The 57,174-nt window shown below is 74.2% G+C and carries 50 protein-coding genes, 2 tRNA genes and 2 pseudogenes (1 of these 54 only partly in view); 26 read left to right on the top strand and 28 right to left on the bottom strand.

The features are described 5' to 3' along the window. Positions 1–902 carry the 3' portion of a L,D-transpeptidase gene (locus ACFFHU_RS08015; protein ID WP_377337051.1) on the top strand. The gene continues 352 nt to the left of window position 1, outside the view, so only the last 902 of its 1,254 coding nucleotides appear in the window; its start codon lies off the left edge, out of view; its stop codon occupies positions 900–902. Positions 903–1,033: 131 nt separating this feature from the next. Here ACFFHU_RS08015 and ACFFHU_RS08020 read toward each other — a convergent pair. Continuing rightward, a tRNA-His gene (locus ACFFHU_RS08020) sits at positions 1,034–1,109 on the bottom strand. Positions 1,110–1,226: 117 nt separating this feature from the next. Continuing rightward, positions 1,227–1,823: an oligoribonuclease gene (gene orn / locus ACFFHU_RS08025; protein ID WP_377337052.1), complete on the bottom strand. Its 597-nt coding sequence runs from the start codon at positions 1,821–1,823 to the stop codon at positions 1,227–1,229. 67 nt (positions 1,824–1,890) lie between these two features. Here orn and ACFFHU_RS08030 point away from each other — a divergent pair, with 67 nt between their 5' ends. Continuing rightward, positions 1,891–3,399, top strand: coding sequence for a glycosyltransferase family 87 protein (locus ACFFHU_RS08030; protein ID WP_377337053.1), 1,509 nt, complete (start codon positions 1,891–1,893; stop codon positions 3,397–3,399). 383 nt (positions 3,400–3,782) lie between these two features. Here ACFFHU_RS08030 and ACFFHU_RS08035 read toward each other — a convergent pair whose 3' ends face one another. After that, complete coding sequence (locus tag ACFFHU_RS08035) at positions 3,783–5,657, bottom strand: copper resistance CopC/CopD family protein (RefSeq protein ID WP_377337054.1); 1,875 nt, start codon at positions 5,655–5,657, stop codon at positions 3,783–3,785. 140 nt (positions 5,658–5,797) lie between these two features. Between ACFFHU_RS08035 and ACFFHU_RS08040 the strand changes: the two genes are divergently transcribed. Genes ACFFHU_RS08040 through ACFFHU_RS08050 form a run of 3 tightly spaced genes read left to right on the top strand, consistent with a single transcriptional unit; the run spans position 5,798 to position 7,668 of the window. Further along, complete coding sequence (locus ACFFHU_RS08040; protein ID WP_377337055.1) at positions 5,798–6,397, top strand: sigma-70 family RNA polymerase sigma factor; 600 nt, start codon at positions 5,798–5,800, stop codon at positions 6,395–6,397. A gap of 43 nt (positions 6,398–6,440) precedes the next feature. Then, the gene (locus ACFFHU_RS08045) at positions 6,441–6,956 is read left to right on the top strand and encodes a MauE/DoxX family redox-associated membrane protein (RefSeq protein WP_377337056.1); all 516 of its coding nucleotides are present in this window, start codon (positions 6,441–6,443) and stop codon (positions 6,954–6,956) included. Beyond that, entirely contained in the window at positions 6,949–7,668 is a 720-nt protein-coding gene (locus ACFFHU_RS08050; protein ID WP_377337057.1) for a DsbA family protein, read from the top strand. The genes ACFFHU_RS08045 and ACFFHU_RS08050 overlap by 8 nt, the downstream gene beginning before the upstream one ends. A gap of 54 nt (positions 7,669–7,722) precedes the next feature. On the opposite strand, the gene ACFFHU_RS08055 is transcribed toward ACFFHU_RS08050, so the two are convergent. The 4 genes and pseudogenes from ACFFHU_RS08055 to ACFFHU_RS08070 all read right to left on the bottom strand — a co-directional run. After that, positions 7,723–8,538, bottom strand: coding sequence for an energy-coupling factor ABC transporter ATP-binding protein (locus ACFFHU_RS08055; RefSeq protein ID WP_377337058.1), 816 nt, complete (start codon positions 8,536–8,538; stop codon positions 7,723–7,725). Beyond that, positions 8,535–9,305 (bottom strand): cobalt ECF transporter T component CbiQ, encoded by a 771-nt coding sequence (cbiQ, locus tag ACFFHU_RS08060; RefSeq protein WP_377337059.1) that lies wholly within the window; start codon positions 9,303–9,305, stop codon positions 8,535–8,537. The genes ACFFHU_RS08055 and cbiQ overlap by 4 nt, the downstream gene beginning before the upstream one ends. Positions 9,306–9,456: 151 nt before the next feature. Beyond that, positions 9,457–9,843 (bottom strand): annotated as a pseudogene (locus ACFFHU_RS08065) (PDGLE domain-containing protein); the annotation flags it as partial. Positions 9,844–9,968: 125 nt separating this feature from the next. Further along, positions 9,969–10,667 (bottom strand): annotated as a pseudogene (locus ACFFHU_RS08070) (energy-coupling factor ABC transporter permease); the annotation flags it as partial. Between the two features lie 204 nt (positions 10,668–10,871). On the opposite strand from ACFFHU_RS08070, the gene ACFFHU_RS08075 reads away from it, so the two are divergent. The 5 genes from ACFFHU_RS08075 to ACFFHU_RS08095 all read left to right on the top strand — a co-directional run bounded on the left by ACFFHU_RS08075 (position 10,872) and on the right by ACFFHU_RS08095 (position 15,633). Continuing rightward, a complete protein-coding gene (locus tag ACFFHU_RS08075) occupies positions 10,872–11,420 on the top strand; it encodes a VOC family protein (protein WP_377337060.1) in 549 nt (182 codons plus the stop codon). 130 nt (positions 11,421–11,550) lie between these two features. Further along, positions 11,551–12,027 carry a thioredoxin-dependent thiol peroxidase gene (bcp, locus tag ACFFHU_RS08080; RefSeq protein WP_377337061.1) on the top strand — a complete coding sequence of 159 codons (477 nt, stop codon included), beginning with the start codon at positions 11,551–11,553 and terminating at the stop codon, positions 12,025–12,027. 940 nt (positions 12,028–12,967) lie between these two features. After that, positions 12,968–13,049: transfer RNA gene (locus ACFFHU_RS08085), tRNA-Leu, on the top strand. 209 nt (positions 13,050–13,258) lie between these two features. Beyond that, entirely contained in the window at positions 13,259–14,506 is a 1,248-nt protein-coding gene (locus ACFFHU_RS08090; protein WP_377337062.1) for an MFS transporter, read from the top strand. 155 nt (positions 14,507–14,661) lie between these two features. Continuing rightward, positions 14,662–15,633 (top strand): GNAT family N-acetyltransferase, encoded by a 972-nt coding sequence (locus tag ACFFHU_RS08095; protein ID WP_377337063.1) that lies wholly within the window; start codon positions 14,662–14,664, stop codon positions 15,631–15,633. 30 nt (positions 15,634–15,663) lie between these two features. Here the strand turns inward: ACFFHU_RS08095 and ACFFHU_RS08100 are convergent, their stop codons facing one another. Beyond that, the gene (locus tag ACFFHU_RS08100; protein WP_377337064.1) at positions 15,664–16,638 is read right to left on the bottom strand and encodes an expansin EXLX1 family cellulose-binding protein; all 975 of its coding nucleotides are present in this window, start codon (positions 16,636–16,638) and stop codon (positions 15,664–15,666) included. 54 nt (positions 16,639–16,692) lie between these two features. Further along, complete coding sequence (locus ACFFHU_RS08105) at positions 16,693–17,556, bottom strand: MOSC domain-containing protein (RefSeq protein ID WP_377337065.1); 864 nt, start codon at positions 17,554–17,556, stop codon at positions 16,693–16,695. A gap of 131 nt (positions 17,557–17,687) precedes the next feature. On the opposite strand from ACFFHU_RS08105, the gene ACFFHU_RS08110 reads away from it, so the two are divergent. Continuing rightward, entirely contained in the window at positions 17,688–18,761 is a 1,074-nt protein-coding gene (locus ACFFHU_RS08110; RefSeq protein ID WP_377337066.1) for an LCP family protein, read from the top strand. A 134-nt stretch (positions 18,762–18,895) separates the two neighbouring features. Continuing rightward, positions 18,896–20,269, top strand: coding sequence for a glycosyl hydrolase family 28-related protein (locus ACFFHU_RS08115; RefSeq protein WP_377337067.1), 1,374 nt, complete (start codon positions 18,896–18,898; stop codon positions 20,267–20,269). A 25-nt stretch (positions 20,270–20,294) separates the two neighbouring features. Here ACFFHU_RS08115 and ACFFHU_RS08120 read toward each other — a convergent pair whose 3' ends face one another. The 6 genes from ACFFHU_RS08120 to ACFFHU_RS08145 form a co-directional block, all read right to left on the bottom strand. After that, entirely contained in the window at positions 20,295–21,722 is a 1,428-nt protein-coding gene (locus ACFFHU_RS08120) for a hypothetical protein (RefSeq protein ID WP_377337068.1), read from the bottom strand. A gap of 5 nt (positions 21,723–21,727) precedes the next feature. Then, a complete protein-coding gene (locus ACFFHU_RS08125; protein ID WP_377337069.1) occupies positions 21,728–23,146 on the bottom strand; it encodes a hypothetical protein in 1,419 nt (472 codons plus the stop codon). Next, complete coding sequence (locus ACFFHU_RS08130; RefSeq protein WP_377337070.1) at positions 23,143–24,369, bottom strand: glycosyltransferase; 1,227 nt, start codon at positions 24,367–24,369, stop codon at positions 23,143–23,145. Before ACFFHU_RS08130 ends, ACFFHU_RS08125 begins: the two co-directional genes overlap by 4 nt. Before the next feature lie 7 nt (positions 24,370–24,376). After that, complete coding sequence (locus ACFFHU_RS08135) at positions 24,377–25,567, bottom strand: glycosyltransferase (RefSeq protein ID WP_377337071.1); 1,191 nt, start codon at positions 25,565–25,567, stop codon at positions 24,377–24,379. Beyond that, a complete protein-coding gene (locus ACFFHU_RS08140) occupies positions 25,554–26,696 on the bottom strand; it encodes a glycosyltransferase (protein ID WP_377337072.1) in 1,143 nt (380 codons plus the stop codon). The genes ACFFHU_RS08135 and ACFFHU_RS08140 overlap by 14 nt, the downstream gene beginning before the upstream one ends. Before the next feature lie 94 nt (positions 26,697–26,790). Then, a complete protein-coding gene (locus tag ACFFHU_RS08145) occupies positions 26,791–28,257 on the bottom strand; it encodes a hypothetical protein (RefSeq protein WP_377337073.1) in 1,467 nt (488 codons plus the stop codon). 126 nt (positions 28,258–28,383) lie between these two features. On the opposite strand from ACFFHU_RS08145, the gene ACFFHU_RS08150 reads away from it, so the two are divergent. The 8 genes from ACFFHU_RS08150 (at position 28,384) to ACFFHU_RS08185 (ending at position 37,404) form a co-directional block, all read left to right on the top strand. Then, complete coding sequence (locus ACFFHU_RS08150) at positions 28,384–29,235, top strand: MurR/RpiR family transcriptional regulator (protein WP_377337074.1); 852 nt, start codon at positions 28,384–28,386, stop codon at positions 29,233–29,235. A gap of 39 nt (positions 29,236–29,274) precedes the next feature. Beyond that, a complete protein-coding gene (gene hutU / locus ACFFHU_RS08155) occupies positions 29,275–30,945 on the top strand; it encodes a urocanate hydratase (RefSeq protein ID WP_377337075.1) in 1,671 nt (556 codons plus the stop codon). 11 nt (positions 30,946–30,956) lie between these two features. Further along, positions 30,957–32,192, top strand: coding sequence for an allantoate amidohydrolase (locus tag ACFFHU_RS08160; RefSeq protein WP_377337076.1), 1,236 nt, complete (start codon positions 30,957–30,959; stop codon positions 32,190–32,192). Then, entirely contained in the window at positions 32,189–33,658 is a 1,470-nt protein-coding gene (locus ACFFHU_RS08165) for a formimidoylglutamate deiminase (protein ID WP_377337283.1), read from the top strand. Before ACFFHU_RS08160 ends, ACFFHU_RS08165 begins: the two co-directional genes overlap by 4 nt. Positions 33,659–33,814: 156 nt before the next feature. Further along, positions 33,815–34,993 carry an imidazolonepropionase gene (gene hutI, locus ACFFHU_RS08170; protein ID WP_377337077.1) on the top strand — a complete coding sequence of 393 codons (1,179 nt, stop codon included), beginning with the start codon at positions 33,815–33,817 and terminating at the stop codon, positions 34,991–34,993. Further along, entirely contained in the window at positions 34,984–36,525 is a 1,542-nt protein-coding gene (gene hutH / locus ACFFHU_RS08175; RefSeq protein ID WP_377337079.1) for a histidine ammonia-lyase, read from the top strand. The genes hutI and hutH overlap by 10 nt, the downstream gene beginning before the upstream one ends. Positions 36,526–36,607: 82 nt before the next feature. After that, the gene (locus ACFFHU_RS08180) at positions 36,608–37,021 is read left to right on the top strand and encodes a hypothetical protein (protein ID WP_377337080.1); all 414 of its coding nucleotides are present in this window, start codon (positions 36,608–36,610) and stop codon (positions 37,019–37,021) included. Next, positions 37,018–37,404 (top strand): DUF6186 family protein, encoded by a 387-nt coding sequence (locus ACFFHU_RS08185; protein WP_377337081.1) that lies wholly within the window; start codon positions 37,018–37,020, stop codon positions 37,402–37,404. The genes ACFFHU_RS08180 and ACFFHU_RS08185 overlap by 4 nt, the downstream gene beginning before the upstream one ends. A 137-nt stretch (positions 37,405–37,541) precedes the next feature. Here the strand turns inward: ACFFHU_RS08185 and ACFFHU_RS08190 are convergent, their stop codons facing one another. The 6 genes from ACFFHU_RS08190 to ACFFHU_RS08215 all read right to left on the bottom strand — a co-directional run bounded on the left by ACFFHU_RS08190 (position 37,542) and on the right by ACFFHU_RS08215 (position 42,676). Then, entirely contained in the window at positions 37,542–37,769 is a 228-nt protein-coding gene (locus ACFFHU_RS08190) for a hypothetical protein (protein ID WP_377337082.1), read from the bottom strand. 69 nt (positions 37,770–37,838) lie between these two features. Then, positions 37,839–38,459 carry an RdgB/HAM1 family non-canonical purine NTP pyrophosphatase gene (gene rdgB / locus ACFFHU_RS08195; protein WP_377337083.1) on the bottom strand — a complete coding sequence of 207 codons (621 nt, stop codon included), beginning with the start codon at positions 38,457–38,459 and terminating at the stop codon, positions 37,839–37,841. After that, positions 38,456–39,184, bottom strand: a complete 729-nt coding sequence (gene rph, locus ACFFHU_RS08200; protein ID WP_377337084.1) for a ribonuclease PH — start codon at positions 39,182–39,184, stop codon at positions 38,456–38,458. Before rph ends, rdgB begins: the two co-directional genes overlap by 4 nt. Before the next feature lie 9 nt (positions 39,185–39,193). Further along, positions 39,194–40,579, bottom strand: coding sequence for a glycosyltransferase (locus ACFFHU_RS08205; RefSeq protein WP_446686780.1), 1,386 nt, complete (start codon positions 40,577–40,579; stop codon positions 39,194–39,196). Continuing rightward, positions 40,576–41,772 (bottom strand): glycosyltransferase family 4 protein, encoded by a 1,197-nt coding sequence (locus ACFFHU_RS08210; RefSeq protein WP_377337085.1) that lies wholly within the window; start codon positions 41,770–41,772, stop codon positions 40,576–40,578. The genes ACFFHU_RS08205 and ACFFHU_RS08210 overlap by 4 nt, the downstream gene beginning before the upstream one ends. Positions 41,773–41,929: 157 nt before the next feature. Then, positions 41,930–42,676 (bottom strand): MBL fold metallo-hydrolase, encoded by a 747-nt coding sequence (locus ACFFHU_RS08215; protein ID WP_377337086.1) that lies wholly within the window; start codon positions 42,674–42,676, stop codon positions 41,930–41,932. A gap of 269 nt (positions 42,677–42,945) precedes the next feature. Between ACFFHU_RS08215 and ACFFHU_RS08220 the strand changes: the two genes are divergently transcribed. After that, entirely contained in the window at positions 42,946–43,608 is a 663-nt protein-coding gene (locus ACFFHU_RS08220; RefSeq protein ID WP_377337087.1) for a hypothetical protein, read from the top strand. A gap of 108 nt (positions 43,609–43,716) precedes the next feature. On the opposite strand, the gene ACFFHU_RS08225 is transcribed toward ACFFHU_RS08220, so the two are convergent. Genes ACFFHU_RS08225 through ACFFHU_RS08235 form a run of 3 tightly spaced genes read right to left on the bottom strand, consistent with a single transcriptional unit; the run spans position 43,717 to position 45,588 of the window. Beyond that, complete coding sequence (locus tag ACFFHU_RS08225) at positions 43,717–44,682, bottom strand: PLP-dependent cysteine synthase family protein (protein WP_377337088.1); 966 nt, start codon at positions 44,680–44,682, stop codon at positions 43,717–43,719. Positions 44,683–44,693: 11 nt separating this feature from the next. Beyond that, complete coding sequence (locus tag ACFFHU_RS08230; protein ID WP_377337089.1) at positions 44,694–45,041, bottom strand: MoaD family protein; 348 nt, start codon at positions 45,039–45,041, stop codon at positions 44,694–44,696. Positions 45,042–45,099: 58 nt separating this feature from the next. Next, on the bottom strand, positions 45,100–45,588 hold the full coding sequence (locus ACFFHU_RS08235) for a M67 family metallopeptidase (RefSeq protein ID WP_377337090.1): 489 nt from the start codon (positions 45,586–45,588) through the stop codon (positions 45,100–45,102). A gap of 130 nt (positions 45,589–45,718) precedes the next feature. Here ACFFHU_RS08235 and ACFFHU_RS08240 point away from each other — a divergent pair, with 130 nt between their 5' ends. Then, positions 45,719–46,570, top strand: a complete 852-nt coding sequence (locus ACFFHU_RS08240; RefSeq protein WP_377337091.1) for an aldo/keto reductase — start codon at positions 45,719–45,721, stop codon at positions 46,568–46,570. A gap of 101 nt (positions 46,571–46,671) precedes the next feature. Here ACFFHU_RS08240 and ACFFHU_RS08245 read toward each other — a convergent pair whose 3' ends face one another. The 3 genes from ACFFHU_RS08245 to ACFFHU_RS08255 all read right to left on the bottom strand — a co-directional run bounded on the left by ACFFHU_RS08245 (position 46,672) and on the right by ACFFHU_RS08255 (position 49,094). After that, the gene (locus tag ACFFHU_RS08245; RefSeq protein ID WP_377337092.1) at positions 46,672–47,172 is read right to left on the bottom strand and encodes a DUF2017 domain-containing protein; all 501 of its coding nucleotides are present in this window, start codon (positions 47,170–47,172) and stop codon (positions 46,672–46,674) included. Between the two features lie 37 nt (positions 47,173–47,209). Beyond that, a complete protein-coding gene (gene clpS / locus ACFFHU_RS08250) occupies positions 47,210–47,500 on the bottom strand; it encodes an ATP-dependent Clp protease adapter ClpS (RefSeq protein ID WP_377337093.1) in 291 nt (96 codons plus the stop codon). Positions 47,501–47,579: 79 nt separating this feature from the next. Beyond that, a complete protein-coding gene (locus tag ACFFHU_RS08255; protein WP_377337094.1) occupies positions 47,580–49,094 on the bottom strand; it encodes a hypothetical protein in 1,515 nt (504 codons plus the stop codon). A 243-nt stretch (positions 49,095–49,337) separates the two neighbouring features. On the opposite strand from ACFFHU_RS08255, the gene ACFFHU_RS08260 reads away from it, so the two are divergent. From ACFFHU_RS08260 to ACFFHU_RS08275, 4 genes are all read left to right on the top strand, one after another. Then, positions 49,338–52,004 (top strand): LuxR C-terminal-related transcriptional regulator, encoded by a 2,667-nt coding sequence (locus tag ACFFHU_RS08260; protein WP_377337095.1) that lies wholly within the window; start codon positions 49,338–49,340, stop codon positions 52,002–52,004. 39 nt (positions 52,005–52,043) lie between these two features. Then, on the top strand, positions 52,044–53,342 hold the full coding sequence (locus ACFFHU_RS08265) for a nicotinate phosphoribosyltransferase (RefSeq protein ID WP_377337096.1): 1,299 nt from the start codon (positions 52,044–52,046) through the stop codon (positions 53,340–53,342). Continuing rightward, complete coding sequence (locus ACFFHU_RS08270; RefSeq protein ID WP_377337098.1) at positions 53,339–53,920, top strand: isochorismatase family protein; 582 nt, start codon at positions 53,339–53,341, stop codon at positions 53,918–53,920. The genes ACFFHU_RS08265 and ACFFHU_RS08270 overlap by 4 nt, the downstream gene beginning before the upstream one ends. Positions 53,921–54,006: 86 nt before the next feature. Beyond that, complete coding sequence (locus ACFFHU_RS08275) at positions 54,007–55,233, top strand: MFS transporter (RefSeq protein ID WP_377337099.1); 1,227 nt, start codon at positions 54,007–54,009, stop codon at positions 55,231–55,233. A 102-nt stretch (positions 55,234–55,335) separates the two neighbouring features. Here the strand turns inward: ACFFHU_RS08275 and ctaD are convergent, their stop codons facing one another. Then, positions 55,336–57,081, bottom strand: a complete 1,746-nt coding sequence (gene ctaD / locus ACFFHU_RS08280) for an aa3-type cytochrome oxidase subunit I (RefSeq protein WP_377337100.1) — start codon at positions 57,079–57,081, stop codon at positions 55,336–55,338. Positions 57,082–57,174 lie beyond the last annotated feature (93 nt).

A 57,174-nucleotide genomic window follows, 5' to 3' on the forward strand; every position in this document is an offset into this window, starting at 1 on the left:
CCACGTACACCGCGACCGTGACGGCGACCGGCGACGACGGCAAGGCGGCGACGGCGACCAGCACCTTCACCACCATGTCCGCGCCGGCCAATCAGGTACGGGTGACCAGCTTCATCGGGGACAACCAGGTGGTCGGCGTCGGCATGCCGCTGATCGTGAAGTTCGGCCGGGCCATCCCGCAGGACCAGCGGGCCAACGTGCAGCGCCGGATGACGGTCCGGACCACCCCGACCCAGGAGGGCGCCTGGCGGTGGATCAGCCCGACCGAGGTGCACTTCCGGCCCAAGGAGTTCTGGCAGGCCAACACCCGGCTCGAATACAAGGTCCAGGTGGGCGGCCTGCCGCTGGGCGGTGGCTGGTACGGCAAGTCCGACCTCACCATCGACGCCAAGGTGGGCCCGTCGTTCGTGATGACGGTCGACAACAAGACCAAGCGGATGACGGTCACCCAGAACGGCAAGGTGGTCAAGACCATCCTGGTCAGCCTGGGCAAGCCGAGCACCCCGTCGTCCAGCGGCACCATGCTGGTGATGGAGAAGCTGCGGCACACCGTCTTCGACACCACCACCGAGCTGGGCCCGGAGGACGGCTACCGCACCGACATCGACTTCGCCCAGCGGATCACGTACGGCGGCGAGTTCATCCACGCCGCCCCGTGGTCGGAGGGCAAGCAGGGCTCGGTGAACGTCTCGCACGGCTGCGTGAACGTCTCCGAGGCCGACGGCGGCTGGCTGTTCGGGCAGACCCGGGTCGGCGACCCGATCACGGTGAAGGGCACCGAGCGGCAACTGCAGAACGGCAACGGCTGGACCGACTGGAACCTCAGCTGGGACGAGTACGTCAAGGGCAGCGCCATCCCGTACCAGCCGGGGCAGACCACCAGCGCCTCACCCGGCGCCTGACCGCGGCCCGGGCCCGGGCCCGGGCTGAAGCAGGCCATGGGCCCGGGCCCGGCCCGGACGCACGGCACGGACCGACCGGAAGCAGCCCGGAATAGCGATGAGGGCCGGCGAAAGCCGGCCCTCATCGTTGCTGGGGTGACTGATGGGAATTGAACCCACGACACCCGGGACCACAACCCGGTGCTCTGCCAACTGAGCTACAGCCACCATGGCCCGCACGGTAACCCCGAACGGGACGTACAAATGATAGCCGCACCCCCGGCCCCGCCGTCGAGCGGGTTCCCGGCAGCCGCCGGCCGGATCCGCCGGCGGGTGTCGGGACCGTCAGAGCTCGGCCGCGATGGCCTTGGCCGCGTTCACGTCCGGTCCGGGCAGCGGTACGAAGATCGTCCGCCGGTAGTACTCCAGCTCGCGGATGCTCTCCCGGATGTCGGCCAGGGCCCGGTGCGCCAGTCCCTTGGTGGGCTGGCCGAAGTACACCCGGGGGTACCAGCGCCGGCACAGCTCCTTGATCGACGAGACGTCGATCATCCGGTAGTGCAGGTGCGCGTCGAGCCGGCGCATGTCGCGGGCCAGGAAGCCCCGGTCGGTGGCGATGGAGTTGCCGCACAGCGGGGCCGTGCGCGGTTCCTTGACGTACGTGGTGACGTACTCCAGCACCATGTCCTCGGCCTCCTCGACGGTGACCGTCGAGCGCCGGGCCTCGTCGGTGAGCCCGGACTTCTCGTGCATGGTCTGCACGATCTCGGGCATGGCGGCGAGCGCGTGCTCGTCGGCGTGGATCACCACGTCCACGCCGTCGCCGAGCACATTGAGATCACGGTCGGTGACCAGCGCCGCGACCTCGATCAACCGGTCCTTGCCGAGGTCGAGGCCGGTCATCTCACAGTCGACCCAGACGAGGAGATCAGCCACCGGCACAGCCTACGCGCCACCGCCGGGCCCGCGCCTCGGCACGGCGTCCCGAGCCGACCGCTAGGGTTTCTCCGTGCCCGCCGAACCCGTCGCACCGCCGAACCGCCCCCGGGCCGGTTCCGGAGGTCCGCACACCCGGAAAGCGCAGACCCGGGGCATCCTCGTCATCGTTGTCCTCGTTCTCGCGGCGGCGCTGTCGTACAAGAAGGCCACGCAGCACAGCTTCTTCGACCTGAAGATCTATCTCAGCGCGCTGCGCTGGTGGGACGCCGGGAATCCGCTGTACGACTACATGCAGCCGGATTTCCTCCAGGGCTGGCTCTACTTCACCTATCCCCCGCTGACCGCCCTGCTGCTGCGCCCGTTCGCGGCCATCCCCGGCCCGCACGCGCTCGGCATCACCGCCGGGATCTTCACTCTCCTCACCGCGGCGGCGGTCGTGGTCACCACCTGGTGGCTGGTGATCCCGATCGCGGACCGGCGCGGCTGGCCGCGCTGGATGGCCATGGGGATCGCCGTCCCGCTGGCCTTCGCCGTGGAGAGCACCCGGGAGACGATCACCTTCGGCCAGATCAACATGCTGCTGGTGGTGCTGGTGCTGGCCGATCTGCTGATCGCGCTGCCCCGCGGATCCCGCTGGACCGGGGTGGGCATCGGGCTGGCGACGGCGCTCAAGCTCTATCCGGGCATCTTCATCGTCTACCTGCTGGCCACCCGGCGCTGGCGGGCCGCGGCCACGGCGGCCGGTACGGCGGCCGCGGTGACGCTGCTGGTCGCGGTGTTCACCCCCGGCGAGTCGTGGCGGTTCTGGACCCGCGAGCTGTGGAACACCGGCCGGACCGGCAGCCGGCCGGACCAGCCCGGCAACCAGTCGCTGTACGGGCTGCTCTGCCGGCTGACGGTGCCGGGACGGCCGGAGCGGTGGCTGTGGCTCGCCCTGGTCCTCGCGGTGGTCGTGTTCGGGTTGTGGCGGGCCGCCCGAGCCGCCCTGGCCGGCGACGAGCTGGCCGGTCTCACCCTCACCGGCCTGGTCGGCGCCGTGGCCAACCAGATCACCTGGCCGCACCACATCTACTGGTTCATCCCGGCCGTGCTGGTGCTGGTCGACGCCGGCCTGCGCCAGCCCGGCGATCCGCCCGCCGGTCCGCAAGATCCGCCCGCGGGCCCGGCCGCCGCGGGGTCCCGCCGGCGCCGCTGGTGGTTGATCATCGCGATCATCGCGTACGCGGGCAGCGTCTACGGGGTGGTGTCCTTCCACAAATGGGGCACCGCCCTGGTCCGCACCGCCGACCCAGGCTCGTTCCTGCTGCGCAACCTGTGCGTCCTGCTGGCGCTGGCGCTGCTGGTGGCCCTGCCGATCCGGCGCGCCCTACCGGCCGCCACCCGCCGCACGGCCGCCACCGGTAGCACCGCCGACACCTCGGCCACCGGTAGCACCGCCGACACCTCGGCCACGGGTGGCACCGCCGACACCTCGGCCACGGGTGGCACCCCCGGCAGGTCCGGCATGCTCGGCCCCCGCGACAGCGATACGGCCGACGTCGAAGACGGCGCCGTGCTGCGTACCGACCGACCGCGCTGAAATCCCAGGACGGACGGGGCCGCGCCCGGCTGGCCGCCTCGCCCGACGGTGTCACTCCCTCGGCGGCCCGGGAGGAACGGCGCGCCGCGGGAAGGCTGCGCACAGTGATCGCAGGCGATCGGCGCCCCAGACACGCCGGGAGCGGATTGGCACCAATTGCACGTCTTCTGGCGCGTCGACTTGCGCCCGTCTAGGCTGATTTTGCCGCCGCCGCCCCATAGGTACCACCGGTCCCCCGGTATGGACGGCCCTCCGTGTCGGCAGCACGGAGGGCCGTCCGAGGCCGGCACGGACCGGGCCGGGAGCGTCCGACCGGCGGGCCGGGAGCGTCCGACCGGCGGGCCGGGAGCGTCCGACCGGCGGGCCGGGAGCGTCCGACCGGCCTACTTGACCGGCACGGTGGCGGTCACCGTGGCCTGGTCGATATCGGTGGTCCGCAGCGTGAAGCGCAGCTGCCACGGTCCGGCCGTAGGCAGGCTGATCTCCCCGGTGGCGTGGTTGTCCCCGATCGGCAGCAGCGGGATGGTGATCGGTTCCACCCCCTGGTCGGGCCGGGCCGCCGTGGCCTTCCACTCCACCACCCGCTGCGGCCTGTTGTCCGGGGTGTACGCGTACAGGTGCAGGCTGTTGTTGCCCGTCTGGGCCGGATCCACCTCGACCTGCAGCGAGTAGAGCGAACTGGTGAGGGTGGCCGACCAGAACGCCGGGGCGGCCGTTCCGGCCGTCCCGGTCGTCCCGGCCGCGTTCCGGGCCGGGGGCTGCTGCACCAGGACGGCCGAGAGCGCCAGCACGACGGCCAGCACGGCCATCTCCAGCACCACGAGCCGGCGCAGGCCCCGCGGGCGACCGGCGCCGACCGCGCCGACCAGCGCCTCCGGCTCGGCGGCGTCGCCGGTCAGGTCCGCCGCCGGCGCGGCATCGGGATCCGACTCGCCGCGGCCACCGCCGGCGCCCGGCCCAAGCTCACGGCCGGTCCCCGACTCAAGCTCACGGCCGGTCCCCGACTCAAGCTCACCGCCGGCGTCCGGGTCCGGCTCGGCTTGGGCACCGGCCAGGGCGTGCCGGCGCACGTGCTGGCGGGACACCGCCGCCACGCCGATGACCAGGGCGAACAGCGCGATCTTGGCGAGCAGCAGCTGGCCGTACCCGGTGTCCACCAGGGCGGCCGGGGTGCCCACCTCGATGAGCGCCTGCACGGTGCCGGCCACCACCAGCGCCGTGACGGCCACGGCCGCCCACCGCGACCAGATGGGCAGGATGGCCACCAACTCCCGGGCGCTGGCCCGCGGCAGCAGGAATCCGGCCAGCATCACCAGGCCGCCCAGCCAGACGGCCATGGCGGCCAGGTGGGCCATGTCCGCCACCACCGACACCACCGGGACCGGTGTGGCCGCCGGGTGCCCGGCCAGTGACCAGGTTGCCAGGCCGCACCCGCCCAGCACGAGCAGCAGCAGCCCGTCGGTGCGGCCGGCCGTGCCGGCCAGCACCGGCCGCAGCAGGATCACGGCGGCGCCCAGCAGGCCCAGCCGGACCAGCAGGGCCGCCCCGAACGTGCTGCCCAGCACATCGGTCAGCGCCGCGCCGCTCACCGCGAACAGCCCGCCGCCGCCGGTGTACGGCAGCTGGAGCCAGAGTCCGGCCAGGGTGGACAGCGCCACCAGCCCGGCGCCGGTGTAGGCCAGCCGGGTCGGGCCGCGCCGGGACAACCGGCGGGGCCACAGCAGGGCCAGCACCAGCACCGGGCCGACCAGCAGCGCCAGCCCGGCGTAGCCGACGTACTTGGCAATCTTGACCGCGGTCGAGACCACCGGGTCGACCCGGCTGCCGCCCCCGGTGTCCGTGGGTGGCGTCGAGGCCGCGCCCACCGAGTACGTGTAGCCGCCGACCACCGGGTGGCTGTCGGCCGAGATGATCCGGTACGTCACCAGGTAGGTGCCGCGAGGCGCCCCCTGGTCCACCGTGATGGTGAGCACCGCCCCGGAGACGGCGGGCTTGCCTCGGTCCACCCGGCTGCCGTCCGGGCCGATCACCCGGACCCGGTCCGGCACGGCGCGGACGCCCTCGCTGAAGGTGAGCACAACCTGGCTCGGGGCGGACGCCAGCACGGCGCCGTTCGGCGGGCTGCTGCTGACCAGCACCGCGTGCGCGCTGGCCGGCGCGGCCGGCCCGAGCAGCGCCGCGAACGCCATCACCAGCAGGCCGAGGGCGGCGGCGACCCGCGCCGCCGGGCGGTGCTTCGCAGGGCTCATAGCGGACAATGATCGCCCATCCGGCCCGCCAACCGCCCGGCCCGGTGCGGAGAAATTACCGCCGGCGGCGGGGTTCCCGAAATGCGAAACGGACGTCAAGTGCCAGACGGCCCGGCCGTCGGCCCGTGCTCCGCGTACCCTCGAATGTCGTGATCCCCGCCCAGCACGAGCCAGAAGCCGCCGACGGCCCGCACCGGCTTCCGCCCGGCGCGCCGCCCGGGGCCGACGCCGCGACCGCGTGGGCGCTGGCCGCCCGCGACGGCGACCGGATCGCCCAGGCCGCCTTCGTCCGGGCCACCCAGGTGGACGTGTGGCGGTTCACGGCCGCGCTGGTCGACCCGGCCAGCGCCGACGATCTGACCCAGGAGACCTACCTGCGGGCGTTCCGCGCGCTGTCCGGGTTCGCCGCCCGGTCGAGCGCCCGGACCTGGCTGCTCGGCATCGCCCGGCGGGTCTGCGCCGACCACCTGCGGGCGGTGGTCCGGCGTCGCCGGCTGGACGTCCGGCTCAGCGCGCAGGCGCAGACCCAGCACGCGCACCCGGACCCGGCCGGCCAGCTCGGCGCGGCCGACCTGCTCCGGCGGCTGCCGCCGGAGCGGCGCGAGGCGTTCGTGCTGACCCAGGTGCTCGGGTTGTCCTACGCGGAGGCCGCCGAGATCGAAGGGGTGCCGGTGGGCACCATCCGGTCCCGGGTGGCCCGGGCCCGGGCCGAGCTGGTCGACGCCGTCGCCGAGGCCGAGGCGAACTGATCGTGCGCGGGAACCCGGAGCCGGAGGGGAGCGACTAACCGCCGTGACCACCTCCACCACGACCGCCCGGTGGCCCGTCCTGCGCCCCTGGCTCGGCACCCTGGTCCGGCTCGGCCTGGCCGCCGTGTGGCTGGTGGCCGGCGCCAGCAAGGTGGGCGACCTGGCCGCCTCCGGCCGCGCGGTCAACGCGTACCGGCTGCTGCCCTACGACGTGGCCACCGTGATCGGCGCGGCGCTGCCGTTCGTGGAGCTCGCCCTGGGCCTGCTGCTGCTGGTCGGCCTGGCCACCCGGCTGGCCGCCGGGGTGGCGGCCGGGCTGCTGCTGGTGTTCATCGCCGGCATCGCCTCGGCCTGGGCCCGCGGGCTGTCCATCGACTGCGGCTGCTTCGGCAGCGGCGGGCAGCTCGGCGCCGGCCAGCACCCGACGTACGGCCCGGAGATCCTGCGGGATCTCGGCTTCCTGATTCTCGCCGGCTTCCTGTTGAGCTGGCCCCGCACCCGGTTCTCGGTGGACGGCTTCATCGCAGCCGACCCGGCCGAAGGAGAGTTCGATGAGTAGTCGCAAGGATCAGAAGAGCTCCGCGCGGGTGGTCCGCGAGCAGCTCGCCCGGGAGCGGCGCCGGCGCCGCACGCTGTGGACGTCCGCGGCCGCCGTCGCGGTCCTGGTCATCGCCGGCCTCATCGGGTACGCCGTCTGGTCCGGCCAGCGGCCCGCCGGCAACAGCGCCACGCCGCCCGGGACCGTGGCCGGCGGCACGGCCGTGGCGCTCGGCTCCGGGCCGGTGACCATCGACATCTACGAAGACTTCCAGTGCCCGGTCTGCAGGCAGTTCGAGCAGCAGTCGGGCGACACCATCGACCAGCTGGTGGCGCAGAACAAGGTCAAGGTGCAATACCACCCGATCGCCATCCTCGACCGGTTCTCCACCACCAACTACTCGACCCGGTCCGCCGCGGCGGCCGGCTGCACCACCCAGACCGGGAAGTTCCGGGACTACGCCAAGGCGCTGTTCGCGCAGCAGCCGGCCGAGGGCAGCGCCGGGCTCACCAACGACCAGCTCGTCGACATCGGCAACCAGGCCGGGATCAGCGGCGGCGACTTCGCCGCCTGCGTGAAGGATCAGCGGTACAAGGGCTGGACGCAGACCAGCACCGACACGGCCACCAAGAACGGCGTGAACGGCACCCCGACCGTGCTGGTGAACGGCCAGAAGGTGGACACGCCGACGCCGGAGAACATCACCGCCGCGGTGACGGCCGCCGCGAAGTAGCGCGCGGGCTTGAGCCGGCCGGCTCGGCGGCTCGGCGGCTCAGCGGCCAGCGGCTCAGCGGCGGGCGGCCAGCTGCTCGGCGGCCAGCCGGGGGTCGAAGCCGTACGGCAGTTCCAGCCGGTGCCGGCGCAGCAGCTCCGCGTCGGCCAGCACGTCCGGCGTCGCGCCGTCCGCCACGATCCGCCCGGCATCCAGCACCACCGAACGGTCACAGAGCTCCAGCGCGTACGGCAGGTCGTGGGTCACCATCAGCAGCGTGACCGGCAGCCCGCGCAGGATCTCGGCCAGCTCCCGCCGGGCGGCCGGGTCGAGGTTCGAGGACGGCTCGTCGAGCACCAGGATCTCCGGGCGCATGGCCAGCACGGTGGCCACCGCCACCCGGCGGCGCTGCCCGAACGACAGGTGGTGCGGCGCCCGGTCCCGGTGCTCGAGCATGCCGACCGCGGCCAGCGCCTCGTCCACCCGCCCGGCCAGCTCGGCCCCGCGCAGGCCCAGGTTGGCCGGGCCGAACGCCACGTCCTCGGCCACCGTCGGCAGGAACAGCTGGTCGTCCGGGTCCTGGAAGACGATGCCCACCCGGCGCCGGATCTCGGCAAGCGTGCCGCGGTCCCGTTCGACGGCGAGCCCGCCCACCGTCACGGTCCCCTCGGTGGCGGTGAGGATGCCGTTCAGGTGCAGCACCAGGGTGGTCTTGCCGGCGCCGTTCGGGCCCAGCAGCGCCAGCCGGTCGCCCCGGGGCACCCGCAGGTCCACCCCGTGCAGCGCCACGTGGCCGTCCGGGTAGGCGTACCGGACGCCCCGGACGTCCAGCGAGGCGGGGCTCGGGAGGCTGCCGGTGGGGGCGTCGGGGGTCGGCACGTCGCCGATCATGACATCGCCAGCGCGGTGGCGGCGATGCCGGCCGCCACCGCCGGAACGGCCACCCCGGCCACCCACTCGGCGGCGGTGGCCGCGCCGGGCCCGCCGGCCACCGGCGGCATCCGGCCGGTGTAGCCGCGGGACACCATGGCCAGGTACACCCGTTCGCCGCGCTCGAAGGCCCGCAGGAACAGCGCCCCCACCCCGGCCGCGAAGCCGCGCAGCTGCCACAGGAAGCGCGGATCGTCCCCCCGGGACAGCCGGGCCACCCGCATCCGCCGGGCCTCCCCGGCCAGCACGTCCAGGTAGCGCAGCATGAAGGTGGCGATCTGGGTGAGAATCTGCGGGCAGCGCAGCCGGTCCAGGCCGACGATCAGGTCCCGCATGGTGGTGGTGGCCGCGAGCAGCAGCGAGGCGAGCACCCCGAGGGTGCCCTTGGCCAGGATGTTCCAGCCGCCATACAGGCCGTCCACCGACAGCGGCATCCCGAGTACGTCGACCCGGGCGCCCCGGCCGAGGAACGGCAGGGCCACGGCGAACACCAGGAACGGCACCTCGATGAGCGAGCGGGTGATCAGCCAGCGCGCCGGCACCCGGGCCACCGCCGCGACGGCCGCCACCAGCGCGGCATAGCCGGCGAAGGCCCAGAAGGCGTGCCGGGGGGTGGCCACCACCGCGATCGTGAACGCCACCATGGCGGTGATCTTCACCTCCGGCGGCATCCGGTGCGCCGGCGAGGAACGCTCCAGGTACAGCATGTGCGCGTGCCCGGCTCCCATCCGAGGCCTAGCCGCCCGGCCGTGCGGACGTACCGCCGGTGCTGGCGCCCGCGGCGTGCCCGGCGGTCCCGGCGTCCGCCGCGCGGCCCGCGGCATCGGCTCCGGCGTCCGCAGCGCGGCCGGCGGCGTCGGCTCCGGCGTCCGCCGCGCGGCCCGCGGCATCTGTCCCGGCGTCCGCAGCGCGGCCCGCGGCGTCGGTCCGCTGGCCGGCGCCGCGGCGGCGGACCAGCCAGAACACGCCACCGCCGATCGCGAAGGTGAGCAGCACGCCGAGCACCCCGGACAGCCCGGTCGACAGGTACGGGTTGGAGATGCCGCGTACGCCATAGTCGGCCAGCGGTCCGGCGAGCTCGTGGCTCCTGGCCCGCTGGGCCGGGCAGCTCCCGCCGGTGATGTGGTCGTGGGCGTCCACGGTGCAGCCGCGCAGCAGCGCCGAGTCCAGCCCGTCCGGGTGCTTGGAGGCGAAGTTGCTGACCACGCCGGCCAGCAGCAGGGCCACCAGCAGGCCACCGAGGATGAAGATCCGGGAACGCCTCACCGCGCGCCTCCGTTGTCGCGGACCTCGACCGGGGCCGGCCTGGCCGCCGTTGGGCTGGCCGGGGTTGGGCTCACCGGGGTTGGGCTGGCCGGGGTTGGGCTGGCCGGGGCCGGGACGGTCTGCGTCGGGAGGGCGGCGCCGGCCGGCGGGCGGCGCAGGCCGCGCAGCGCGTACACCAGGTCGGGCCGCACCTTGGCCACCGTGACCACGGTGGTGGCGGTGATCAGGCCCTCGCCGATCCCGATCAGCAGGTGCGCCCCGCCCATCGTGCCGGCCAGGGCGCCCAGCCCGCGGCCGAGATCGGCCGTGCCGCCGAGCCAGTATTCGAAGACGAAGCCCTGGGACGCCACCACCACGCTGGCCACCGAGGCCACGAAGGCGGTGACGGCCAGGCCCGCGGGGGTGCGCGGCAGGATCCGCAGCAGCAGGGCGATCAGCAGGTACGCCGCGGCGGTGCCGATGATCGCCATGTTGGTGATGTTGAGACCGAGCATGGCCACCCCGCCGTCGCCGAACACCAGCGACTGCACGATCAGCACCACGGCCACGCACAGGGCGCCCACCCATGGCCCGACCAGCATCGCGGCCAGGGCCCCGCCGAGCAGGTGCCCGCTCACCGCCCCGGTGAAGATCGGGAAGTTGAGCATCTGCACCGCGAAGATGAACGCCGCCACCAGGCCCGCCATCGGGGCCAGCCGGTCGTCCAGGTCACGCCGGCCTCGCAGCACGCACAGGGTCAGCACGGCGAGCGCGAACGCCGCGAAGACCGCGGCCACCGGGCCGTTGATGATGCCGTTCGAGATGTGCATCGCGACGACCCGCACGCGCCCTCCCCCACCTCGTCGACCGCTCCGACCCCGCCGGCCAGCCTATTGGCCCCACCCTGTTGTTGCCAATATTTTGCAACAGGCTCCGGCGGTCGGCCTCCCGGCCTCCCGGGCTCCCGGGCTCCCGGCCTCCCGGGCTCCCGCCGCGGAGGCGACCTAGATGTCTAGACACCTAGATGGAACGGTGAGATGGTAGGGGGCGTGCCCGGAACCCGTCAGCAGTTCAACGTCAACCTCGACCCGGAGCTGGTGCGCCGGGTCAAGCACCACGCCATCGACGTGCAACTGACGCTGTCCGACCTGGTCACCCGCGTCCTGCGGGACCATCTTGAGCACAACAACGCACCGAGGGAGTCGGCCATGTCAGACCAGTCACCGACCCGAACGGCAATGACCCTGCAGCCCATGGTCCACGTGGCCGACATGGCCGCCGCCGTGGGCTTCTACGAGGCCCTCGGCGCGCAGGTCGAGCACGGCAGCCGCGACGGCGACTTCGTGATGCTGCGCCTCGGCGCCAGCCGCTTCAGCCTGCTCGCCCACCCGCCCAACCCCGAGCAGAACGAGGGCCGGGTGGAACTCAACTTCGAGACCGCCGAAGAGCTCGACGGACTCGAGGCACGGCTGCGGGCGGCCAACGTCACCATCACCCAGCCGACGACCGACGAGGGCTTCGGCCGCCAGCTGCAGGTGAGCACGCCGGACGGACTCCTCGTCAAAATCAACCAGCTCGACCAGGAGCTGTACACCTGACCGCCACCGTGCGGCGCCGGCCCACCGCCGGGCCGCGTAGACGGGCGCCGGGCCAGCCGCCCCGGCGTCGACCGGCACCGGGCCGCCCGGCCTCCTTGCGTTCGCGACCGGGAACCGTAGGGTTTTCCGCATGAGCACGCCCACCCGCCTCGCGCCCGGCGACGCCGCCCCGGACTTCGACCTGCCCACCGACACCGGCGAGAAACTCTCGCTGGCCGGCCTCCGGGGCCGCCCGGTGATCCTGTACGCCTACCCGGCCGCCATGACGCCGGGCTGCACCAAGCAGGCCTGCGACTTCCGTGACTCGCTCGCCTCGCTGCAGGCCGCCGGCTATGAAGTGATCGGCATCTCGCCGGACAAACCCGCCAAGCTGGCGAAGTTCCGCGAGCGGGACGCGCTCACGTTCCCGCTGGTCAGCGACGAGGACAAGAGCGTGCTGACCGCGTACGGGGCGTACGGGGAAAAGCAGATGTACGGCCGCACGGTGACCGGCGTCATCCGCTCGACGTTCGTCATCGACCCGGAGGGCCGGATCGAGCGGGCCATGTACAACGTGAAGGCGACCGGGCACGTCGCGAAGCTGCGCCGGGACCTGGGCCTGGACTGACCCGGGGCCGGCCTCGATCGGCCGGGCTGTCGGTGCCGGCGGTTACCGTGCGAGCATGGCCCGCTACCGATACACCCCCGAGATGCTGGCCGAGGCCGTCACCGCCTCCCGGACCATGGCGGACGTCATGCGCTTCCTGGGGGTGACGCCGAGCGGCGGTTCCCATGCGCACCTGCGGCGCCGGATCAATGGCCTCGGCCTGGACACCACGCACTTCTCTCGTCGCGGCACGTTGGTCGGCCGGCCGCGGCCGCGGTTGTCCGCCGCCGAGATTTTGGTGGAACGGGAGCCGGGTCGGCGCCGGGCACGGCCCGAGCTGCTCCGGCGGGCCCTGGTCGAGTCGGGCGTGCCGGAACGCTGCGCCGGGTGCGGCAGTGGACCGACCTGGCTGGGTCGCCCGCTCGTGCTGCACGTGGATCACCGCAACGGCTTCGTCCGCGACTGCCGGCTGGCGAACCTGCGGTTCCTCTGCCCGAACTGTCACAGCCAGACCGACACGTACGCCGGGCGCAACCGGCGGATCTTCGGTGTGCCGACGGCACGGCCACCCGTCTCCCAAGCGCCGCATCCCGGACAGCGTGAGCCCGTCGAGCAGGAGCGGTTGGTCGCGTTGTTCGGCCGGATAGACCGGCGGGAGCTGACCGCGACGGCGGCCGCGGATCTCATCGGCTGCAGCCCCGGACATCTCCACCGACTCCGGCGGCGGCTGGAACGGGACGCGGCGCTCCCGCCCCGACCGGACGGGCGGCGCTGGCGGTCGGCCGCCCGCCGCGAAACGGTCATCGCGGCGGCCCTGTCTCATCCCGACCTGGGGCCCAAGCCGCTGGCCCGGCTGCTCGCCGCCGACGGTTGCCCGGTGAGCCACGGCTCGGTGTCCGCGATCCTCCGCGCGGCCGGGCTCAACACGATTTCCGCCCGACGCTCTAGACTGCTTGCGCCAGCGGAAGTGGTGGAAGCGGCAGACACGCGGGTTTTAGGTACCCGTGCCTTCGGGCGTAGGGGTTCAAGTCCCCTCTTCCGCACAGTTCAGGGCCAGCCGTCGGACCCGCCCGGCGGCCCACTGGCCTGATCGCAAGGACCGCCACCGGTCGACTCGGCGCGCTTGACGCCGCTGCGCAGCAGCTCCTTCCCCGTTCTCCGGCCCGGCGGATTGTTCGACCTCAACTAGAGTGGTATGTCCCCTTCTATGGCTGATCGTCGGTTATCGGCGAATCGGGCGGAGGGGGCGGGCATGGTCCGGGTCAGCGACCGGCGGCGAGCGCCGCTCCTCGGCGCGCTGATGCTGGCCGCCTTCAGCTTCAACACCGCCGAGAGCCTGCCGATCGGCCTGCTCCGGATCATGTCGGCCGACCTGGCCGTGCCGATCACCTCGATCGGTCACCTGATCAGCGGGTACGGCCTCACCGTCGCGGTCGTGTCACTGCCGCTCGCGCACTGGACCCGCCGGGTGCCGCGCCGGTACCTGCTCACCGGGGTGCTGTCGATGCTGCTGGTGGCGAGCCTGATCCCGACGCTGGTTCCGGCGTACGCGGTCCTGCTGCCGGCCCGGGTGGCGACGGCCGTCGCCCAGGCGCTGTTCTGGAGCCTGCTCGCCCCGGTGGCCACCGGCATGTTCCCGGCGGCCGCCCGTGGCCGGGTCGTGGGGCTGCTGGCGGTGGGCGGCACCCTGGCCATGGTGCTCGGGGTGCCGGTGGGCAACTGGCTGGGCCGGCAGCACGGCTGGCAGGTGCCGTTCCGGCTGCTCGGCCTCTGCGCCCTGGTCGCCCTGGTCACCATCGGCCTGCTGCTGCCGACGTCGCCGCCGGCGTTCGAGCCGGGGGCGTACGGCCTGACGCCCGACGGTCCGCGATTCGTCAGCACGCTTGCCGCGATGACGCTGGCGGTGACCGGGATGTTCACCGGATTCTCATACCTGGTGGAGGTGCTGCGCACGGCCGGCCACTTCCCGGACGGCGCCGTGGGCCTGCTGCTGGGCGTGTTCGGGCTGGCCGGTTTCGCCGGGGTGGCGCTGGCCGGCGCGCTGCTGGACCGGCTGCCCGGGGCGGTGCTGGCCGGCTGCGTCCTGCTGCAGGCGGTGGCCCTGCTGCTGCTGTCGATGGCGGTGGCCCATCGGCCGGCCGCGGTGGCCCTGCTGATTTTGCTCGGGTTCGCGGCCACGCCGGTGTTCCTGGCCGCGCAGAGCCGGGCGTTGCGGGTGGCGCCGGGCCGCACCGAGCTGGCGCTCGCGGCGAACTCGGTGGCGTACAACGTGGGGGTGGCGCTCGGTACGGCGTGCGGCGGCGTGGCGCTGCGGGTGTTCGGGGCCCGGGGCACGTTCCTGGTTGGCGGGACGCTCACCGTGCTGGCGCTGGTGATGGTGGTGGCCGAGTTGCTGTGGCGTCCGGGCGGTCGCCGCGGCGGCGGCGACCGGTCCGGCGCGGCGCCGCGGCCGCGCGCGGTCGAGGCGGCCCGGCAGCAGACCGGCGCGGGCGCCGGGTAGCGGCAGGCCGGTGCGGGCACCGGTAGCGGCGGCCGGCGCGGGCGCGACATCGCGGCAGGCCGGCGCGGGCGCGACATCGCGGCAGGCCGGCGCAGGCGCGACATCGCGGCAGGCCGGCGAAGCGCCGCGTGAGCCGCCGTCCGTAGAGTGGCGGGATGCGCGAGGTGGCCTGCGTCGGTGCGCTCATCCGGGACCCGGAGCACCGGGTGTACGTTCACCGCCGCTCGCCGGACCGCCGCCTGCTGCCGGGCACCTGGGACATCGTGGGCGGCCACGTCGAGGCCGGGGAGAGCCCGGAGCAGGCGCTGGCCCGGGAGATAACCGAGGAGACCGGCTGGCGGCTGCGCCGGATCGAGACGGCGCTGCCCGACTGGGAGTGGGAGCACGCGGGTGTGCGGCGCCGCGAGCGCGACTACCTGGTCGAGGTCGACGGGGATCTGCGCGCGCCGCGGCTGGAGGAGGGCAAGCACGACGCGTACGCGTGGGTCGGGCCGGACAACCTGGAGCTGATGATGCGGGGCCGCACCGACGGCGACCGCCGGCTGCGGGACATCGTGGCCAAGGCGGCCCGGACGCGGCTGACCGAGCGGCTCCGGCTGGAGCCGGTCGGCCCGGAGCACGCCGACGAGCTGTGGGCGTTGCACCGGGACCCGGGCGTGGCCCGGTGGTACGGCGGGGCGTGGAGCGCCGCGGCCCACTCGGCGGCCCGGTTCCGGGCCGCCGAGTGGGCCGCGGCGTGGGACCGGGACGGCGTGCACAAGTGGATGGCGTACGACCGCGCGGGCGGGTTTGTGGTGGGCCGGGGTGGCCTGTCCCGGCAGCTGCTGGCCGGGCAGCCGTGTCTCGAGCTGGGCTGGGCGGTGCATGAGCGCCGGTGGGGGCGGGGATACGCCACCGAGATCGGCCGGGCCGGGCTGACGTACGCCTTCCGGGACCTCGGCGCGACCGAGGTGGTGGCGTACACCGAGCGGCACAACCTGGCCTCGCGGGCGGTTATGGAACGGCTCGGGATGCGGTTCGTGCGCGAGTTCACCGGGTCCGGGCTGGTGGCCGGGCGGGATGGGGTGCACGACGACGCGCCGTTCGTGCTGTATTCCGCGCGCCGGGACCCGTCGCCCGCCAGCTGACACCCCGGCCGGTCGGGGCGTACCGGCGGGTCAGCCGCAGCCGGCGCGGACCGGAAGGGCGCTCGCGGGCGGCGCGGCCTCGACGGTGGCGGGCGCGCCGGCCGGGACGGCGGTCGGAACGGCGGTCGGGGACGGCGCCGCCGATCCGGACCGCGCCGGGCCGGCGCTGGGGCTGCGGCTCGGCGCGGGCCGACGGGCGGGTGCGGACCGGGCGGCCGTGCTGCCGCCGTACATCCGGACCGAACTGCGCTGCACCTGGCCGGGCGCCATCCGGATGCCGGTGGCCACCACCCGGTGCCCGTACACGTCGGTGACCCGGATGGAGAACGGTCCGGCGCCGGCGCCGGCGCCGATGAGCCAGTAGTTGTAGTCCTGCCGCTCGGTGGTCCGCCACGACCCGCTGGCGCCCTGGCGGACCTCCACCGAGCGCAGCGGGTTGCCGTGGTTGCCGATCTGAACGGCGAACCACCACTGTGAGGAACCCTCCTTGAGGCGGAAGGTGAGCGGCCCGGGCAGCGGCGGGTTGACCACGGCGCGGTAGCGCACCGGCACGATGCCCTGGACCGGGTCGGCGATTCGCGCGAACGCCTCCGCGGAGAGGTCGAGGTGACCCGGCTCGCACTCCGGGCACTGATCCATGATCAGTACCCGGATGGTGCCCTTCGGGCCGGTCACGTCGAGGTAACCGCCGCAGGCGGCGCCCGCGGAATACTCGCTCGGGCCCAACGCCACGTACCGGTGGTCGGCCGGCGCGGCCGGGTAGGAGCAGTTCCCGCCGGCGCCGGCGGAGTCGTAGAAGGTGGCCTTTCCAGAGTGGACGGTGCCGCCGGTCGGCGGGGCGGCGCAGGCGGGCGCGCCGCCGGCCTGGACGGCCATGGCGAGCCCGACCACCGCGGCGAGGACGGTGACGCCACCGGCCACCCACCAGCGACCCGGCCAGCGAGGCCGGCGGTGGCCGGGCCGGCCGGCGGGCGGAACGGGCGGGTCGGTCGCGGTGGAGGTCACGTCCGGCCATGCTGCCGGAGCCCACCGCGGGCGCGCAACGAAGCTAATCGAGATCTAAGACGGTGTGCCATGCGGTGACGGCTCGGGCAGCACCGGGTCACCGACCGCGACCGAGCCGACCAGATCGCCGGCCGCCGGCTCCGGGATGAGGTGTACGCCGAACAGCAGCTTCTGGTTCCGCTGGCGGTGGGCCGCGAGCACCCGCAGCGGCTCCTTGCCGCGTACGCCGGTCTCCTGGTCGATGGTGGTGACCATGCACCGGTCGCAGCCGCCGGCGACCCGGAACACCACCGCGCCGATCCGCAGCCGGCGGCCCACCCAGCCGTCCTCGGCCCACGGCGGGGCGCCGGCCACCACGAGGTTGGGGCGGAAGCGTTCCATCGGCAGCGGACCCTCCGGGCTGCCGGCCTCCCGCAGCCAGCCGTTGAGCGCGGCCAGCGACGCCGGGTTGGCCAGCAGCACGGGATATTCGTCGGCGAAGTTGACCCGGTCGCCCGGGTCGACCGGAAGCTCCTCGGCGGGCACGTGCCGGGCGGGGCGCCCCAGCCACACCAGCCGAACCGGCCGGCCGAGCAGCTCGCCCAGCCACCGGTCGGCGTCGCCGCCGGCCGGCTGTGCCGGCACCGGCAGGCGGCTGTTGAAGACCCGGACCGGCAGCGGCTCGGCGCCGACCGGCTCGGCGACGTCCAGGTCGGACCGGCCCTCCGCCCGCAGCAGCAGTCCCCCGGCGTGCGCCTCGGCACGCAGCGTCACCAGCGCGGGCGCGTCCCGCTGGGTGACGCCGACGCCGTCGGCGTCGACCAGCATCCAGCGGCGGTCGCCGGCCAGCCCCCAGGGCCGCACCGGCGCGGTGTCGCGGTCGAGCCGGTGCCCGCCCTTGACCGGGTACGTGTGGATCGCGTTCAGCACAACGTCCATGGCCACGTTCTATCAGGGGGCTGCGACCGGTTTTCCGGCCCGGGCATCCGTCCGTCCGATGTGAGCGACGTCGTATCTCTGACCGTGCAGCGGGTACCCGGGCAGGTTGGCCGGTCAGTAGCATCTCGGCCATGTCGATCCGAGAGAATCTCGCGGGGGCGGATCACGTCGACGAGGGGCCGGCGGCCGTCGAGCAGCCTGAGCCGGCCGAGCGGCGGCCGCGGCGGCGGCGCGGCCTGAAGATCGCACTGATCGTGCTGGCCGTGCTGGTGTTGCTGGGCGCCGGCGGGGCCGTGGCGGGCGGGCTCTACCTGCGGTCGGTGGACAAGAAGGTGGACCGGGTCGAAGCCTTCAAGGACGTGCCCGCGGACAGCCGGCCGCCGGTGGTGGCCAAGGACGCGCAGAACATCATGATCCTCGGCAGCGATTCGCGGGATCCGGAGAACGCCTCGGGGTCGCGGTCCGACACGATCATCCTGGCGCACCTGCCCGCCGACCGGAAGAGCGCCCAGCTCATCTCGATCCCGCGGGACACCTGGCTGCCGATCCCCCGATCCAAGGACGGCCAGCACGGCGGCCGCGAGGCGAAGATCAACGCCGCGTACGCCTGGGGCGGCGTGCCGCTGATGGTGCAGACCGTGGAGCAGTTCACCGGGGTCCGGATCGACCACGTCGCGATGGTCGACTTCTCCGGCTTCAAGGAGATCGTCGACGCGCTCGGCGGGATCGACATCAACGTCGAGCAGAGCTTCACCTCGACCCACTCGCTGAACCCCGACGGACGCCGCCAGTTCGTCAAGGGCCCGCAGACCATGAACGGGGCGGCCGCCCTGGACTACGCCCGGGAGCGCTACGCGTTCACCGACGGCGACTTCGCGCGGATCAGGCATCAGCAGCAGGTCATCAGGGCCATCCTCGACAAGGCCGCCTCCGGCGGGACGTTGACCAGTCCCGGCAGGCTGAACTCCTTCCTCAAGGCCACCGCCAACTCGGTCGGCGTCGACAGGTCGCTGTCCCCGTTGGACCTCGGCATGGACCTTCGCCAGCTGCGCAGCGGCAACCTCGCCTTTGTCACCTGCCCCACCAGGGGCACCGGACGGGTCGGTACCGAGAGCGTTGTGTTCGCCGACAAGTCCCGGGCCCGGTCCCTGTTCGACGCGGTACGCCGGGACGCGGTCGACGAGATCCTGCACGCCGGGCAGTAGCGGGTGCGGCGGCCGGCCGTCGCACCCGGGGCACGGCATGGAATCATCGTCGGCAGCCGTGGCTGGGCCGTCGCCATGGCGCTGGGGGTGCGGGGCGTCGCGGTCATTGACGTCCGAGGTCGGGAGGAGCGCAGATGCCCCACGAGCAGGCGGGCGAAGCGCGGTGGCCCTGGGCGGTTACCCGCCGGACGGCGCTGCTGAAGGGTGGCGCCATCGCCGCCGCGGTCGGCTCCACCGTCGCGGTGGGCGCGGCGGCGGCGAACGGCCTGAGCTCCGACGGATCGGACCGGCGCCTCATCGACGTCCGGGACCATGGCGCGACCGGGGACGGCCGGACCGACGACACGGCCGCGCTGCAACGCGCCATCGACGCCGCCCGCGGCGGCGGCGGCATCGTCTACTTCCCCCCGGGCACCTACCTCACCGGGCAGCTCACCCTGTATTCGCGGGTGCACCTGCGGGGCGCCGGCGGGGATGCCAGCACGCTGCGACTGCGCGCCGGCGCCAACTCGGCGCTCATCCAGTCGGACGGCTACGGCGAACTCACCGGCAGTCGCTCCGACGCCGGCATCACGCTGTTCAGCATCCGTGACCTCTGTCTGGACGGCAACAAGGAGCAGAACCCGCGGGCCGGGTACGGGCTGCGGATCTACGGCTACGGGTACGAGTTGACCGAGGTCATGGTCGTCAACTGCCGCAACGACGGGGTGGTCAGCGAGTGGGGACCGACGGCCGCGTTGCCGTCCGGGCACCAGATGGAGTCCCGGCTGTCGGCGGTGCGGTCCCGGGACAACGACGGGCACGGTTTCCACTTCGCCGGCCCGCACGACTCGCTTTTCCTCAACTGCCTGGCCTCCCAGAACGGTGGGGCCGGGTTCCGCATTGCGGGCGAGTCCAACGGCACCTTCCTGATCAACTGTCACGCCTGGGGCATCCGGCAGGACCTCTCGTTCGATCTGGCGGCCCCGGCGGTGGGCTGCGTGAACTGCTACGCCGACCTCAACGGCGGCGTCGGCGTGCGAATCTCCCGCAGCGACTGCCGATGGATGTCCGGCTTCGTGCTCGGCTACAACCATCAGCAGGAGATCGGCGTGCAGTTCGCGCCCGGCGACGAGCCGGACCAGCCGTCCGGATGCATGGTGGACACCCGCATCGTCAACTGCGGCACGGCGGCGGTTGACTTCGGCGCTGACCGCGGGGCGTCGGTGGTCCGGGCCAGCGTGTGGCAGCCGGGCGCGGCCGACGAGGTGGGCCGGCACATCGTCGGCTCGGGACGCGGCTGGATCGGCAAGCCCTCCCCCACCACCCAGGTCGAGATCGTGCAGGGGCTGGGCGAGCCGGAAAAGAACCTCGTGGTGAGCCCCGCCTTCGACCTTCGCGCGCAGGCCACGCCGGCCCGACCGGACGACGGCAGCGTCCGGCTGTTCGCCCGGGACGCCGGCGGGCGTACGCAGCTCTGCGCGATCTTCCCAACCGGCGCGGTGCAGGTGCTCGCCGCCGAACCGTGACGGGCCGGGTCGGGTCGGCGCCCGGCTACCGGCCGAGCGGCGCGCCGCCGGGCCGCCCTCGAGCGGCCGGCACGCTGGCACGCCCCACGGCGGCGTTCGGCCGCCTGGCGGGCTCCACCACCGTGGCGGCCGGCGCGCCGTCGGCCACCACGGCGGCGGCCGGCACGCTGGTGGGCACCACGGTGGCGGCCGGGGCGCCGGTGGGCCCCACGGTGGCGGCCGGGGCACCGGTGGGCCCCACGGTGGCTTCCGGCGCGCCGTCGGGGTCGGTGCTGACGGCCGGCGCCCGGACGCCGGTCCGCATCCGGACCAGGAACCAGCCGATCACCGTGGCCTCGGCCGCCACCAGCAGCAGGACCAGGTCGGTGAGGCCGGCGGCCAGCACAATCGCGGCCGTGAGGCCGGCGAACGCGATGACCCGTGAGCCGATCGCGGAAACCAGGTAGCGGCGTGGCGGGGCCCAGATCATGTGCCGGGTGGAGAGCCAGGTGGAGACCATGACGACGGCCTTGTAGCCGCAGTACGACGCGAGGACGGCGAGGCCGACGGCGCCGAGGTCGGTGGCGAGCAGCCCGCGCAGCCGTTCGCTGCCGAGGACCACCGCGGAGACGACAACCAGGGTGACCACGGTCAGGGCCCGGGTGCCGCTCCGCCACCGGATGCGGCGCCCGGCCACCACGTCCTCCCGGGTGGTCGCGGACAGGGCCACATGGAACGGGCCGAAGGCCAGGTCCATCGCGCGCAGCACCACCACCGAGCTGGCGCCCGCCACCCACCCGGCCACCGCCGGCAGGGCGATCGAGTACGAGAGGTCGACCACCGCCGCGAAGCAGTACACCGCTCCGAGCGACACCGCGGCACGGGCACCGGGGCGTACGGTGCCCGGTCCGGCTGCCGGCCGGCGCAGCAGGCACCAGAGGATCACGGCGACCTGCGCGGGCACCGCGGCGACGTCCACCCGTACGTCGGCGGCGACGAAGGTCACCCCGCCGAGGAGGGTGCCGATGGCGGTCAGCTGCGGGATCAGGTTGGCCCGCCGCGGCGAGCCGGTCCGGGCGGTGGCCCAGAAGTAGGCCTCGATAGGCAGTTGCAGCAGCACCGGGGCGAGCATGCATAGCCGGTCGGCGACGCCGGTCTGCGGCAGGGCGATGGACGCGGAGAGATAGCCGACCACACCGACGGGCAGCGCGACGACCAGCGCGGCGGTGCGGGCCCACCGGCCCGTGTCCCACCGCTCCGGCACCAGATCGGCGGCGATGGGCCGGCCGACGAGCGCCTCGATGAGCGCGTACGGGACGGCCAGCAGGATGCCCTGGAACGCGACCAGCGGCAGGTGGTCACCGTCCCACCAGGACGCCAGCAGGAACAGGACGACGCTGCACAGCCGGTTGAGGGCCTGGACCGAGAGCTGGGTACGTTGCAGGCGCGCCAGCTGGGCCACGACGGATCCCACGCGGGTCACCACCAGAACGGCGTGGGCGCCGGCCGCAGCCGCCGGGCGTACGCGACGAAGATCGCCAGGCACATCATCGCGCCCGGATATTCCCACGCCTCGACCACCAGGCTGGCCGCGGCGAGCCCGGTGAGGATCGCGAAGTGCAGCCCGGCGGACGGGTCGGTGGCCGCCCGCCGCCACAGCCGGAACAGCGCATAGCCGAGGGCGGCCACGACCGCGACCGCGACCACCGGGCCGAACTGCAGAGCCAGGCTGACGTAGTAGTTGTCGACGAAGACCTGCTGCCCGGAGGCGATCCGGGAACTGGTGGCCGCGCCGACGCTACCGATCCCGCCGCCGGCGAGGGTGACGTCGTCCAGCAGCCGCCCCCAGTTGGCGAACCGGTCGAGCATGCTGTGCGAGCCGGTGGCGCCCAGCGCGCCGAAGGCGACGATCAGGGCCGCGACCACGCCCAGCCCGACCAGCCGGGCGCGCCGCCGGGCCGCGGCGCCACCCGAGCGGTTCGACACGGCGGCGGCCACCACCCCCGCGGCAACCAGCAGGGCCCCGGACCGGCTGGTGCTGAGGGCGAGGCAGAGCAGCGCGGCGGCCGCCCCGGCGTGCCAGGACCACCGCCTGGGTCGGGCGCCGCGGGTCAGCCACAGCGCGACGTAGCCGAGCAGGTACGCGCCGGCCAGCAGGCCCAGTTCGGCGTTGAACTCGGTCAGGCCGGACACCCGGAAGGTGTCACCGATGTAGCGGACCGCCCGGCCCTCCTCGAAGCCCCACTGGACGAGTCGGGCCGGACCCACCGCCAGTTCGGCGAGCGCCGCGACGGCGTTCGCGATCAGCACCCAGGACAGCACGGTGACCAGGGTGCTGAGCCGGGGCAGCGGCAGCGCCACGAGCACCAGCAGGATGAGCAGCGGCACCACCAGCAGGCGCACGCCTACGGCGGTCTGCGCCATCCCGTGGTGCGCGATGCCGATGAGGCTCCATACGGCCAGGATGGCCAGCGCCACTCCGGCGGCCAGCACGTCCCGCCGGGTCCACCGGTGCAGGAACGCGGTCAGGGCGAAGAGCGCGGCCACCACCAGCGTGCCGGAGATGCTCAGCGCGTACTCCCGGCCGCCGAAGGCGTCCCCGACCAGCCGCTCGAGGCCGATGAACCACAGCCCGAGCGGCGCGGTGAGCACGACCAGGACGTACCCGAGTCCCGGCACCGGGCGGAGAGCCAGCAGCGCCAGGACGGCCAGGAACACCGGCAGCAGCGGCGAGTATCCGACGAACGGCCCGACGGCCACCGCCGCCAGCAGGACCACGCCCGCGGCCAGCAGCCAGCGCGGGTACGGCGGAGCGAGTCCGGACCGGCGCGGCGGCGTCGGACCGGGCGCCTCCGGGCCCTCGGCCGCGCCGCGCCGGGTGTCGGTCTCGGACGTCATGCGGTGGTCACCTCGTGATGCAGAAGGCCCGGCAGGTCGGGCCGGCTCCGGACCGACCGGTAGCTGTCGAGGACCGCGTCGACGTGGCGTTCCCAGTCGAGTTGGCGGCCGTCGTGGGCGGCGGAGGCGGCCGCCGCATCGTACTCGGCGTCGGGCAGCGTGGCGGCGTGGCGCAGCAGGTCGACGAGGTCGGCCCGGTCGCCGAAGGTACGCACCGACCCGTCGGACGCCATCGGCGGTCGGGCCACCCGGCTGGCCAGCAGGGGCCGTCCGGCCAGCAGCGCCTCGCAGCAGGAGATCGGGTAGTTCTCCGCCCACTGGCTGGGCAGGACGAGCCAGCCGGCCCGCCGCAGCGCGGCCTCCTTGCCGGGCCCGTCGAGGTAGCCGAGGTATTCCACGCCGGGCAGCGTCCGCGCCGCCGCCTCGACCGCCACCCGGCGCGGACCGTCCCCGGCGATCAGCAGGGTCGCGCCGGCGCCGGCGCCGGCCTCGGCCCCGGCACCCGCACCGGCCCCGACACCGGCGCCGGCCTCGCGCCAGGCGTCGAGCAGCAGATCGATGCCCTTGTGCTCGCTGAGCGCGCCGAGAAAGAGGAACACCCGCCGATCCCCGGGCGGCCAGCTGACCGGCCGGCGGACCCCGGTGAAGACGGCCAGCGGCACGACCCGGCCGGTGAGCCGGGCCTCGCCGGGCACCTGGCCGCGGACGATGTCGCGGGTGCGTTGCGCCGGCCACAGCAGCGTGACCCGGCGCAGCCGACGCACCAGCCAGGCGGAGCGGACCCGCAGCGCCCGATCGACCAGCCCGGAGCGGCCCCGGTTGGCCAACGCGTTGTTCGGATCGCAGAGGGCGTAGTCGTGCACGGTGTGGCAGGTCGGGTAGGCGCGGGCCAACCGGGCCACGGGCACCGCGCCGAGTCCCTGCCAGTTGTGCACGTGCACCACGTCGGGGGCGAACGTCCGCAGATCGTCCACCCGCAGACCGGTCGGGTCGATCAGGTCCCCAAGGTGGGCGAGGACCTTGTTCAGCGGCCGCGGGAGCCGACCGCCCCGGTTCGACAGCCGGGTCCGGACCGGCTCGTCGGCCGGCTCGGCGTTGACCGACGGGCTGCTGAAGACCCGCACCTGATGACCGCGCGCGGCCAGCGCCCGGGACAGGTCGCGGACGTACTGCTCGGCCCCGCCCCGGATGGCGAAGGAGGAGTGCACCATGGCGATCCGCACGGTTCAGCTACCCTCCGGCCCGAGCCGGCGCCGGCCGCCGGTCCACCGTGGAGAGTTCGCCGAGGAACGCAGCCAGCTCCGCCGTCGCCTCCCGCCAGGACCGGCCGCCGTAGCCGGGGACCGGACGTGCCGCGCGTTCGGCCGCCGTCACGGCCGCCACCAGGGCCTCCGCCGACCAGGCGGTCATCCGGACCGCCCGGCCGCCGGTCGCCTCGTGCAGCGCCGGATCGGGTGAGACGACCGTCGGCGTGCCGAGTCGCAGCGCCTCCGCCGCCGGCAGCCCGTAGCCCTCGAAGTGGCTCGGCATCAGGAAGACGGCGGCGTGGGCCAGGGCGGCGGCGTATCCGGCATCGGGGAGCCGGTCGAGAAAGTGGATGCGGTCGCGCGCCGTCGACCGGGCCGCCGCGTCCCGGAACCGCTCGGCCGGCTGCCCACCGGTCAGCACCGCCAGCGAGTGCCCGGGCAGCCGGGGCAGGGCGTCCACGGCGATCTCGACGCCCTTGTGCGGCGCGTGGCCGGCGACGAGCAGGTATCGCTCGCCCCGCTCCGCGAGCCGGGCCAGCGGCTCCGGCAGACCGGTGGCGGGTGGGCCGCCGGCCGCCGGACCCGCAGGAAGGCCGACGGCGGGGAGACTGCTGGCGGGCGGACCCGCGGCGGGGACGGCCAGGTCGCTGCCGGGGTGCCAGACATGGGCACGCGCCGGCGGCACCCCGTACAGGCCCAGCAGGTCGTGCCGGGTCCGGGCGCTGACGCAGACCAGCCGGTGCGATCGGCGGATGGCCGTGCCATAGCTGACCTGCCGGTACCGGCGGACGGAGGCGGGCAGCTCGTACGGCCAGAGCCGGAACGCGAGGTCGTGCAGCACGGTGACCACCGGCAGCCGGCTGCCCAGGACGGCGGCCGACGGGCTCAACGAGAGCACGGTGGTCGCGCCGGCCCGCCCGGTGGCCCGGCGCAACGCCGTGGTGGCGGCGGCGATCGTGCCGGCCCGGCCGTTGCCCTGCCCGCTGAGCACCGTCACCTCGGCGCCGCCCGCCCGGGACGGGACGGACCAGGCCGCCGGGGCCGCGACGAGGTCCAGTCGCCACCCCGCCGGCCAGTGCCGGACCAGTTCGGTGAGCACCCGGGTGATCCCACCGGCGCCGACGCCGCTGCAGTCGACGACGAGGCCGACCGGCGGCCCGTCAGCCCGACTCACGGGCGATCCACTCGGTCATCCGGGCCGCGAACCGCTGCCGGGAGAAGCGCTCGGCGTTGTCCATGATCCGCTCGACCGGCAACTCGGCGACGCGTCGCACGGCGGCCGCGTAGGCGGCCGGGGCGAGGGAGTCGACCAGGTGGCCCGTCTCCCCGTCCCGGACGGTCTCCAGCAGACCCCCGCCGCGCAGGCCGATCACCGGGGTGCCGCAGGCCTGCGCCTCGACCGGGACGATGCCGAAGTCCTCGTGCGCCGGGAACAGCAGGGCGCGGGCGCCCCAGTAGAGCTCGCGGAGCCGCTCCCGGGTGGGCCGGCGCTCCAGCGTGACCTGCGCCCGGCTCCGCTCGGCGGCGCGGCGCAGCCGCGCCTCCTCCGGCCCGGAGCCGGCGATGATGAGCGGCAGCCCGGCCTCCGCGGCGGCCGCCATCATCAGGTCGAAGTTCTTGTACGGCACCCATCGGCCCACGCCGAGCAGATAGTCACGGGGCTGGGCACGTTGCTCGCGCGGGGCGGCGGCGAAGTAGTCGACGTCGACCGGCGGGTGGATGACGACGGCATCCCGCCCCCAGAACCGCTCGACCCGCCGCTGCACCTCACGGGAGTTGACCGCGTAGGCGTGCACGTGCCGACTGAGCCGCACGTCGGCGGCCTGCAACGCCCGCCGGGGCAGCGAGAGCAGCGGGTTGCGACCCCGCGAGTCCAGGCTCGGACTCCACACGTAGCGGGCGGGCGAGTGGACGTAGCTCAGGTGCCGGGTCCGTTCGGGCGGGCCGAACCGGGCGGTGTGCGCGAACGCGTGGCTGGAGGAGATGACCACGTCGAGCGGGTCGCCGTCCCAGCCGCGCCAGACCAGCGGCATGAGCGGCAGGGCGACCGCCTTGCTCCGGGTCAGCGGGGTCCGGGCCATCCAGGACTGGCGCAGCCGCAGCTGCTCGACCGGGACGTCCCGATCGGCCCAGAGCACGAAGCGATGGGCGTGCGGCACCAGGTCGGCGAGGACGAGGAAGGTGCTCTCGGCGCCGCCGGTGGCGCCGAACCACTCGTGCACGACCGCGACCGAGCGCCCCGCCAACAGAGGTGGATGACCGACCGGTTCGACCACCGGATCGAGATTCTCCACAAAAGTCATGATCCCCCGCTTGATGCACGCCCATGTGGATGGCAGTACGAGACCCATTCACTCTTGTCAGGACGATTGTGTCAACGACCGAACGGCCCGAAGATCAGCTGTTCCGGTGCCACAGGTCGCGCAGGGCATCCCAGTTGCCGGCCAGACCCGACTCGCAGAGCGACTCAAGGTAGAAGGCGCCGACGCTGTCGTCGCGGTCCCACCAGATGCCGCACATCGCCCGCCCGTCACCGGTCTTGAAGGCGTACTCGACGTAGCTGCCGGGCGCCCCGGTGACGCCACCGGTGGTGCGGGTCGGCGGCCGCAGCCCGGGGGCGAGCGCGGTGCCGGTGAGGCCCAACTGCGCGCGGTAGGCCCGCGCCGCGTCCTCCTTCGCCGGAGAGTCGTAGAGCGCGAAGTGCACCGAGACGCCGCCGTACCGGCAGAACACGTGCCGCTCTTCGTCCCGGGGAAGGTCCGGCCCACCGCTGTCGGTGTTGGCGGCGCAGCCGCCCATGTGGGCCAGCCACGGCTCCGCCAGCTGCGCCAGGGCACCGTCGAATTTGGCCTTGTTGATGGAGAACTGGGTCGCCTCGTAGACGGGGAGGGACGGGCTCGGATCCGGCTTGGCCGCCGCCCGTCCCTGGCTGTTGCCCCAGCCGAAGCCGATCGCGCCGCCGGCCAGCAGCAGCGCCACGCCGACGAGCGCCTGAACCCAGACCCGCCGCCGCGGGCCACGCGCGGGTCGCTCCACCGGCGCGATGCGGCGGCCGGGACCGGCGAAGGGGCCGGCGCCCGACCCGGGCTCCGCCGAGACCGGCTGCGGCGGAACCGACACCGGCGCGGGGCGGCCCGACACCGGCGCGGGGCGGCCCGACACCGGCGCCGGGCGGCCCGACACCGGCGCGGGGTAGGCGGGCGCGGGCGAGAGCGGCGCCGGCGACAGCGGCGCCCCGGATGAGGGGGCGCCGGAGACCGGTGGCGCCGACATCGGATACGGCGGCCCGGAGATCTGGTGGGACTGGGCCGGAGCCGGTGGCCCCGACATGGGACTCCCCCACCCCGGCGACCCGGAGACGGGGTGCGTCGCCCGGACGACGGGCGGCGGCGTCCCGCCCGGCACGCCGGCGGAACCGGCGGCGGTTCCAGGCACGCCGGCGGAACCGGCCGCGGTTCCAGGCACGCCGGCGGAACCGGCCGCGGTTCCAGGCACGCCGGCGGAACCGGCCGCGGTTCCGGGCGCGCCGGCCGGGCCCGGGGTCGCGTCGGCGTCGGGCTGCAGCACCATGCCCAGCGACTGGAAGAGGCGTTCGGCGCCGGGGCCGCGGCCTACGGAGTACGCCACCCAGGGCAGCTGCGCGGCGAAGTCGGCGTTCACGTACGGCATGTCACCGGTCTGCGGCTGCGCCATGGTGTTGGCGGCGGCCTCGAACGCCTGCCGCCAACCCGGGTCACCGGCAGCGGTCGCGTCCAGGACGGCAACCGTCAACAGCCGGCCGAATTCGTCCTCGGCGGACCAGACGGCGCCGACCTGGCATCGGCCCACCAGTTCGGTGAAGCTGTACGGACCTTCCGGCTGCATGCCAACTCCTCCACTCGCCCGCCCTGCGGATATTACCGAGGGGTCGCTCGCGTCTTGGGGGGCCGGTCACCGGCCCGACAGCGGCGGTCGTTGCGTTCTGAAAGATTTGATGCATAGAGTCAGCCCATGAATGAGCCGGCCGGCCCCAGCGGGCCCACCGAACGGGTCCTCGACCTGGTCGGCGGAATCCGGCTGACCCCCACGCAGCGCCGGATCGCGCACTGCCTGGTGCAGCACGCCCCGGCCGCGGCGTCCTTCTCGGCCGCCGAGGTGGCGGAGCTGGCCGGGGTCAGCCAGCCGTCGGTCACCCGGTTCGCGGTCGCGCTCGGCCACGACGGCTATCCGGCGCTGCGCCGGCGGCTCCGCGAGGTGATCGCGGCCGGTGTGGCGGACGCCGGCGGGGAGAACGAGCTCCAGCGGGCCGTACGCGCCGAGATCGGCAACCTGGACCGGCTGGCCGGCCAGCTCGCCGACCGGGACCGGCTGGCCGCCACCGGCCGGCTGCTCGCGGCCAGCCGCCCGCTGCCGGTGCTCGGGCTGCGCGCGGCCGCGCCGCTGGCCGCGTACTTCGCCTATTTCGCCGCGAAGGTGCACCCGGACGTGCGGGTGCTGGACGCCGGCGGCACCCTGCTGACCGACCGGCTGGAGCAGGCCGCGGCCGCGGGCGCCACGGCGGTGCTGGCCTTCGTACTGCCCCGGTACCCGCGGGAGGCCCTGGACGCGCTGCGGGAGTCCCGGTCCGCCGGGCTGCGCGTGGTGGCCATCACCGACTCGCCGGTCAGCCCGGCGAGCGAGCACGCCGAGGTGGTGCTGCCGGCCGCGGTCGGCACCGACCTGGTGTTCGACCTGCACACCGCCCCGATGACGCTGGCCATGGTGCTGCTCCAGGCGATCTGCGACGCGGCGCCGACCGACACCCAGGCCCGGCTGGAGGCGTTCGAGGCCTCCGCCGCCCGTCGCCAACTGTTCGCGCTCTGACCAGGGCCGCCCCACCCCCCGTACCCGGAAGGAGAGCCGATGTCCCCCGACAACCGTGCGCCGGCGGGCGGTGTCCGCGCCGCCCGCGGCGCCGCCCGGACCGCCCCCGGCTGGCCGCAGGAGGCCGCGCTGCGGATGCTGCAGAACAACCTGGACCCGGAGGTGGCCGAACGCCCCGACGACCTGGTGGTGTACGGCGGCACCGGGCGGGCGGCGCGGGACTGGCCCTCGTACCACGCGCTGGTGCGGACGCTGCGCACGCTGCGCGACGACGAGACCATGCTGGTGCAGTCCGGCCGGCCGGTGGGGGTGCTGCGCACCCACGAGTGGGCGCCGCGGGTGCTGCTGGCCAACTCCAACCTGGTGGGCGACTGGGCCACCTGGCCGGAGTTCCGCCGGCTGGAGCAGCTCGGCCTGACCATGTACGGGCAGATGACGGCCGGCTCGTGGATCTACATCGGCACCCAGGGCATCCTGCAGGGCACGTACGAGACGTTCGCCGCGGTGGCGGCCAAACGGTTCGGTGGATCGCTGGCCGGGACGCTCACCCTGACCGCCGGCTGCGGCGGGATGGGCGGCGCCCAGCCGCTCGCGGTGACCATGAACGGCGGCGCCTGCCTGGTCGTCGACGTGGATCAGACCCGGTTGGACCGCCGGCAGCGGGACCGCTACCTGGACGAGGTGGCCGGCTCGCTGGACGAGGCGCTGCACCGGGCGCTCGCCGCCAGGCGCGACCGCCGGGCGCTCAGCGTCGGCGTGGTGGGCAACGCCGCCACGGTGTTCCCGGAGCTGCTGCGTCGCGGGGTGGCCATCGACATCGTGACCGATCAGACCAGCGCGCACGACCCGCTGTCGTACGTGCCGGAGGGGGTGGAGCTGGCCGACGCGGCGCAGTACGCCCGGACCAAGCCGGCCGAGTTCACCGACCGGGCCCGGGCGTCGATGGCGAAGCACGTCGAGGCCATGGTGGGCTTCCTGGACGCCGGGGCGGAGGTCTTCGACTACGGCAACTCGATCCGCGGCGAGGCGAAGCTCGGCGGGTACGAGCGGGCGTTCGAGTTCCCCGGCTTTGTGCCCGCGTACATCCGGCCGTTGTTCTGCGAGGGCAAGGGCCCGTTCCGGTGGGCGGCGCTGTCCGGCGATCCGGCCGACATCGCGGCCACCGACCGGGCCATCCTGGAGCTGTTCCCGGAGAACGAGTCCCTCGCCCGGTGGATCCGGTTGGCCGGCGAGCGGGTGGCGTTCCAGGGACTGCCGGCCCGGATCTGCTGGCTGGGCTACGGTGAGCGGGACCGGGCCGGGGTGCGGTTCAACGAGATGGTGGCCAGCGGCGAGCTGTCGGCGCCGGTGGTGATCGGCCGGGACCACCTGGACTGCGGCAGCGTGGCCAGCCCGTACCGGGAGACCGAGGCGATGGCCGACGGCTCGGACGCGATCGCCGACTGGCCGCTGCTGAACGCGATGGTCAACACCGCCAGCGGGGCGTCCTGGGTGTCGATCCACCACGGCGGCGGGGTGGGCATCGGCCGGTCGATCCACGCCGGGCAGGTCTGCGTGGCCGACGGCAGCGCGCTGGCCGGGCAGAAAATCGAGCGGGTGCTCACCAACGACCCCGCCATGGGCGTGATCCGGCACGTCGACGCCGGCTACGACGACGCCCGCGCCGTCGCGGCCCGCACCGGCGTCCGCATCCCAATGGCCGAAGCGTAAGGAAGGGCCCCTTGTTATCGCATTCGGTAGAGGAAGGGCCCCTTGTTAACAGGTTCCGCGCCTGCTGGGACGAGCTCGCCCCGGTCGGGCGGGACGCCGGCAGCGGCGGCTACCTGCGGTACGCGTTCACCCCGCCCGAGCTGCGGCTGCGGGACTGGTTCCGCGACCAGGCGGCCGCGCGCGGGATGGCGCTGACCGAGGACGGCAACGGCAACCTCTTCGCCTGGTGGGGCGACCCGGGCACTGGCGACGCCGGCAGCGACGGGGCGATCCTGACCGGCAGCCACTTCGACTCGGTGCCGCACGGCGGGGCGTACGACGGTCCGCTGGGCATCGTGAGCGCCTTCCTGGCCATCGACGAGTTGCGCGCCGCCGGGATGGCGCCGGCCCGGCCGGTGGGGGTGGCCGCGTTCGTCGAGGAGGAGGGCGGCCGGTTCGGCGTACCGTGCCTGGGATCACGGCTGTTCGCCGGCGCCATCGACCCGGACCGGGCGGCGGCGCTCACCGACGCCGCGGGGACCACCTTCGCCGCGGCGCTCGGGCGCCGTCCGGCCGGCGCGCGGCCGGACCTGCTGGGCAACCTCGGCGGGTACGTCGAGCTGCACGTCGAGCAGGGCCGCGCGCTCGCCGAGGTGGGCGCCCCGGTCGGGGTGGCCAGCGCCATCTGGCCGCACGGCCGGTGGCGGCTGGAGTTCACCGGCGAGGCCAACCACGCCGGTACGACCCGGATGGCCGACCGCCGCGACCCGATGCTTACGTACGCGTTCACGGTGCTGGCGGCCAACAAGGAGGCCCGGCTGCGCGGGGCGCACGCCACGGTGGGCCGGGTACGGGTCGAGCCGAACGCCACCAACGCGATCCCGAGCCGGGTGACGGGCTGGCTGGACGCCCGGGCCGCCGAGCCGGAGACGCTCACCGAACTGGTGGCGGCACTGCGTACCAAGGCGGCCGAGCGGGCCCGGCGGGACGGCACGGAGCTGGTGGTGGTCGAGGAGTCCGCGACGCCGCCGGTGGCCTTCGACACCGACCTCGGCGCCCGGCTGGCCCGGCTGCTCGCGGCGCCGGCGCTGCCGACGGCGGCCGGGCACGACGCCGGGGTGCTGGCCGGGCACGTGCCGACGGCCATGCTGTTCGTGCGCAACCCGACCGGGGTGTCGCACTCCCCCGCCGAGGCGGCCGGCGACGCCGACTGCGCGGCCGGGGTGCGGGCGCTGGCCGAGGTGCTCGCGGAGCTGGCATGTCGGTGACCCGCTACCTGGCCGAGCACGCCTGGCTGCCGGGCGCTCCCGGCTCGCCGGCCGACCCGTTAAGAGGGGGCCCTTCCTATACAGAAAACGATAACAAGGGGCCCTTCCTTGCATCTGACGTGCTGGTTGAGGTGGAGGGGGGCCGGTTCGCGGGGGTCACGCCGGGGGTGGTGGCGCCGCCGGCCGATGCGGTACGGCTGCCCGGGCTCACCCTGTCCGGGCTGGCCAACGCGCACTCGCACGCGTTCCACCGGGCGCTGCGCGGGCGTACCCACGGCGGTCGCGGCGACTTCTGGAGCTGGCGGGAGCTGATGTACGCGGTGGCCGGCCGGCTGGACCCGGACGGCTACCTGGCGCTGGCCCGGGCCGCGTACGGGGAGATGGCGCTGGCCGGGATCACCTGCGTGGGCGAGTTCCACTACCTGCACCACGGGCCGGGCGGACGGCGCTACCACGACCCGAACGCGATGAGCGCGGCGCTGATCGAGGCCGCCGCGCAGGCCGGAATCCGGATCACCCTGCTCGACACGCTCTACCTGACCGCCGGCGTGGACGGCCGGCCGCTGAGCGGGCCGCAGCTGCGGTTCTCCGACGGCGACCTGGACGGCTGGTCCGAGCGGCACGACCGGCTACGGGCCCGGCACGACCGGCCGCGGGACGCGCGCGAAAGGCCGCACGACGCCGGCGACGAGCCGGACGACCGGCCGCGGGACTCGGGCGCCGACCCGCACGTGCGGATCGGCGCGGCGCTGCACTCGGTGCGGGCCGTGCCGGCGGACGCGATGGCCGCGTTCGCGCACCGGAACGAGGGCGCGCCGGTACACGTCCACCTGTCCGAGCAGCGGGCCGAGAACGAGGCCTGCCGGGCCGCGCATGGGCGTACCCCCACCGAGCTGCTGGCCGAGCACGGGGTGCTCGGCCCGGCCACCACGGCCGTGCACGCCACCCACCTCACCGGAACCGACCTGCGGCTGCTCGGCGGCAGCGGCACCGGGGTCTGCCTCTGCCCCACCACCGAGCGGGACCTGGCCGACGGGATCGGCCCGGCCCGCGAGCTGGCCGACGCCGGCTGCCCGCTCAGCCTCGGCAGCGACAGCCACGCCGTGGTCGATCCCTTCGAGGAGGTACGGGGAATGGAGCTGGACGAGCGGCTGCGGACCGAGTCCCGGGGCCATTTCGCGCCGGCCGAGCTGGTGACGGCCGCGACGGCTGCCGGGCACGCGGCGCTGGGCTGGGCCGACGCCGGCCGGATCGCCGTCGGCCAGCGGGCCGACCTGGTCACCGTCCGGCTGGACTCGGCGCGCACCGCCGGGGTGCCGCCGGTGGGGGCGTTCTTCGCGGCCACCGCCGCCGACGTGGACCGGGTGGTGGTGGACGGCCGGCTCGTGGTGGCCGGCGGCCGGCACCTCGGCGTCGACGTGCCGGCCGAGCTGGCCGCGGCCATCCGCAAGGCGGTCAGCCCATGAGCGAGCGCAGCGAGCGAATCATCAGGCTCAGGGCGGTGGAGCCTCATGCCGGGTCCGAGCGCAGCGAGGGGCCGGCATGAGCGAGCGCAGCGAGCGAATCATCAGGCTCAGGACGGTGGAGCCTCATGCCGGGTCCGAGCGCAGCGAGGGGCCGGCATGAGCGGCAGCCTGCTGGTCGACAACATCGGTGAGCTGGTCACCAACGCCCGGCGCGGGGAGGCCGACGGGCCGCTGGGCCTGCGCCGCAACGCCGCCCTGCTGGTCGAGGCGGGCCGGGTCGCCTGGCTGGGACCGGCCCGGTACGCGCCGGCCGCCGATCGGCGGATCGACGCCGGCGGCGCGGCCGCGCTGCCCGGCTTCGTGGACAGCCACGCCCACCTGGTGTTCGCCGGCGACCGGGCGACCGAGTTCGCGGCCCGGATGTCCGGCCAGCCGTACACCGGCGGCGGCATCCGGACGACGGTGGCGGCCACCCGCGCCGCCGACGACGACACCCTGCGGTCCACCGTGCGCCGGCTCCGCGCGGAGGCGCTGCGCCAGGGCAGCACGACCATGGAGACCAAGAGCGGGTACGGGCTGACCGTGGCCGACGAGGTCCGGTCGCTGCGGATCGCCGGCGAGGCCACGGACGAGACGACCTTCCTGGGCGCGCACGTGGTGCCGCCCGAGTACGCCGACCGGCCCGACGACTACGTGGGCCTGGTCTGCGGGCCGATGCTGCGGGCGGCCGCCCCGCACGCGAAGTGGATCGACGTGTTCTGCGAACGCGGCGCGTTCGACGTCGACCACGCGCGGGCCATCCTCACCTGCGGCCAGGCCGCCGGGCTGGGCGTACGGCTGCACGCCAACCAGCTCGGGCCGGGCCCGGGGGTCCAGCTCGGCGTCGAACTGGACGCCGCGAGCGTGGACCACTGCACCCACCTGTCCGACGCCGACGTCGAGGCGCTGGCCGGCTCGGACACGGTGGCCACGCTGCTGCCCGGGGCCGAATTCTCCACCCGGTCGCCGTACCCGGACGCCCGCCGGCTGCTGGACGCGGGCGCCACCGTGGCCCTCGCGACCGACTGCAACCCCGGATCGTCGTACACCTCGTCCATGCCGTTCTGCGTGGCGCTGGCGGTCCGGGAGATGCGGATGACGCCGGCTGAGGCGGTCTGGGCCGCCACCGCCGGCGGCGCCCGCGCGCTGCGCCGGGACGACGTGGGGGTGCTGCGCGTCGGCGCCCGCGCCGACCTGCTGATCCTCGACGCGCCGTCCCACCTGCACCTGGCCTACCGGCCGGGGGTTCCGCTGATCCGCCAGATCCTGCACAACGGAGTGCCGCAATGCCAGTGACCGTCACCGTCCTGCCCACCGGGGTCAGCCCGGCCGACGTGCTCGCGGTGGCCCGCGACGACGCGCGGGTGCTGCTCGATGCATCGACCGTCGAGGCCATGGCCGCCAGCCGGTCCATCGTGGACCGCATCGAACGGGACGGCCGGCCCGTGTACGGGGTGTCCACCGGGTTCGGCGCGCTGGCCAACACGTCGATCGCGCCGGAGCGCCGGGCCGAGCTGCAGCACGCGCTGATCCGGTCGCACGCGGCCGGGGTGGGCGCGCCGATGCCCCGCGAGGTGGTCCGGGCCATGCTGCTGCTGCGGGTCCGCTCGCTGGCCATGGGCCGGTCGGGGGTACGCCCGCTGGTGGCGCAGGCCCTGGTGGACCTGCTGAACGCCGGCGTCACGCCGTGGGTGCCCGAGCACGGCTCGTTGGGCGCCTCCGGCGACCTGGCCCCGCTGGCGCACTGCGCCCTGGTGCTGCTCGGCGAGGGCTGGGTGCTCGGCCCCGACGGGTCCCGGCTGGACGCCGCCGCGGCGCTGGACGTGGCCGGCCTGCGGCCGATCGAGCTGGCCGCCAAGGAGGGACTGGCGCTGATCAACGGCACCGACGGCATGCTCGGAATGCTGCTGCTGGCGCTCGCCGACGCCCGGCACCTGCTGGCCATGGCCGACGTGACGGCGGCGCTGGCCATCGAGGCGATGCTCGGGTCGGAGCGGCCGTTCCAGCCGGAGCTGCACGCCATCCGGCCGCATCCCGGGCAGGCCGCCTCGGCCGCCAACATCGCCCGGCTGCTGCGGGATTCGGCCATCATGGACTCGCACCGGGACGACCTCGCGCACGCCGTGCAGGACGCGTACTCGATGCGCTGCGCGCCCCAGGTGGCCGGCGCGGCCCGGGACACGCTGGAATTCGCGGGCGTCGTGGCCGACCGGGAGCTGCGGTCGGTGGTGGACAACCCGGTGGTGCTGCCCGACGGCCGGGTGGAGTCCACCGGCAACTTCCACGGCGCCCCGCTGGGATTCGCGGCCGACTACCTGGCCATCGCGCTGGCCGAGGTGGGCGCCATCGCCGAGCGGCGGGTGGACCGGCTGCTCGACGTGGCCCGCAACCGGGACCTGCCGGCGTTCCTCACCCCGGACCCGGGGGTCAACTCGGGGCTGATGATCGCCCAGTACACCGCGGCCGGCATCGTCGCGGAGAACCGGCGGCTGGCCGCGCCCGCCTCGGTGGACTCGCTGCCCACCAGCGGCATGCAGGAGGACCACGTCTCGATGGGCTGGGCGGCCACCAAGAAGCTGCGTACGGTGCTGGACAACCTGACCAGCCTGCTCGCGGTCGAGTTGCTCGCGGCCGTACGCGGGTTGCAGTTGCGGGCGCCGCTGCGGCCGTCCCCGGCCGGCCGGGCCGCCTGCGCGGCGCTGGCCGGCCAGGCGGGCGAACCGGGGCCGGACATCTTCCTGGCCCCCGCCATGGAGGCGGCCCGCGCCGTGATCGCCGCCCCCACCCTCCGCACCGCCATCGAGCGCGCCCTCGGCCCGCTGGGGTAGTTAAGGAAGGGCCCCTTCTTATCGTTTTCTGTATAGGAAGGGCCCCTTCTTAACGGCGGCGTCGGCGCAGCAGACTGGAAGCGTGCAGTGGGGAGGAAGCGAGGCCCGCACCGCAGCCCGCGGCGCGGCGTGGCCGATGCTGCGCCGCGTACCGGTTTCCGTCGCCGTCATCGGGTACGCGCTGTGCGCCGCGCTGGCCCAGCCGCTGACCCTGGCCGCGCTGGTGGCCGTGCTGCTGCCGGGCGTGCCGTTGGCCTGGTACGGCGTGCGCCGCACGCCGCGTACCCGGATATGGGCCGGCCGGCGGACGGTGCTGACCTGGCTGGGCCTCGGGGTGGCGTTCTGCCTGTGGGAGCTGGGCGCGTTCCTGGCCGGCAACGACGACGCGCACCCGACGTTCAGCATGCTCGCCGACCCTGTGCTGGCCGGCTATCCCGGCCGGGTCGCCGGCTACCTGCTCTGGCTCGGCACCGGCGCCTGGCTGGTGCGTCGATGAGCACCCGCGAGCTGACGGTGGCCGGCTTCCTGGCGCTGCTCGCCGCCATGGCCGCGGTCGACCTCGCCGCCCGCCGCGCCACAGACGCCCGCCGCGCCACAGACGCCCGCCGCGCCGCAGACGCCCGCCGCGCCGCAGACGCCCGCGCCGCAGAGGCCCGCCGCGCCGCAGAGGCCCGCCGCGCTGCAGACGCCCGCCGCGCTGCAGACGCCCGCCGTCGCGCGAACGCCGCGCGATCGTCGGGCCCGACCCGCGGGGCGGAGCCGGCGGGGCCGGTGGCGCCGCTGGGTACGGCCCTCACGGCGGCCCTGAGGGGACCGCTCGGCCGGTTGCTGGTGTTCGGTTGGTGGCTCTGGCTGGGCTGGCACTTCCTCGCGCGGTGAGCGGACACCCGATGGCTGGGCTGGCACTTCCGCGCGCGGTGAGCGGACACCCGATGGCTGGGCTGGCACTTCCTCGCGCGGTGAGCGGACACCCGATGTCTGGGCGCCCGATGTCTGGGCGCCCGATGCCGGTTGCCTCAGAACTTCCGGCGGATCACGGCGATGGGGATCAGCACCGCCCAGGCGACGAGCATGACCACGCCGAGGACCACGAATTGCGTACCGATGCGGTCGCCGGAACGCTGCTCGAACAGCCCGCCGAGGAGGACCACCAGGCTGAGCACCGGACCGAAGATGAGCATCGTGCGCGGCCGACGCTTGCGCTTCCACCAGGGTTCGTCACCAGGTGGCGACGGAGCTGCCATCTCAAGTCCCCCCAACTCAAGACCGGACGCACATGTCCCTGGTGGACAGATACCCAGGGCGGTCCGGCGTCAACCGGGGAGGTTGGCCAGCTCCTTGACGATGACCTTGCCGAGCGTACGCAGCGCCTTGCCGCGGTGGCTTACCGCGTCCTTCTCCGCCGGGTCCAGCTCGGCGTTGGTGCGGTCCTGCCCCTCGCCCACGAAGATCGGGTCGTAGCCGAAGCCGTTGGTCCCGCGCGGTGTCCGGATCAGCCGGCCGGGCTGTCGACCGTCCACCAGGTGTTCCCGGCCGCTCGGCAGCACCAGCGCCGCGGCGCAGACGAAGGCGGCGCCGAGCTGCTCGTCGGGCACGTCGGCGAGCTGGGCGAGCACGAGTTCGAGGTTGGCCCGGTCGTCGCCGTGCCGGCCGGACCAGCGGGCGCTGAACACCCCGGGCATCCCGTTCAGGGCGTCGACGGCCAGCCCGGAGTCGTCGGCCACCGTCGGCAGGCCGGTGCGCCGGCACCCCTCCCGGGCCTTGATCAGGGCGTTCTCGCCGAACGTGAGGCCGGTCTCCGGCACCTCGGGATAGTCCGGGAACTCGGCCAGGCTCGCCAGCTCCATCCGGCCCGAGCCGACGAGCCCATCCAGCACGCGCTGGAGCTCGATCAGCTTCTTGGCATTCGTGGTGGCCAGCAGGAGGCGACTCATCCGGCCAGCGCCTTCCGCTGGGCCTCGGCCAGGGTGGCGCAGCCGGCCACGCCGAGATCGAGCAGCGCGTCCAGGCGCTCCCGACCGAACACCCCGGCCTCGCCGGTGCCCTGCACCTCCACGAAGTCGCCGGTGCCGGTGCAGACGACGTTCATGTCCACCTCGGCGGTCACGTCCTCCTCGTAGCACAGGTCCAGCCGGGCCTCGCCGGCGATGACGCCGACGCTGACCGCGGCCACCGACCGGTGCATCACCCGGTCGAGCCCGGCGGCCAGGGACCGGCGATCGGCCAGCCACCGCACGGCGTCGTGCAGCGCCACGTACGCGCCGGTGATGGCCGCGGTCCGGGTCCCGCCGTCGGCCTGCAGCACGTCGCAGTCGAGCACGACCGAATTTTCGCCGAGCGCCTTCAGGTCGATGCACGCCCGCAGGCTCCGGCCGACGAGCCGGGAGATTTCGTGGGTACGACCGCCGACCCGGCCCTTGACGCTCTCCCGGTCCGAGCGGGTGTTGGTGGCGCGCGGCAGCATGGCGTACTCGGCGGTGACCCAGCCCAGTCCGGAGCCCTTGCGCCAGCGCGGCACGCCCTCGGTGACGCTTGCCGTGCACAGCACCCGGGTGTCGCCGAACTCGACGAGCACCGAGCCCTCGGGGTGCCGGCTCCACCCGCGGGTGATCCGTACCGGTCGTAGCTGGTCGGGTCGTCGCCCGTCTGGTCGCGCCATGGCACCACCCTATGTGCCACCCCCGACGCCCGCCCGGCACCCCTGGCCCAGGCCGGGCGTGGGCGAGGACCCGGCCGGCGATCGGGTGCCGCCCGGCGCGCCGGCATCGCCGCTCGGGCGCGCGGCGGCGTCGACCGCCGGTTCGGCGCCGTGTGCGGCCAGGAACCCGGTCACCGATGCCGGCCAGCCGAAGAGCTCGGCCCGGGCCCGGGCGGCCGCCCGCCGGTCGGGCTCCGGCCGGTCCAGGAGTTCCAGCACGGCGGCCCCGAAGGCCGGCCCGGTGCCGGCCGCGGCCCGGCCCGCCCGGCCCACCACCTCGGGGAGCGCGCTGGCCGCGTTGACCACCACCGGCGTGCCGCAGGCCAGCGCCTCCAGGCCGGCCAGCCCGAAGGTCTCCACCGGACCGGGCGCGACCGCCACGTCGGCGCTGGCGAGCAGGGCGGCCACCGCCGGCCGGTCGTTGAGGAAGCCGAGAAACCGGACCGGCAGGCCCGCGGCCTGTCGTTCCAGGTGGGCCCGCCGCGGTCCGTCGCCCACCACCACCAGCACCGCCGGTACGCCGGCCGCGCGCAGCGCCGCCACCGTCTCCAGCGCCAGTCCGGGCCGCTTCTCGGTGGACAGCCGGCTGCAGTGCACCACCAACACCTCGTCCCGGTCGGCGTACCGGTCCCGGACGGCCTGGTCGCGGTGCCCGGGCGTGAACGCGGTCAGGTCCACCCCGAGGGGCACCCGGTGCAGGTTCGGCGTACCGATCCGGCGGAACTCCTCGGCGGCCCAGCCGGTGGTGCAGATGATCCGGTCGAAGGTGGTCGCGCTCCGCGCGTTGAGCCGGTCGGCGAGCCGGACCGCCGGCCCGGCCGGCGCGCCCCAGACCCGCAGCAACCCGGTCAGGCTCTCGTGCGACACCATGGCCGAGGGCACGCCGGCGGCCCGCGCCCAGCGCCCGGTCCAGCGCAACGAGGACCGGTCCGACACCTCCAACCGGTCCGGCTCGAGCTCCTCGAGCAGGCGTTCCACCGGCCCGCGCGCGGTGAGCAGGCGATAGCCGCCGGTGCCCGGCAGCAGCCGGCCCGGCAGCGTGATCACGCGTTCACCGTCGACGAACCTGTCATCGGCCGTGGCGCCCGGCACCACCAGCACCGGCTCGTGCCCGGCGGCCCGGTAGCCGGCGCCCAGGCAGCGCAGCGCGGTCCGGAGCCCGCCCGAACGATCGGTGACGAAGTTCGCCAGCCGGACGATGCGCAGCCCGGACGCCCCGGCGTGAGGCGCCGGCCCGCGCGGCCCGTCCGCCACCGCGTCCGGTTCGCCGGCCGGCGGCCGACCAACCCCGCCGGCGGCGACCGCCGGGTCTCGCCGGCCGACGGCGACCGCCACCGCGGCCTCGCCGGCCGTCACGCCGCTGGACGCAGGGTCGCCGGGGGCTCGGCCGCCAGCACGGCCCGGTAGTGGTCGATCAACTCGTCACCCACGGCAGCCCAGCTGCGGCCGGCCACTCCGGTCCGGGCCGCTCGACCGTACGACTCGCGCAGCGGCCGGTCGGCGGCGAGCCGGGCCACCGCCGCGGCGATGGCCGGGCCGTCGCCGGGCGGAACGAGGACGCCGGTCACGCCCGGGGTGATCAGGTCGGTGGGTCCGCCGGCCGCGGGCGCAATCACGGGCAGCCCGCTGGCCTGTGCCTCCTGGATCGTCTGCCCGAACGTCTCATGCGGTCCCGTGTGCGCAAAGAGGTCCAGGCTCGCGTAGAGCCGGGCGAGCTGGTTGCCCTGGCGAAGACCGAGGAACAGCGCACCGGGCAGGGCCCGCTCGATCTCCCGGCGGGCCGGCCCGTCGCCGACCACGACGACCCGTACGCCGGGCAGCCGGCAGGTCTCGGCCAGCAGCTCCACGCGCTTCTCGGCGGCCAGCCGACCGACGTACCCGACCAGCAGCTCGCCGTTCGGGGCGAGCGCCCGGCGCAGCTCCTCGTGCCGTTTGGCGGGGTCGAACCGGGCCGTGTCCACCCCGCGCCGCCACAGCCACACCCGCTCGATGCCGTGGTCGACCAGGTCGGTGGCGGCGGCCGTGGACGGCGCGAGCGTACGGTGCGCGGAGTTGTGGATGGCGCGCAGCCGCCGCCAGGCCGCGGCCTCGCCCCAGGCCATGCCGTACGCCCGGGCGTAGGCCGCCATGTCCGTCTGGTACACGGCCAACGTCGGCAGGCGGCGCTGCGCGGCGAGGGTCGCGGCCCGGCCGCCAAGCACGAACGGACTGGCCAGATGCAGTACGTCCGGCGCGTGCTCGGCCAGCGCCTCGCCCAGTTTCGGGCTGGGCAGTCCGAGGCGGAAGCCGCGGTAGCCGGGCAGCGCGATGCTGGGGACCCGGATCACCGGGCAGTCCTGGGACGCGTCCGGCGCCTCCGCCGACCCGGCGGAGGCGGGCGCCGGCAACGGTCCGGCGGAGGCGGGCGGCGGCACCGGTCCGGCGGAGGCGGGCGCCACGACCAGCGGTTGGTGGCCGCGCCGGAGCAGGTGTTCCACGGTGCGTACCACCGAGTGGGCCACCCCGTTGACGTCCGGCGCGAACGACTCGGTGACGATCGCGATTCGCATGCGCACACGGTGATTCCACCGGCGGTGCACAGGGCGACCCGTGGCTGGCCGGCCGGGAAACACTGCCGCACAATCGTCCGCCGGCTGCCGGCCGGTTCGCCCGGTACCTGGCCCTCGCGTCGCCGGCGTCCCCGAAAGGGGCCGCCGTCCCGACCGGTCAGATCTCGTAGCTGGCGCCGGGCCGGACGACCTCGATCGGGCCGCTGAAGGCGCCGCCGGCGGCCTCGCGGGTGATCGCCTCGCTGCCCCAGGCGGCCACGAGGTGGGTCAGCAGCAGCTGGCCCACCTCGGCCTTGGTCGCGATCTCCCCGGCCTCCCGGCCGGTGAGGTGGATGTCGGGCGGGTTGTCCTCGCCGTCCAGGTAGCTGGCCTCGCACAGGAAGACGTCCGCGCCGTGCGCGAGCCGCAGCAGCGCCTCGCACGGGGCGGTGTCCGCCGAATAGCACAGCGAGCGACCCTCGTGTTCCAGCCGGACGCCGTACGTCTCGACGGGATGGTTGACCCGGTCGACCGTCACGCTGAATGGTCCGATCGGGAAGCTGCCGGCCTGCAGGCCGTAGAAGGTGTAGACGTCCTCGACGCTGTCCGCGTCCTGGCTGTACGCCGCGGCGATCCGGTCCGGCGCCCCGGCCGGGGCGTACACGGGCAGGGCCGGATACGGCCCGTCCGGCGCGTACCGGCGGACCACCACGTAGTCCACGGCGTCCGAGATGTGGTCGCAGTGCAGGTGGGTGAGCAGGATGGCGTCCACGGCGGACAGTCCGGCGTAGCGCTGCAGCGCGGACAGCGATCCGGACCCGAAGTCGACCAGCAGCCGGAAGCCGTCGGCCTCGACCAGGTACGCCGAGCAGGCGGACTCGGGGCCGGGAAAGCTCCCCGCACAACCCAGGACGGTCAGTCGCATCGGGCAATCCTGCGGTTACTCCGAGTTATCAGGCCGCCGATGGTGATCCGCGCGATCGACCTCGGCGCCGTTCCGTTCACGAGGCGCAGCCTACGCCGGAAGCTCTCGGGGCAAGAACGATCCGATCATAGATGTCGCCAAGGTGACACCGTGCCGATCCGGGATTCACCGTTACGCCCCGTTACCGTGTTCCGTTGCATCTTCTGAGGAACGCCAGGTCCGGCGGCCGCCCGGCCGTGCGGACGCTGGCACCAGCGGGAGGAGCAGCGGTGGCGGCCTTGCCCCAGCGGAAGAGCCCGGACGCCGAGGCGTCACCGCCCACGCTGCGGGCGGCGGCGCCCGGCGGCGCCGTGCCCGCGGCATCCGACCACACCGCGCCCGCGGCATCCGACCACACCGCGCCCGCGGCGCCCGACCACGCGGCGCCCGGCGGCGCCGTGCCCGCGGCGTCCGAGGTTGCGGTGCCCGTGGGGCCGGCGGTCGCCGTACCCTCCCGGCGCTCCGGGCCGGGGCCCGAGCTTCCGGCGCCGCGGCATGGCCGCCGGGCGGCGGCCGGCCCCGCCACGATCGCCCCGCCGGTCGTCCGCGGCCTTAATCCGCCGCCCGCGCCGCTGCCCGGCTTCCAGCAGCCGTTCCCGGTGCAGCGGGTCGACTCGGTGGGCGCCAGCGACCGGATGCTCGGGCTGTGCGGCTGGGCCACCGTCCTGGGCGTGCTCGGCACGGTGGCCGCGGTCCGCGGCCTGTTCGCCATCCGCGCCGGCGCCGCGCCGGAGTGGTACGAGCCGACGCTCGCGACGGTCGGCCTGGCCAGCATCGGCTGCATCGTGGCGGCCTTCACGCTGGTCCGTCGGGCCCGGCTGCCGTGGCTGCTGCTGGGACTGGCCACGGTGCCGGTGCTGGTCAACGTGGGGCTCACCGTCGGCGCGCTCTGAGCGGTGGTCGATCCGCGGCCCCCGTCGTGGCGTCGCGGCATGCCATGGGCTGCGCCGAGCACCGAGCCGGGGGCGCGCCCGGGACCCTCGGCCGGGCGCGCCCCCGGCTCAGGCCCAGAGCTGGCCCTCCAGCGCGTCCTCGGCGTCGCCGAGGCTGCCACCGTAGGCGCCGGTGGAGAGGTATTTCCAGCCGCCGTCGCAGACCACGAACGCCACGTCGGCGCGACGGCCGTCCCGGACCGCCTGGTGCGCCACGGCCAGCGCCGCGTGCAGGATGGCCCCGGTCGAGAAGCCGGCGAAGATGCCCTCCACCTCGACCAGCTGTCGGGTACGCAGCACGGCGTCCCGGGTGCCCACCGAGAAGCGGCGGGTCAGCACGGTGGCGTCGTACAGCTCCGGCACGTACCCCTCGTCGATGTTGCGCAGGCCGTAGACCAGCTCTCCGTACCGCGGCTCGGCCGCGACGATCTCGATGCCCTCGACCTTTTCCCGCAGGTAGCGGCCGGTGCCCATCAGCGTGCCGGTGGTGCCGAGCCCGGCCACGAAGTGCGTGATGGTGGGCAGGTCCTGCAGCAGCTCCGGACCGGTGGTCTCGTAGTGCGCCCGGGCGTTCTGCTCGTTGCCGTACTGGTAGAGCATGACCCAGTCCGGATGCTCGGCCGCGATCTGCTTGGCCGTGGCGACGGCCTGGTTCGAGCCGCCGGCCGCGGGCGAGAAGATGATCTCCGCACCGTACATCCGGAGCAGCTGCACCCGCTCGGTCGAGACGTTCTCCGGCATCACGCAGACCAGCCGGTAGCCGCGCAGCTTGGCCACCATGGCCAGGGAGATGCCGGTGTTGCCGCTGGTCGGCTCGAGGATGGTGGCGCCCGGGCGAAGCCGGCCGGACCGTTCCGCCTCGCGGACCATGAACAGCGCCGGCCGGTCCTTGACGCTGCCCGTCGGGTTGCGGTCCTCCAGCTTGGCCCAGAGCCGCACCGGCGGCGAACCGTCCGGCACGGCCGGGGAGAGCCGGGGCAGCCCCACCAGCGGGGTGCCGCCGCATGCGTCGAGGAGGCTGTCGTACCTCGCCATGGCGGCCGCCGTCAGCGGTCGGCTCGGCGCTGACCGTCCGGTTGGCGCCATCCGCGCAGCGCGGCCACCGCCGCGAAGCCGAAGGCGCCGCCGGCCACGGCCGGCAAGATGGTCACGGTGTCACCGTCGGACAGCTTCGCGTCCAGGGCGCCGAGGAACCGGACGTCCTCGTCGTTGACGTAGACGTTGACGAACCGGTGCAGGGTGTTGTCGTCGGTGACCAGGCGGGCGCGCAGCCCGGAGTGCCGGGAGTCGAGGTCGGTCAGCAGGTCACGCAGGGTGTCGCCGCTGCCCTCGACGACCTTGGCACCGCCGGTGTGGCTGCGCAGGATGGTGGGGATGCGAACTTCGATGGCCATGATGGGTGTGCTCCTCGAACGACTGGGTTGACGCGGGACGGGACCGGACGTGGGGACGTCAGCGGCCCGAACACTCGTAGTCGACCGTCGCCGGGCTCTGCCCGAACATGAATGACTGGACGGCGTGCTGGTCCACTCCCGGTTCGAGGATCCGCACCGGCTCCTCGGCGACCTCGCCGTCGGTGATGCGGTAGGAGCGGATCTCCGCCCGCTCCGGATCGCGGGTCGACACCAGCAGGTAGTGCGCGCCCGGCTCACCCGCGAAGGAGACGTCGGTGCGTGACGGGTATGCCTCGGTGGCGGTGTGCGAGTGGTAGATGACCACGGGTTCCTCGTCCCGGTCGTCCATCTCGCGCCACACCCGGAGCTGCTCCATCGAGTCGAACTCGTAGAAGGTCATGGACCGGGCCGCGTTGTCCATCGGGATGTGCCGGGTGGGCTGGTCGCTGCCGATCGGGCCGGCCACCACCCCGCACGCCTCGTCCGGATGGTCCCGCCGGGCGTGCGCCACGATCGCGTCGATGATTCCGCGGTCGATGCTCAGCACGCCGTCCAGCGTACCGTCTGCGGCGCGGTCCGTAACGTGTGCGACGTCACTGGGGTTTTCCCGCTGGGCACGGGGGAAGTTTGACAGGGCAACCGAAGAACGAAGGGGGCCGAATCGCATGCAAAACCGAGTGATCGGAACTGTCCAGGTCAGTGCCATCGGCCTCGGCGGGATGCAGATGTCGATCGAGGGGCGGCCGGACGAGGACCGGTCGATCCGGACCATCCACGCCGCGCTGGACGCCGGCATCACGCTGATCGACACGGCCGACGCGTACCACCTGCACGCCGACGACGTCGGCCACAACGAGTCGCTGATCGCCCGCGGGCTGGCGAGCTACGGCGGCGACACCTCGAACGTGCTGATCGCCACCAAGGGCGGACACCTGCGCCCCGGCGACGGCAGCTGGACCGTGGACGGCTCTCCCGAGCACCTGCGGCAGGCCTGCGAGGCCTCGCTCAAGCGGCTCGGCGTGGACGCCGTGGGCCTCTACCAGTTCCACCGGCCCGACCCCAAGGTCCCGTACGCCGAGTCGATCGGCGCGCTGCGCGACCTCGTGGACGCCGGCAAGGTGCGGATGGCCGGCATCTCCAACGCCGACCTGGACCAGATCCGCCAGGCGCGGGAGATCCTCGGCGACCGGCTCGTCTCGGTGCAGAACCAGTTCTCCCCGGCGTTCCGCAGCTCGGAGCCGGAGCTGGACCTGTGCGACGAGCTCAACCTCACCTTCCTGCCCTGGTCCCCGTTCGGCGGCGCCGGCAAGGCCGACGAGCTCGGCGGCCGGCTCGGCGCCTTCGGCGAGGTGGCGAAGAGCCGCGGAGTCAGCCCGCAACAGGTCTGCCTGGCCTGGATGCTCGCCAAGTCGCCGCGGGTGGTGCCGATCCCCGGCGCCAGCCGCCCGGAGACCATCCGCGACTCGGCCGCAGCCGCCGACCTCGTCCTCTCCGAAGACGAGTACGAAACCCTCGACGCCACCTCCTGACCCACCCAACCCTGCATGTCGATCATGAGGTTAGCGGGCCATTTGGGATCAAATGGCCCGCTAATTCAATGATCGACCGGGGGAGGGGGTGGCTTGGGGGGTTAGTCCAGGAGGGCGTTGAGGAGGGACTCCTGGAGGTAGCCGAGGTAGGCGTAGACGGACAGTTGGAACACCCGGGACGAGTTGGGATCGGCCAGCAGCGCCCGGTCCAGCTCGGCGCTCAGATCCGTGCCGTCGGTGATCTCCAGCCGGACGCCCATCGCCAGCCGGGCGTCGTTCAGGGCCCGCAGCCAGGCCTCGGCGGCCTCGCCGTCCAGGCGTACCTCGCCGGGGCCCTCCGCGGGCAGGGCCGCGAGGATGGCGCCGGCCTGGTCGATCTTTCCGGTCTTGAGGTCGCCCTCGGTGTACCGGCGGAACTCCTCGGTGTCCTCCTTGTCGTCCGGATAGACGGCCGGGAAGAGCCGGTCGACCACCGGGTCCGAGTGATCGAAGCCGTCGGTCAGCAGCCCGACGACCTCGCCGGCCACCTTGCGCAGCACCTTGGCCTCGTCCGGGGCAAAGCTGGCCACGTAGTGCTTGCCCCGACGGCGAAACATGCTCATGCCGCCCACCCGCTGATGATTCCCGCGCCGCGCTCGGTCACGAGCGGTCCACCGTGGCCCACAGGCCGTACGAGTGCAGCTGGGCGGCGTCGTACTCCATCCGCTCGCGCGCCCCGCTGGAGACGATGGCCTTGCCCTTGTGGTGGACGTCCAGCATGAGCTTCTCGGCCTTGTCGTGGCTGTAGCCGAAGAGCTTCTGCAGGACCCACGTGACGTAGGACATCAGGTTGACCGGATCGTCCCAGACGATCGTCACCCAGGGCCGGTCCGAGATCGGAAGATCGTCGGTGCCCGGAGTCTCGACCGGGACAACCTGTGGTGCCGCCATGCCCCCCATGGTGCCACCGCCGCCGGGAATCCGAGGAGGCGGAGCGCCACGAGCGCGCCGGACCGGGCCACCCAGCACGTCAGGCGAGCAGGATGCCGTGGTCCACGGCGTCGGCGAGGAGGGCCGTCATCGACAACCGCACCGCTTCGAACCGGCGGGCCACCTCCCGGCCCAGCTCCACCTCGACCTCCCGCAGCGCGCGTTGCAGCCAGGAACGGGCCCGGGCCGGGTCGTCGTTGCCCGGGTTGGCCCACAACTGGTAGCAGCCGCCGGAGAGGGCCACACCGACGGGCGGCAGCGGGCCGACGGTGGGGCCGGGACAGGCGGCCAGCGCGCTCACCGCGGCCGACCCGGTGACCACGGCCACACCGCCGGTGCTGGTGACCAGCAGCACGCGCTCCAGATCCCGGGCGACCCGATGGTCGGCGAAGCCCCGGCGTACGGCCGCGGAGATCCGCCTCCGTACGCCCTCGTCCGGGGCCTCGCCGAAGACCACGCCGGCGACCTCGTCCAGCGCGGCGGCCACCGCCCGGTCCCCCTCCCGCACCGCGGTCAGGGACAGCGCCTCCAGCTCCCGGTCCAGGTCGGCCGGCAATCCGGCTGGACCGGCGCCGAAGACGATCCCCTGCACGCAGCGTAGGTGGATGTTGGCCAGCTCGATGGCGAGCCGCTGCCGCAGCCGGTGTGCCGCGGTGCGGAGCTGCCGATCCAACCGGTCCGCCCAGGCCGACTCGTACGCCCCGGGGGTGACCGGAACGGCCCGGGTGGCGGCCGGGACCGGCGCGAGATCCCGGCTGGCCCGGGCCAGTCCCTCGCGATCGGCCCACTCGATCAGCGCCCGGCGCAGGTAGGCGATGTCGCCGGTGAGCGCGTCCACCACGAACCAGCCGGCGTCGGCCAGCGCCGGCACCCGGGCGGCCACGGCCGCGCGGAGTCGCCGCTGCGCCGCGGCGGTGGGGTCGCCGCCGGCCACCGGCCCGGATCGGTGGCTCGGCGGCGCCCAGCCGGACGTCTCCGGCAGCACGGCGAAGAACACGGTGCAGCCGGCCTCCGCGACCCCGGCGAGCAGGTCGAGATCCGATTGGCTCAGGCCGCCGGCGACCGGCAACACGAAGAGCAGCGCGCCACCGCGCCGGGCCGCGTCCAGCACCACCCGGGCGCCCGCCACGCCCAACCGGCTGGTGTCCGGCGTGTCCACCAGCTGGAAGTGCCGCAGCAACGGATCGGGCAGCGTGGCCGTCACCCGGCGCGGTGGCCGGGCCGGCACCGGGCCGCCGCTGGAGGCGTCGGTGAAGGCGTGCGGTTGGCGGTATCCGGGGATGTGCGCGGCCACGCCGACATCCGGCCCGTGGCTCACCACGAGAAAGCCACTGCCCGGCTCCGGCGCGGCCGGGACCTCGCCGACCAGGGCGGTGAGCAGCGCTTCGCGGAGGTCGCCGGCGGGACCGGCGAGGACGACGGCGATGGATTCGTCGGGCACGGCCTCGACCGCCTTGGCGCTGATGCGGAGCGGACCCCGGTCGGGTCGGCGGCGAGCCGTCGGCGACGCGGCCCGGTCCGCGCCGCGCAGGGTACGGGGCTGACTGGACCTCACGTTCGCCTCCCTGCGACCCGTTGGCGGGTGCGAGCCACCGCACCCGGGCGTCGGAGTCGATCGCGAAGCCCGGCAGTGGAGGGCCGCGACGCCCGACAACCGAACCGTATGCGCGGGACCGGGGAGGTCACGAGGTACGCCGGTACTTAGGCCAACTGTCGTGCTACTCAACTTCTGCGTAGTCGGATGAGTACGCCATGGAACTTTCATCGATATGCTGGCTGAGTGGGACCGTGGCGCTTCGTGGGCAGGACGAAAGAGCTCGACCGGCTGATCGCCGCCGCCAGCGGCGCCGCCGGCCGGGGCATCTTCTTCAGCGGTACGGCCGGCATCGGCAAGAGCCGCCTGCTCCGGGAGGGGGTGGCGGCGCTGCCCACCGACAAGTACGCGGTGTGGTCCGCGTCGGCGAACATCGCCACCGCCGGCCTGCCGTTCGGTGGCCTGGCCCAGGTGCTGCCGGCGGACCAACCCGCCGGGCTCTCCCCCGCCGGCATCCTGCGCTGGGCGGTGGACGCGCTGCACCAGCAGGCGGCCGGCCGGCCCATCGTGCTGGCCATCGACGACGCGCACCTGCTCGACCCGTCGTCGGCCGCGCTGGTCTATCTGATCGCCCGCTCCGAGGACGCCACCGTGCTGGGCACGCTGCGCAACGGCGAGCAGGTGCCGCTGCCCATCCGGGCACTGTGGACGGACGACCTCGTGGAATACGTCGAGCTGCCGCCGTTCAGCCCCGCCGACACCCGGGCCCTGCTGTCGGAGATCCTCACCGGCCCGGTCGACGACGCCTCCGCCGACCGGCTGCACCGGCTGTCCGCCGGCAACGCGCTGCTGCTGCGCGAGCTGGTCATCGCCGCGCAGGCCGGTGACGAGCTGTCGCAGTCGTACGGGGTGTGGCGGTGGACCGGTCGGCTGGAGCTCGCGCCGAGCCTGAACGACCTGATCGACGCGCGGATCGGGCAGCTCGAGCAGGGGGTGCAGACGGTGGTGGAGTTCGTGGCCCTGGGCGAGCCGATCGGCCTGGAGCTGCTGAACCGGGCCACGGACCGGCGGGACGTGGAGCTGGCCGAGGAGCGGTCGCTCATCACGGTCGTCCAGCACGACCGGCGGTCCAACGTACGGCTCGCGCATCCGCTGTACGGCGAGGTGGTCCGGCACCGCTGCCCGGTGACCCGGACCCGGCGATTGAAGGCCGAGCTGGCCGACCTGGTGGAGGCCGCGGGCGCCCGCCGGCGCGAGGACCTGCTGCGGGTGGCGGTGTGGCGGCTGGACTCGGGCACCGCCCAGGTGCCGGCCCTGCTGCTGGCCGCGGCCGGCCAGGCGTTCGGGCAGTACGACGTGCCGCTGGCGGCCCGGCTCGCCCGGGCGGCGCTGGAGGCCGGCGGCGGGTACGACGCGGCCGAGCTGCTCGCCACCATCCTGATGTTCGGCGACCAGCCGGAGGAGGCCATCGGTGTCCTCGACACGGTGGCCGCCGAGGTGACCACCGACGAGCGGCGGGCCCGCCAGCTCACGGTGCACGGCATGATCTCCTACTGGGGGCTGCGCGACGAGTCCACGGTGGAGCGGGTGTCGTTGGCGGCCAGCGAGCTGACCGACCCGGCCGACCGGGCCCGGGTGCGCTCCTTCGAGGCCATCATGCGGCTGCACCGGATGGACTGCGACGAGGCCGTACGGCTCAGCCGGGCCATCCTCGACCGGCCCGCCGCCACGGTCGCGGCCCGCGGGCTGGCCCGGTGCACGGTCGCGCACCTGCAGGCCGCGCAGGGACACTTCGAGCTGAGCGGCCGAGCGGTGGCCGGCGTCGCGGCCGAGGCGGCGCAGTGGCGGGCCGACATGCCGTACCTCCAACTCGCCCTCGAGCTGGCCCGCGGCACCGGCCTGCTGCTGGCCGGGAATCTCGCCGGCGTCGACGCCATCGCCGCGGACGAGTTCGCCGATCTGGCCGACGCGGGCGAGTTCCGGCTGGGCACCGGCTACCTGTCGATCGTGCGGGCACAGGCCGCCCGGCTGCGCGGGCAGACCGGCGACGCGCTGCGGACCAGTCTGGGCGCCTGCGCCGTGCTGGCCAACAGCCCCGCGTACGCCAGCCTGGCGCAGGCCGAGCGGGCCCAGGCGGCGGCGCTGCGCGGCGACGTCGCCCAGGCGGAGGCCGCCATGATCGAGTCGGACGCCACGCACCTGCCCGGCATGGCGGTCCTCTACCCCTGGCGGGAGCAGGCCCGGGCCACCGTGCTGGCCGCCCGGGGGCGGACGGACGACGCCATCGAGTCGTTGCGCTCGCTCGTCGGCCGGCTGTGGGCGGACGGCTTCGCCGGGCACGAGGTGCACGCCCTGCACGACCTGGTCCGGCTGGGCGCGGCCGAGGTGGCGGTCGCGCCGGCCGGCGGCGGGACGCCGCCGGTGACCGTCGCCCACCGGATGGCAGCGTTGACCGAGATCGTGGACGGCCCGCTGCCGCCGTTGCTGGCCCGGCACGCCGCCGCGGCCGCCGCTCGCTCCGGCGCCGACCTGCTGGCCGTGTCGAACGAGTTCGCGGCCGCCGACCTCTACCTCTTCGCCGCCGAGGCAGCCGCGACCGGGGTGGCCCGGCTCCGCGAGGACCGGTCGGCGCTGGCCAACCAGGCCAACCTGCGGCTGGGCGAGTTGCTGCAACGCTGCGACCTGGTCCGCACCCCGGCGCTGTGGAGCCGGCAACCGGTGCTCACCGACCGGGAACGGGAGATCGCCACGCTGGCCGCCGGCGGCACGCCGAGCAGGAACATCGCCGAACAGCTCTACCTGTCGACCCGTACCGTGGAAAACCACCTCCAGCGGGTCTACAGCAAGCTGGGCATCGCGGGCCGGGCCGAGTTGTGGGCAGCGTTGCGCGCGCTGCCCGACGTCGACGGCCGGTCCGGGCGCCGGGACTGACCCCGGCGGGGCTGTCGGCGGCGGGATTAGGCTGTGGTGGTGATCGCACATCGTCCCGCGCTGCTGACGGACCACTACGAGCTGACCATGCTGGCCGCCGCCCTCCGGGACGGCACGGCGAGCCGGCGGTGCGTCTTCGAGGTGTTCGCCCGCAAGCTGCCGACCGGCCGGCGGTACGGGGTGGTGGCCGGCACCGGGCGACTGCTGGAGCTGCTTGCCGACTTTCGCTTCGAGCAGCCGGACGTGGCATACCTGCGCGAGAGCGGCGTGGTGGACGACCGGACGGCCGAGTGGCTGGCCGACTACCGCTTCACCGGCGACATCGACGGGTACGCCGAGGGCGAGCTGTTCTTCCCGGGCTCGCCGGTGCTCACCGTGTCCGGCACCTTCGCCGAGGCGGTGGTGCTGGAGACGCTGGTGCTGTCGGTGCTCAACCACGACTGCGCGGTGGCCGCCGCGGCCGCGCGGATGGTCACGGCCGCCCGCGGCCGGCCGCTGATCGAGATGGGTTCCCGGCGGGCCCACGAGGAGGCGGCGGTGGCGGCCGCCCGCGCCGCATACCTGGCCGGCTTCGGCTTCACCTCCAACCTGGCCGCCGGCCAGCGGTACGGCGTGCCCACCGCGGGCACCGCGGCGCACGCCTTCACGCTGCTGCACGACGACGAGAAGGCGGCCTTCGCCACCCAGGTCGAGGCGCAGGGCCGGGCCACGACGCTGCTGGTCGACACGTACGACATCGCCGCCGGCATCCGGAACGCCGTGGAGGTGGCCGGTCCGGACCTGCGGGCGGTCCGGATCGACTCCGGCGACCTGGCCGTGATCGCCCAGCAGTCGCGCGAGCTGCTCGACTCGCTCGGCGCCACGGAGACGCGGATCATCGTCTCCGGCGACCTGGACGAGTACGCCATCGCCGCGCTCGCCGCCGAGCCGGTCGACTCGTACGGCGCGGGCACGTCGGTGGTGACCGGCTCCGGCGCCCCCACCGCGCACCTGGTCTACAAGCTGGTCGAGGTGGAGGGCCGGCCGGTGGTCAAGCGGTCGGAGAACAAGGCCACGGTGGGTGGTCGCAAGGTCGCGGTACGGCGGCACAAGCCGACCGGCACCGCGACCGAGGAGGTCATCGTCTCGCAGGGGGTGCCGGACCACGTGCCCGGCGACCGGATGCTGCAACGGTCGTACGTGATCGGCGGCGAGCCGGTGGTCAAGCCCGACCTCAGGGCGGCCCGGGAGCACCTGCGGCAGTGCCTGATCTCGATCCCCTGGGAGGGGTTGAAGCTGTCCTCCGGTGACCCGGCCATCCCGGTCACCGTGGTCCCCGCGGAGGGAGTGCGCGCATGAGCAGGGCGTTGATCATCGTCGACGTGCAGAACGACTTCTGCGAGGGCGGTTCGCTGGCGGTGGCCGGCGGCGCGGCCGTCGCGGCCGCCGTGTCCCGGCTGCTGGCCGCGCCGGTCGACCGCTGGGCGCACGTCGTGGCCACCAAGGACTACCACGTCGACCCCGGCGACCACTTCGGCGATCCGCCGGACTACCGCACGTCCTGGCCGCGGCACTGCGTGGTGGGCACGGCGGGCTCGGAATTCCACCCGGAGCTCGCCGCCGAACGGATCGAGGCGGTGTTCCACAAGGGCGAGCACGCGGCCGCATACTCGGGCTTCGAGGGACACACCGCCGACGGCGAGGGGCTGGCCGACTGGCTGGGTCGGCACGGCGTGGACGCGGTGGACGTGGTCGGCATCGCCACCGACCACTGCGTCCGGGCCACCGCGCTGGATGCCGTACGCGCCGGCTTCGCCACCACGGTGCTGCTGGACCTCACGGCCGGGGTGGCCGCGCCGACCACGGAGGCCGCGCTGGCGGAGCTGGCCGCGGCGGGAGCCACCCTGGACGGAACGCCGGTGGTGGACGCCGGCTGAGGTCGGCCCGGCCTGTGAACTGAGTAACCGGAGTCTCGAATTGTCGGTGCCGGCGGCCATGATGGCCCCGGAGGTAACGACAGCTCATGATGTTCACCCCGTACCGTCCCGTGCTCGCCCTGCCCAGCGTCCGGCCCCTGCTGCTGGTCGCCATGCTGGCCCGGGTGCCGACCGCCGCGGCCGGGGTGACGCTCACCCTGCACGTGGTGCTGGACCTGCACCGCGGGTACGCGGCGGCCGGTCTGGTGGGCGCCGCCATGACCGTCGGCACGGCCATCGGCGCGCCGCTGCTCGGACGGCTCGTCGACCGGCGCGGGCTGCGCCCGGTGCTGCTGCTCACCACGCTGGTGGAGGCGGCGTTCTGGGCCACGGCGCAGGCCATGCCGTACCGGCTGCTGCTGGCGGCGGCCTTCGTCGGCGGCCTGTGCGCGCTCCCGGTGTTCTCGGTGGTCCGGCAGTCCCTCGCGGCGCTCACCCCCGAGCGGCACCGCCGGCAGGCCTACGCGCTGGACTCCATGTCCGTCGAGCTGTCCTTCATGACCGGGCCGGCGCTCGCGGTCTTCCTGGCCACCACCGTGTCGGCCCGGGTGACCATGCTCACCGTCGGCGCCGGCGTGGTCGCGGCGGGAACGGCCCTGCTGCTGCTCAACCCGCCGGTACGGGCCGCGGCCGAACCGGCCGGCGAACGGGTCCGGGTCCGGCGCCGGGACTGGTTGGCCGGCAGGCTGCTCGCGGTGCTCGTGGTGAGCGCGGCCGGCACGCTGGTGCTCGGCGGCACCGACGTCTCCGTGGTGGCCATGCTGCGCGGGGCCGACCAGGTGGGCTGGACGGGCGCCGTGCTTGCCCTGTGGGGCGGCTTCTCGCTGATCGGCGGCTTCGCCTACGGCGCCCTGCACCGGGCCATCGCGCCGGCCGCGTTGACGGCGCTGCTCTGCCTGCTCACCATCCCGGTCGGCCTGAGCGGTGGTCGGTGGTGGCTGCTGGCCCTCGCCCTGCTCCCCGCCGGTGCGCTCTGCGCGCCCACCCTGGCGGCCACCGCCGACGCCGTGAGCCGCCTGGTGCCGCCGTCGGTCCGGGGCGAGGCCATGGGGCTGCACGGCTCGGCGATCACCGTCGGCATCGCGCTGGGCGCGCCGCTGGCCGGAGCGGTGATCGACGCCTCCGGACCGGCCTGGGGCTTCGCTGCCACCGGCGCCGTCGGGCTGCTCGCCGTGCTGGCCTCCCGGCTGCTGCCGCAGCGCCGCCCGCCCGCCGAACCGAGCCCGGACCCACATCGCCCGGCGCGGCCGAGCGCTTCTCCCTCGATCGTCTGACCCGTGGCCCCGGCCCGGCCCCGGCTCAGGGCCGGCGGGACGAAGCAGGGCGCCGGTCTCGATGATCGAGACCGGCGCCCGTGTCCGAGCTGGTGCGGCGTGTTACCGGTTGTGCTGGCTCTCCTCGTACCGGGCCCCGCCGTCGGCCTCCGTGGTCAGCGGCCGAGCCCCGCCCTCGGGCGGGCCGGCTACCGACTGGCCGGCGGCCAGCTCCGGGAACTTGAGGTCGAACGCCGGCCGCTCGGAACGGATCCGCGGCATCCGGTCGAAGTTGCGGAGCGGCGGCGGGCAGCTGGTCGCCCACTCCAGGCTGTTTCCGTGACCCCAGGGGTCCATCACCTCGACCACCGGGCCGGTCTTGTACGACTTCCAGCAGTTGTAGAGGAACGGCAGGGTGGAGATGCCGGTGATGAACGCGCCGATCGAGGAGATCGTGTTCAGCGTGGTGAACCCGTCGGTGGGCAGATAATCGGCGTACCGGCGGGGCATGCCCTCGGCGCCGAGCCAGTGCTGCACCAGGAACGTGGTGTGGAACCCGATGAACGTCAACCAGAAGTGGATCTTGCCGAGCCGCTCGTCCAGCATCCGGCCGAACATCTTCGGGAACCAGAAGTAGATGCCCGCGAAGACCGCGAAGACGATCGTGCCGAACAGCACGTAGTGGAAGTGCGCCACCACGAAGTACGAGTCGGAGACGTGGAAGTCCACCGGGGGGCTGGCGAGCAGCACGCCGGTGAGGCCACCGAAGAGGAACGTGGTGAGGAAGCCGATGGCCCAGAGCATCGGGGTCTCGAAGCTGAGCTGGCCCCGCCACATGGTGCCGATCCAGTTGAAGAACTTCATGCCGGTGGGCACCGCGATCAGGTAGCTGAGGAAGCTGAAGAACGGCAGCAGCACCTGGCCGGTGGCGAACATGTGGTGCGCCCACACGCTCATCGACAGGGCCGCGATGGCGATGGTGGCGCCCACCAGGCCCTTGTAGCCGAACACCGGCTTGCGGGAGAAGACCGGGATGACCTCGGTGATGATGCCGAAGAACGGCAGCGCCACGATGTAGACCTCGGGGTGGCCGAAGAACCAGAACAGGTGCTGCCAGAGCAGCGGCCCGCCGGTGGCCGGGTCGTACACGTGGGCGCCGAGGATGCGGTCGGCGGCCAGTGCGAACAGCGCGGCGGCCAGCAGCGGGAAGACCATGATCACGAGCAGGCTGGTGATCAGGATGTTCCACGTGAAGATCGGCATCCGGAACATCGTCATGCCGGGCGCGCGCAGGGTCAGGATCGTCGTGATCATGTTGACCGCGCCGAGGATCGTGCCGAGACCGGAGATGGCCAGGCCGACCACCCACATGTTCGCGCCCACGCCCGGCGAGTTGACCACGTCGCTCAGCGGCGTGTACGCGAACCAGCCGAAGTCCGCCGCGCCTCCCGGGGTGAGGAAGCCGGCCAGCGCCAGCGACCCGCCGAAGAAGTACAGCCAGTAGGCGAAGCTGTTCAACCGCGGGAACGAGACGTCCGGCGCGCCGATCTGGAGCGGCGTGACGAAGTTCGCGAAGGCGAACACGATCGGCGTCGCGAAGAACAGCAGCATGATCGTGCCGTGCATCGTGAACAGCTGGTTGTACTGCTCCGGCGACAGGAACTGCAGGCCCGGGCGGGCCAGCTCGGCCCGCATCAGCAGGGCCATGAAGCCGCCGATCAAGAAGAACGCGAAGGCGGTGACCATGTACATGATCCCGATCTGCTTCGCGTCCGTCGTACGCAGCAGCCGCGTGAGAGCAGATCCCTTGACCTGCTGCCGGACCGGCCAGGGCCGGGTCACGATCGGCTTGGGTGCGACGGTGGTCACCAGTGGCCTCCGGTTCTCGTTCGTCCCACTCGGCACGCCGGAGATGTGGCTGGGCGTACCTGAAGAGCGAGGATAGTCCCCGGGACGGGGGGT

The sequence above is a fragment of the Plantactinospora siamensis genome (genome assembly GCF_042434095.1).
Taxonomy (GTDB): domain Bacteria; phylum Actinomycetota; class Actinomycetes; order Mycobacteriales; family Micromonosporaceae; genus KBS50.

Bases quoted from the DNA above. Each gene is read 5' to 3' on its own strand.
- ACFFHU_RS08185 (WP_377337081.1), top strand. From the start codon at position 37,018: ATGAGCACCCGCGAGCTGACGGTGGCCGGCTTCCTGGCGCTGCTCGCC.
- ACFFHU_RS08145 (WP_377337073.1), bottom strand. From the start codon at position 28,257: ATGCAGCCGGAAGGTCCGTACAGCTTCACCGAACTGGTGGGCCGATGC.
- ACFFHU_RS08190 (WP_377337082.1), bottom strand. From the start codon at position 37,769: ATGGCAGCTCCGTCGCCACCTGGTGACGAACCCTGGTGGAAGCGCAAG.
- ACFFHU_RS08225 (WP_377337088.1), bottom strand. From the start codon at position 44,682: ATGGCGAGGTACGACAGCCTCCTCGACGCATGCGGCGGCACCCCGCTG.
- rdgB (WP_377337083.1), bottom strand. From the start codon at position 38,459: ATGAGTCGCCTCCTGCTGGCCACCACGAATGCCAAGAAGCTGATCGAG.
- ACFFHU_RS08140 (WP_377337072.1), bottom strand. From the start codon at position 26,696: ATGACTTTTGTGGAGAATCTCGATCCGGTGGTCGAACCGGTCGGTCAT.
- ACFFHU_RS08245 (WP_377337092.1), bottom strand. From the start codon at position 47,172: ATGAGCATGTTTCGCCGTCGGGGCAAGCACTACGTGGCCAGCTTTGCC.
- ACFFHU_RS08275 (WP_377337099.1), top strand. From the start codon at position 54,007: ATGATGTTCACCCCGTACCGTCCCGTGCTCGCCCTGCCCAGCGTCCGG.
- ACFFHU_RS08055 (WP_377337058.1), bottom strand. From the start codon at position 8,538: ATGATCGGCGACGTGCCGACCCCCGACGCCCCCACCGGCAGCCTCCCG.
- rph (WP_377337084.1), bottom strand. From the start codon at position 39,184: ATGGCGCGACCAGACGGGCGACGACCCGACCAGCTACGACCGGTACGG.
- ACFFHU_RS08095 (WP_377337063.1), top strand. From the start codon at position 14,662: ATGCGCGAGGTGGCCTGCGTCGGTGCGCTCATCCGGGACCCGGAGCAC.
- hutI (WP_377337077.1), top strand. From the start codon at position 33,815: ATGAGCGGCAGCCTGCTGGTCGACAACATCGGTGAGCTGGTCACCAAC.
- ACFFHU_RS08050 (WP_377337057.1), top strand. From the start codon at position 6,949: ATGAGTAGTCGCAAGGATCAGAAGAGCTCCGCGCGGGTGGTCCGCGAG.
- ACFFHU_RS08125 (WP_377337069.1), bottom strand. From the start codon at position 23,146: ATGACGTCCGAGACCGACACCCGGCGCGGCGCGGCCGAGGGCCCGGAG.
- ACFFHU_RS08090 (WP_377337062.1), top strand. From the start codon at position 13,259: ATGGTCCGGGTCAGCGACCGGCGGCGAGCGCCGCTCCTCGGCGCGCTG.
- hutH (WP_377337079.1), top strand. From the start codon at position 34,984: ATGCCAGTGACCGTCACCGTCCTGCCCACCGGGGTCAGCCCGGCCGAC.
- ACFFHU_RS08150 (WP_377337074.1), top strand. From the start codon at position 28,384: ATGAATGAGCCGGCCGGCCCCAGCGGGCCCACCGAACGGGTCCTCGAC.
- cbiQ (WP_377337059.1), bottom strand. From the start codon at position 9,305: ATGGGAGCCGGGCACGCGCACATGCTGTACCTGGAGCGTTCCTCGCCG.
- ACFFHU_RS08115 (WP_377337067.1), top strand. From the start codon at position 18,896: ATGCCCCACGAGCAGGCGGGCGAAGCGCGGTGGCCCTGGGCGGTTACC.
- ACFFHU_RS08105 (WP_377337065.1), bottom strand. From the start codon at position 17,556: ATGGACGTTGTGCTGAACGCGATCCACACGTACCCGGTCAAGGGCGGG.
- bcp (WP_377337061.1), top strand. From the start codon at position 11,551: ATGAGCACGCCCACCCGCCTCGCGCCCGGCGACGCCGCCCCGGACTTC.
- ACFFHU_RS08270 (WP_377337098.1), top strand. From the start codon at position 53,339: ATGAGCAGGGCGTTGATCATCGTCGACGTGCAGAACGACTTCTGCGAG.
- ACFFHU_RS08210 (WP_377337085.1), bottom strand. From the start codon at position 41,772: ATGCGAATCGCGATCGTCACCGAGTCGTTCGCGCCGGACGTCAACGGG.
- hutU (WP_377337075.1), top strand. From the start codon at position 29,275: ATGTCCCCCGACAACCGTGCGCCGGCGGGCGGTGTCCGCGCCGCCCGC.
- ACFFHU_RS08230 (WP_377337089.1), bottom strand. From the start codon at position 45,041: ATGGCCATCGAAGTTCGCATCCCCACCATCCTGCGCAGCCACACCGGC.
- clpS (WP_377337093.1), bottom strand. From the start codon at position 47,500: ATGGCGGCACCACAGGTTGTCCCGGTCGAGACTCCGGGCACCGACGAT.
- ACFFHU_RS08110 (WP_377337066.1), top strand. From the start codon at position 17,688: ATGTCGATCCGAGAGAATCTCGCGGGGGCGGATCACGTCGACGAGGGG.
- ACFFHU_RS08215 (WP_377337086.1), bottom strand. From the start codon at position 42,676: ATGCGACTGACCGTCCTGGGTTGTGCGGGGAGCTTTCCCGGCCCCGAG.